Below are 57404 nucleotides of genomic sequence, written 5' to 3'. Positions count from 1 at the left end.
TAACGTTTAGGCCCCCGGCTGCGCCAACCGTCATGATAATGTTTTTGGGAGTAAAAGCAGTACCAAACTTATTATTAATGGAATTTGCAATTGCAGCTCTCACATTTTCATACCCAGAGTTATTCATGTATCCATGAATCCCTGTGGAATTACTATCATTTACAACCTCTAGGATTGCATTTTTTACTTCTTCAGGTGGTTCTACATTCGGGTTCCCTAGGCTAAAATCAAACACATTTTCTGCGCCATAAATATCTGCTAACCTTTTACCTTCTTCAAACATTGCCCGAATTACGGAACTGTTTTTTACTTGCTCTTGCATTTTTTTTGAAATCATTGCCCAATCATACCTTTCATCTAAGCTATATTAATAAAAGGAGCTCTGTCGATGTAAATAATAGAAAATAATACCTACCAATCATAATTTCGCTAGAAAATCTGATAATCCTGCATACCAGAAAGGATTATTGTTATTCCAAAAGATTATACAATCTCATCCTTAAGCTTTTTACTTGATGAGCTTCGAATATATAAATATATTGATGTTAGTAGGGCTGCCGTTGTTTTTACGATCAGATCCGTTAGAGTATCGTCAAGTCCTCCCTTAACCATACTCGTCTTAAAAAAGTAATCTCCAAGAAACTCAAATATTTCCCAGATAGTTCCTAATGTAATTGTAACACTGAAAGCAGTTATCAGCTCGATTACTATAAATCGTAGGTCAGATACTTCTTGTCTTTTTCTAAAAGTCCCTTGGAGTATAGCTAGTGATACTATAACCACATAACTCCCAAAAACTGAGTGCAGAAGCAAATCCCACCACCAATACATATAATAGAAATTCTTAAATTCGCCAAAATATTGCGCAAGTATTATAAACACTAGCGTTACCGAGGGAAAACTGGACGGTAATCTTATGTTTAGATGACTAGCCAGACAGACAGTGGCAAATGGAAGAAAAACACAAACCATTGTAAGGGTTGTGAGACCTAACCGACTCCATTGCCGAGATAGGATTTCCGAGATAGCAGTAACTATTAGAACAGTTAGAAACAACAACGCAATTCCAAGGGCTAGCTTGCTAAATTGGTTCCTCATCTGATAACTCCTTTAGAAACAGAATCTCTCCGGTTAATTCTCCAAGCCAAAGGATTCACGCATTAGCTGCCAGGTAGCTTTTTGATAAGCTTTGGGTATGACACCTAAAGAGGTCAAAATGCAGTCTTTGTCTAAGAGGATAGCTATTCCTTTTCTATCCTCAAATAACCTATCCCTTAATTTTTCAATGGTTTCTTGAAAAATCTCCAGAGCATTGGGAAACTGAGTAAGTCCCACCCCAGTTCCTACAATCCAGCGAATTTTATTGAAATTTACATTTTTCTTGTTTAGACTTTTAGCATGTCTTTTCAGAGCAAACCCAATCGCTGCAGCTGTCAACTCAGCACAAAAGATCATCTCTTTTGGGGTTTTCGGATTTATAGTATTTAGTTTTCCCCACTCACTTCCATAATGCTCCATAAGCTTCTTTTCTCCAATGAGCTTCACTAAGGGCAGAGGATTGTTAATAACATTTAAGTCTTCTGCCATCGTTTCCTGAGAAATATCTTCAATAATCGAATAGACGTTTGTCCATACTGGACTAACATCAATGACTAATACTTCTCCCACCTCCTCATAAATCACTTGGGCTGCCCGCAGGATTGCTTCCGAGGTTGGCCTTAGTTTGTTTTTTAGGTAAGATGGCACCTTAAGCTTCTCCAGTCGATGGGGTGGCACTAGACTCGAGGCGTATATAGTTATCTCATCTAAAGAACCTACAGTCCCAATCTCTTTTTCTAAATCTTGAACAGCAGAATTTAATCCTGCTTCAATATCACTATGAGGTACAGTAGTATAAGAGATTCCTTGTCCAAGCAGCTTAGGATTTGCAGTATCTAAATCAACAAAGGCCTTAATAACTATACTCTCATTCCCAATTTCAGCGACAAAAACCTTTTGCATAGCTTTCCTCCTCACCTTAGCAATTTTGGTATATATTATCCTACCCTAAAAAAGAAAATGTACCCCAAGTATATAAACTGTATTCTAATATCTAATAGGCTAAATATGGGTATACAGCCAACAACTTGTACTATACTTTCAAGTGGTCAGCATGTATACTTCACTCTACGAGGCCTTGAGGGTAGCAATACAGGAAAGGGGTAGTTATAAGTGAAAAAAGGGATTATCTTAATGATATTAGTTATTATGACTATTATCGCTTCTGCTTCAGCAGTTGAAGCTGCAACATTTCAGGTAGGCTCCACAGGTTCAGAGATTCGAATGTTACAATCAGATCTCCAAGCCTTAAATTATGATGTTGGTACAGTTGATGGCATTTTCGGAAATAAGACTAACACTGCTGTTCAAGCATTTCAACGAGATCAAAATTTATTGGTAGATGGAATTGTCGGGCCCCAAACATTAGAGGCCTTGAAAAATGCCAAGGCTTTACCGCAGGCGAAAGTTTCGCCACAGGAAAAGACAAATCAACTCATAAGTAAAGCCAAAAGCTTTTTAGGCGTTCCCTATAAATGGGGAGGCACAACTCCATCAGGCTTTGATTGTTCCGGATTTACTCGTTATGTTTTTGCCAGCCAAAACATTACTCTGCCTCGGGTTAGCCTTGATCAATACGGTATTGGAACCTCTGTAAGCTTTAACAACTTAATTGCTGGTGATTTAGTTTTCTTTAACCTTGTTCCGGGAAAACAAATAAGTCATGTAGGAATCTACATTGGGGATAATCAATTTATTAGTGCTACAAGCAGTAAAGGAATTGCTATCTATGGGTTTACTCCCTATTGGTCCAAGGCCTATGTAGGAGCGAAACGGGTGTATTAATACACTGAATCAGCCTGAAACTTAATTTTGAGCTTACCACTTACAATAAGTGGGGGGCATACAAATCTTAAGGCCACGCATTGCGTGGCCTTTACTTACGTCTTTTAATAAAACTCAACTTTTTCTCTGCCCATTTTTTCTTCCCATTCCATCTGCAACAGTGCTAAATCATCAGTATAATCAGTTTTTGTTTCATCTTTATCATATTCAAGCTTCTCCAATACCTCAATCGTAAAGCTTCCTTCTCCATATTCTTTCCATTCCTTTTGTAACTCTGAGTTACGATGAGAACCTAGGTCTAATTGGAATTTAAGTCTATTTAGGGTAGCTTGTAACCTTTGGCTAACTTGGATAAAACACTTATTATTATGCTTTGATCGAATTATCAGTATTCCCATTTCCGGCTTCATCTGTAAATATTGTTCTTTCAACTCTTTCTTTCTATCCATGTGCTAATATCCCATCTCCTTAAGAATCCTAGATAAAGTACGTAAACGTTCTCCGACGAGTTCATCATCAGTGCTTAGTGCTTGGTTGAACAATTTGATATCCTCATTGATTTTTTCGTTTCCAGTACATACAGCCACCGTCATGGCATCACCCTGTATGCCAATTCTATCAATTACAGGATTATTGGCATCATATAAATTCTCATAGCGGTAGGCTTCTCGAAAATGAAGTTTAGTTCGACAAATTAGTATTGCCAGGTCGAGGACACGATGCATAGGTAATTCCTCTGACTGTCTCGACCATTTTTCTCCCGTATATCTCCATACTTTTGCAGATACGTCTACCTTACCACGATCATTCCACTGGGCTAAACCTAATGAAAGACCTTTAGCATCTGAATTATAGGCATATCTCCCATCAACATTCTCATAGTTTTCAGATACAATTACTGGCTTATGCTTCAGGGTTGTCGGTATTTTCATGGTAATCTCCCTCGTCTCTTATTAATAATCTACTTATTTACTAAACTAGTAGTTTACTAGTTTAGTATAAGCCCACTAAAAGTTTTAGTCAAACACCACTGTTCTTTAATATCAAGGGGCAATTGGACAGTAGTAAGCTATGATCCATGTGAGCTCGTTCTACCTCTGATATTTTCACCCATAAAATTAGGGTTCTCAGAAGTCTTTCTGAGAACCCTAAAAATTTCAAGAATAACCCCATAATTCTTCCAAAGAATTATGGGGTTATTCTAACCACACTCTCTCTATAGTTAAAAATCACTAATTTAATTTCATCGGACTTCCTGATTCAATTACCATTGCCGCCCCGGATCATCTGCCATATTGTTCACGGTACCCCTCGGATAAAGAACAAGATAATGATCCATCATTGGATTCGAATCAGTGGCTGTTGGTATTGGGAACACAAACTCAATTTTATATTCCGAACCCACTGTATAGCCAATGATTTCCTCTCCATTTACTTTTTTATCATAAAAGGGCCCATTCTCAACTTTGGTTTTAGCATTATAAGCCGGATCCCCGAATAGTTCCTTTGTCTTAGCCAAGGATAGCTGCTGTAATTGTGGATCAAAGGATCGGACTTCGAAGATTTGAGAACCTTTGTTGAAGCCAAAAACCATTGCCTGTTTGGAGTAGGTAGCGTAGTTCCCCTTCGCGGCGGCCACCCAATCAACCTTTTCTGGCTCTCCCCATTGACTCTTAACATCTTCAATCACGGTTGTCTTCACAGGAAAATTACAGTTAATCACTTTCCCTTGCTCCGCGGCTCCCTTAATATTTAGCAATAACTCCTTGGCCTCATCCCTGGTTTGGGGTGCAGAGGACGAGGGAGGAGTTTGAGAAGCCGAATCCGTCGTCTTTGAAGGGGTATCCTTGGGAGCGTTTAAGGGTGAACACCCGACTATCAGCGCGAAAGCAAGTGAAACAATGACGTACTTTAAGAGTCGTTTTTGGGCTAAATCGATCATGATCTTACTCCTTTTTATTGATTAAGTGAATTAAGTATCCTCTTGTTAAGAGACGTCAGGAGATCTTAATATCTGACGCCTAATTGCTTGCTTGGACTTTTCAACTCATCAATACCATTTGCCGATCTCTTTCGCACATTTAACCATTGATATTGTCTCCTCAACCAGGATCCTAGTCTCTCAAGGTTTATATGAAAAACAAGGTCAAATATTAAACCACCTAATACCATCGAAAATAAGAGATCTAAGATAACATGCTGTTTAATAAACTGGGTAGCTAAAATAATTAAAATAGCAATTGTATAAACTGTGCACACATTGTAATAATTCTTACCAGGATACTTGTTTATTGCTTTAATCATCAAAAAACTTAATAAAACATGAATGCTTGGAAATGCATTGTAAGGTTGGTCATTATTATATACGAAAGCGATTAGCATGGTCAAAAAGTCGTTACCTACTAAATCTGGTCTTGGAACATTTGTTTGAAAGAAAAAATAAATAGCATAAGATATCAATAAACCAAGATTAATAGCTATAAGAGTCCTGTAATAGATTCTTTTATTTTTAAAGCAAAAGTAAGATAAAGTTCCAAAAATAAAAAAATACCATAATAGATAGGGCAAAATAAATATCTTTAAAAATGGGACACTTTGATCTAAATCAGTGACTAGGCTATGAGTCCCGCGATTTGCATTATTGAGGAGACAATAAATAATATTTGAAATTGGGATTGATAACATTAAACAAAGAGGCATCAGATTTTTAATAATGTTGGGCATCGTTAACCTTCCCTTCAGTGTAAGAACTTCTTTCTGAAATCAGCCGGTTCTTTGCTCGTTACTCAATTCAGTTATTAATTTAAACATAGAATCAACGGTCTGTTCTGCTGAATGACTAACTAAAGCTAATGACGCCTTCTCACGCATTTTCTCGATTTCTTCGGGATAACTCAAGAAACGGCTAAGAGTTATTTCTAACTCTTCTACTGTACCTGCAACCTGCCCTGCACCGATGAGTTGTACAAAACTTGCATTTTCCTCTTCCTGACCGGGTATGGGCTTATATATCATAAGGGGTAAATGCTTGGTAAGAGCCTCTGTCACCGTTAAACCTCCGGCCTTAGTTATAATCAGATCCGCTATTGACATGAGCTCCTCCATGTTATTTGCATAACCTAACCTAACCAGAGTGTTTCTGGCATTTGTAACCACCTCATGTAAAGAGTCATACAACTTCCCATTATTTCCACAAACAATTATTACCTGTAAAGGGATTACTGAATTTGCCAATTTCTCGCAGATTCTTGTTGTTTCTTCGAAACTTCCATATCCCCCCATCACAAGAAAGGTTGGCAGATCTGATTTTAATCCTAACTTGTAGTAAATCAACTCTCGATTAATCCTCTTCTCAAATTTTGGACTAATCGGAATACCTGTAACATGTATCCTATCCTCGATGATTCCCCCTGTCACTAACATATCCTTAACTTTCTCACAAGCTACCATATAGGAATCCACACCAGGATGTACCCAATGGCTGTGTACCGTATAATCTGTAATCACAGTGATCACAGGTACTTGCAGAATATGTTCTAGTCTAAGCTGAGCTAGAATTGAAGAAACAGTTGGATAGGTACAAACAATAAGGTCCGGGGCAAATTCCTTAATATAGTTCAGAAAATCACTACGCCCTAATTGATTAAGAAAACGCTGAATTCTAGAATTATGCGTTAACTTAGAAGTTTGATAATAAAATCTTCCCCATAGCCCCGGAGAATGCTTTATCAATTCGAGGTATAGCTTTTTAATCAGATTATTGAATCGCTTACTTAAAAAGTCCCCGAAATCCAAATGAGTTACAATAGCGGAAGGCTCCTTTACACGGAGTTCTTCGATAACTGCTTCTGCTGCCCGAATGTGTCCATTTCCAAAGCCTGCAGAAAACACAAGAATTTTTAACTGTTTCATAGAATATCTCCTCTCTCACTTAATGACAACGCAATTTTTAATCATAAAATTAAAGCATATCTCTTTCAAAATGCGAGTTCATATTTGAACGCTTAAACTTATAATAGAATTATAGAGTGGAGATCTTAAAAAAAACCTAGTTAAATCTTAGGAATTTCTTAAAATCTAATTAAAACTTATACTTCTGGACAATCATACTCCATCGGAGAAGAGGTCACTCATTATAAAACCCCCATTCCACAAGTTAATCACCCTGCTTAACACGCAAAAAAGGACTTGAATCAAAGTTTTGATCTCAAGTCCTTGTAATAGAAATACTTTTAGTATTTATTAAAGTTTGGGGATTTGTTTTCCTGCTTCTATTAATACTTTGTTACCTAACAAGAAAAATCCTTGAATAAACATTAGCAAGCCTGTTCCAATAAGCAGCCATTCAATCATAATGATGTCCGATAATGGTCCGAACAAGAGCATTCCTAAAGGCATCATGGAACTTGAAATCATCCCTAAAACTCCAAACACTCTTCCCAGAAAATCTGCCTCTACCTTTTCCTGTAATAGGACTGTTGAAGGCGTGTTGAAAACCGGCATTGCAATTCCGACCAACCCCATAAAAATGAGATAAATCCAAAAAACCGGAATCATTCCTAGGGCAAAGGTGCAGACTCCGATTCCAAGACTTGCTAGTGTCATGGTGTGAACCTTGTTCTTAAAACCACCCCAAGAAGCCATAATAATGCCGCCAAGCATCATCCCAAGTGAAAAAGTAATTTCTATTGCCGTTAAACGCCAAACATCGTTACCGAAACTACGAGTCACTTGCAGAGGAGTTAAAAAGGCAACAGGTGCTGCTAAGAAAAAGAAGCCGGCACAAAACAAAAAAAACCTCTTCACATATCCATGACTTCTGATGTAATTGAATCCGTCACACAGATCTCTAAAATAACTCAGAGTTTGTTTTTCAAGTGCTTTCGCGTGGACAGGGACATGTAAAAATAAAAGCAGAACTAAAACAGCAATGACTGCTGTGATCACATCTATAAAAAATATTAATTCAATAGTAGCCATTGTCAGGAGGGCACCACTTAACATAGGGGACAGTAACATAACTAGCGCTTGGATTGTTCCGTTCGTGGCGTTCACCTGAGTTAGTTTATCCTCCGGTACTAGTTGGGGGAGGAATGCTCCTATTGCAGGCACTTGAATAGCTGATCCAAGTGCGCGTATGGCGGACATTACTAAAAGTAGCCAAAGGGAATAATGGCCTAGAAGAAACAAAATTGCCAGAACCAGCGTCGATAAGGCAATCAATGAATCGGATACCATAATGAGTGTTTTACGATTATAACGATCAGCCCATACCCCAGCAAATGGTGAAAGAAATAAGGTAGGCAAAAAACCGCAGACAATGGCTAAGGTCATCATTACTCCGGACTGGGATTTTAAGGTAATATGCCACATAATTGCATATTGAACCAGGGATGATCCAAAGAGGGAAATGGTCTGACTAACTAAAAAAAGTATAATATTTTTTTTCCAACCTATATTCATATCCTATTATTGTCTCCATATCTAATTTGCTTGCTGTTTCAGTTATTAATTTACAATTCTCACTAAGCATTCAATTACACCTTTTTCACTACTAATCTTTTATTAATATTAGATTATTACCCAATTCTTAGCCAAGTATAAAAAAACTCGCATTTCAGAAGCGAAGTCTTTCCTGAAAAGGATTAATGAGATCTTTCACAAAATCTTGAAGATTTAGCCTCTCCGGTCTTGTCTGGTTATACCATTTTCGTACATTTTCTAAAAGCCAAAAAGGCAGGGCTTTTCCGTCAAATAAGTGATAATGCTCCGTATATCCTTCTTTCAAGTATTCCCACCTTTTATCGTTTCCTGGCTCCAGATACTCAGAGACATCAACAAGCTTTACCTGACCCTCATGAAACAGTATATTTTTGAGATGAATGTCTCTTGGGTTCAGTCCTCTGCTGAGTACATAGTCTATCGCATTGTCAACCTCAATAATGACCTGTTTGGGTATATGAATTCCTTGTAAAAGACAATCATACAGAGTAATTCCTGCTTCGTAACTAATCACCAGATAGTTTAATCCTTTGCCATAATACACAGGAAAATACTTCGAGTAACCTAATTTTAAATAAACTTTGCTCTCTTGTTCTAACTTTTCTAGCTTGTCATTACTAAACACTTTATAAGCGTACTGGGGTGCGGAGATGAAGCGAAACACCGCAGCATCTGTCCCTCTACCAATACACTTAAGCTTATTAGATTTAGCTTGCACGAGAACAAGTTCATTTTTGCCATTTGACGAGACTTTCACTTTACTTAATTCTCTCTTCGCAATATCCCACTCCATAAGCTCACACCCTTTGTCTCATGTCTCAATGATGCTCCACTTTCACAATCCTCTACCTATGTATGAACACATATATGAACACATAAAAAACTATTAATCAATTTATAAATTATACTCGTCTTAGAGTAATCCTAGTCTACCATAAAAGGCCGCCAAATGGCGGCCTTTTCCATCGAGAGACCGTAAGCGATAGAATTCTCGATGCTAGACTATTAAACGATCTGTCCATCTCCATAAACCATGTATTTAATCGTCGTCAATTCTCTCAACCCCATAGGGCCTCGGGCATGCAACTTCTGAGTGCTGATTCCTATCTCTGCTCCAAAGCCGAAGCGTCCTCCATCCGTAAATCGTGTTGAAGCATTTACATAAACGGCAGCAGCATCGATTTCTTTCAAGAACCTTTGAGCCTTTGAGTAGTTCTCGGTGATGATCGTTTCAGAATGCTTTGTAGAGTATCGATAGATATGATCAAGCGCCCCATTAAGACCTGGCACGACTTTAACACTTAATATAAGATCGAGATGTTCTTCCACCCAGTCTTCTTCACTGGCAGGTGAAGCGTAAGACAAGATTTCACACGTTCTTGAGCACCCTTTAATCTCAACTTGCTTTTTTTGCAGTTCTTCACCAATCAATGGAAGAAAGTCTTCCGCAATCCCTTCATCCACAAGCATGGTTTCCAATGCATTACAGACCCCTGGATTTTGGGTCTTGGCATTGATAATAACAGGCACAGCCTTCTCAAAGTCTGCGTCTTGATCAACAAATGCATGACACATTCCGGTTCCGGTTTCAATGACTGGAACAGTGGCATTAGTTACCACCGTTTGAATCAGGCCAGCACCACCCCTGGGTATAACCACATCAACATAATTATTTAAACGGATTAACTGTTGAACCCATTCTCGATTTGTCTCTGTAATCAATTGAATAGAACCTGATGGCAATCCGCTTGCCTCAGCAGCTTCAGCTATAACTCTCGCCAAGACTTTATTGCTTTCCAAGGCCTCCGACCCGCCCCTCAGGATCACAACATTTCCTGACTTTAGACACAGTGCAGCTGCATCAACTGTTACATTAGGCCTTGCCTCATAAATCATGGCCACGACTCCTAATGGAACCCGAGTTTGTTGAATGCGCAAACCATTCGGCCGTGTCCACACTTCCCCTTCTCCTACCGGATCACGTAACGCTACTACTTCATGGAGAGATTGACTAATTTGAGCGATGCTCGCTGATGATAACTTCAATCGATTTACTAAGCTTTTCTTTAGACCCGTATCTTCAGCAGCTTTAACATCCAGGCTATTTGCTCTAAGGATTTCTTCCTCATTTTTTAGGAGTGCTTCTGCCATAAAGATTAGGGCTTTATTTTTGGCCTCCGTGCTGGTGAAAGCCAATTGTCGAGCTGCTTGTTTAGCTTTATTCCCAATCTCAATTAATTCCGGAAAAAACATATGATCTACCTCCCTTTGGAAAATATTCTATTATAATCTACATCTAAACTTATGCTCTAGGCATCAACCATAAGTGTCATATTGTCCCGGTGAACTACTTCTTCGCCATCGAAATTCTCAATAAATTGATGCAACTTCTCAGAGTGCAAACCCTTTACCAGCTTTACCTCAGCATCGCTTAGCTCAACAACGCCTCGAGCAATTTCTTCTCCCTGGAAATTAATGATTCGAACGATTTCTTTTCGTTCCCAGGTTCCTTCAACATTGGTAATTCCTTTAGCCAATAAACTTTTTCCTTCTTCCACAAGAGCTTTGGCCGCGCCTTCATCAACTTGAATACTGCCTTCAGACAATCCTGCATAGGCAATCCAACGTTTTCGACCTGCCAGTCGATGTTTGAGCGGTTGAAAAAATGTTCCCAAAGGTTCTTGGCTTTTAGTTGACGGGCTAAGTTCCGGCAATCTTGTAAAGTTTAAAAGCAGCATTCCAATTCCGAAACGGGTAGCTATCTTGGCGGCCCGAAGTTTGGTAACCATCCCTCCCGTTCCTAATAAGCTTCCTGCCCCACTTGCCATACATTCAACAGCTGAAACATCGGTAACCTCTTTAATTAGTTGAGCGGATTGATCTTTCTTGGGATTTGCAGAGTATAAGCCATCGACATCCGTTAAAATGACCAATAAATCTGCCCCAACTAATCCGGCAACTAAGGCGGATAAAGTGTCATTATCTCCAAAGCAAAGTTCATCCACCGCAACTGTGTCATTTTCATTAATGATGGGCACAACTTGTAAACGCAGTAATTTCTCTAAAGTGTTTTGGGCGTTTCTATAGTGAGAGGCTTGGGCCAAATCAATACGGGATAGTAAAACTTGAGCCCCTATTATTCCTTGGCGTTCAAGATAACGAGTATACATCTCAATGAGAACTCCTTGACCTACGGCTGCTACAGCTTGTTTGCCCGCCAAATCACGCGGACGAGCTGTAAGCTTCAGTTGTCCCATCCCGGCAGCTACTGCTCCAGATGAAACGATTATGCACTCCACTCCACTCTGCTTTAAGGCGGCAATGACCGAAGCAATCTCATTAATTGCACGCTCATCAATCCCACCTTGTGGATGGTTTAAGCTGCTGCTCCCTATTTTCAAGACAACCCTACGAACCTCACTGATTTTCACTCCGAATACTCCCCTTCCAAGTCTTCCGCACGTCTAGCACAAGCCCAAGCTGCGTTCTGAACTGTCTGAGCCAATTTTTCCTCCATAAACACATTGAGGGCAGCATAAGTCGTCCCATTGGGCGAAGTGACTTCCTCACGCAGTTTTCCCGGTGATTTATCACTTTCCGCAATCATTTTTCCCGATCCAATTAGGGTTTCAAGCACCAAGACCTCTGCTTCCGCTTCACTAAGGCCTAATTCCACGCCAGCCTTGATTAAGCTTTCAGCAAAAAGATAAAAATATGCCGGCCCACTGCCACTGATAGCTGTTAACGCATTGATATTCTTTTCGGGCACCCACATAATCTTACCCGTGGCTGAAAAGATCTTTTCCCCCACACTGGCCTGCTCATCATCAACATTATCACCCCGCACTAATCCGGTCATGGAATGAAGTACAGCAGTTGAAGTATTGGGCATTGCCCTAACCACTGCAACCCCCGGCAAATACTTATAAAACACCTTCAAAGGGACACCTGCCGCTACACTAATCACCAGTTTATCCTGCAACGAAAAACCTGCTAAATCTTTCAAGACCCCTTGGACATCCTTCGGCTTTACTGCAATAATCAAGACCTTAGAATCTTCTACAAGCTCAGTTAACGAGGTGGCGATAACCTTATATCTGTCAACCAACCCCTGTAGTCGTCCTCGATTGGAAAGATTAGTCACTCGAATCTCAAGAGCACTATTTGCCTTCTTTAAACCACTAATCATAGCCTCCGCAATATTTCCCCCACCAATGAAACCAATACTGTGTGACATATCACAACCATCCTTCCCATACCATTATTTATTAAAAAGCCAATCAGAAAAATGCTTTACATTGGCCTTGCCTTAATTTCAAGCTCATACCATACTCCTATTAGCATTTCCCTAACTGCAAGAACATTCTCTCTCAATCCCCAAACGTCTTGAACAAGAAGTTCAAGGAATCCATTTATCAATAACATCCAAGCGAGAACGGGCTATTATTCCTTACTTTCACGAATTCCCGTTCCCAGCCCCAGTCGACCAGAAAGCTAAGGAGCCAATAGCTTAGTGAACACTTCAGTGGAGTTCACGATAAGGCGAGTACCGATGCTGAAGGCCAATTGCGCCCAGGTTCACTTCCTGCGCCGCCCAGAGGTTGGCGCAATTCCTTCTGCATCCAACGAGCCAGTGAACGCAACGTGTGTGAGCGGGCTATGGCTCCTTACTTTCACAAGACCCTATGGCTCCTTACTTTCACATCCCCGTTCCCAGCCCTAGTCGACCAGAAAGCTAAGGAGCCAATAGCTTAGTGAACACTTCAGTGGAGTTCACGATAAGGCGAGTGCCGATGCTGAAGGCCAATTGCGCCCAGGTTCACTTCCTGCGCCGCCCAGAGGTTGGCGCAATTCCTTCTGCATCCAACGAGCCAGTGAACGCAACGTGTGTGAGCGAGCTATGGCTCCTTACTTTCACAAGACCCAAAGACCTAAAAAAGGCCCCTCTCATCCTTATATCAAGGACGAAAGAAGCCTTCCGCGGTACCACCTTTATTGCCAATGCCAACTCATCACTGCCAGATTGATCTAACAAAATTCCGCATAACGGTGGATACCGTCCGATTCATCATCAGAGCATCACGACTGGGGTTCTGATACCGAAGGTGGAAAAACTCTCAGCAATTGTCTTTCTCTCTGAACACTATCGTCTATCATACTAGGTCGATCACATGCTATATTCTCTATCCAGTTAGGTATACTTTATCTTAATTAATTAAAATTTTCAAGTGTGTTTCTAACATAACCTGGAAAAAACATTAAAACAAAGACAATACTACACCACACTTTTAATCACTACTATCGTAAACTATTTAAGCGCTTTAACAACCGCATCGCCCATTTCACGAGTGCCCAGAACCTTGTCACCTGGTTTTGCTAAATCAGCGGTTCTATACCCTTCTTCCAAGACTTGCTCAACCGCTCTCTCAATCTTCTGTGCCTCCTCCTCTAAGCCAAAGGAGTAACGTAACATCAGAGCACCTGAGAGAATCGTGGCCAAAGGATTGGCAATATTCTTTCCTGCAATATCCGGGGCCGATCCATGAGCAGGTTCATAGAGTCCTTTACTGCCATTTAAGCTTGCCGAGGAGATCATTCCAATTGATCCCATGAGCATAGAAGCTAAATCTGTCAGAATATCTCCAAACATGTTCTCTGTTACGATTACATCAAACTGCTCCGGCCAACGTACCAATTGCATGGCGGCATTGTCGACATACATATGGGTTAATTCAACTTCCGGATAATTCTTGGCAACTTCAAGAGTAATCTCTCTCCAAAAACGAGAAGACTCCAGGACATTTGCTTTGTCAACGGAACAAAGCTTTTTACGCCGCTTCATTGCCGTTTGGAAACCAAGTTCAACAATACGCTGAATTTCTTCCTCAGTATAGATCAAGTTATCAAAGGCACTTCTTGGGTTAGTTCCTCTCCCTTTCTCACCAAAGTAAAGTCCACCTGTCAATTCTCGCAAAACAACAAGGTCAACGTTTTTAACCACTTCAGGTTTAAGAGTAGAAGCATCTACTAACATTGGGAGCATCTTCACAGGACGAATATTTGCAAAAAGACCCAAAGCTTTTCTAATCGCCAGCAATCCTCCCAGTTCTGGGCGTTGGGGAGCTGGGAGGGTATCCCACTTAGGCCCACCCACTGAACCTAGTAAAATCGCGTCAGCTGCCTGTGCAGCTTCAAGTGTTGCATCCGGCAAAGCTTTGCCCACTTCATCAATTGCAGCTCCCCCTATTAAGCCATATTGAAACTTAAGGCTTTGAGGATGATCCTTTAATACAGCTTCTAACACCTTGACGGCTTCCGGGGTTATTTCTAACCCAATACCATCACCGGGAAGTACTAAAACATTAGGCATTATTCTTCCTCCTTCAACTTAGGGATAAGTCCACCGACACGAATCGGTTCTTACTGTTTAATCTCAATCCAGCCTCGTGTGTAAGCTCGATTTACTGCTTGGAGATAACCTCTTACACTTGCTTCGATAATATCCGTACTAACTCCACGTCCAGCAACTAGATTCTCTCCAAATTTTACGCTTACCGTAACTTCCCCTTGCGCATCTTCGCCACCATCAAGTGCTTGTAAGGAATAATGACTTAATTTCCCTTGAGTTCCCAACACTTTATCAATGGCTTTGAAAGCGGCGTCAACTGGTCCATCACCGCAGGCAGCATCAGCGAGTCTTTGCCCTTGATACATTAACCCAACCGTTGCTGTGGGAACTAAATGAGTTCCACTAGAAATCTGCAGGTAATCTAAATTTATCTGATCAGTTTTCTCTTTCTGTTCATCAACTAAGGAGAATAAATCGGCTGTGGTCACTTCTCGCTTTCGATCAGCCAAAAGTTTAAACCGAGAAAACAACTCTTCAAAATGACTATCCTCTAACTCCAGTCCCAGATCTGCCAGCCTCTGCTGAACAGCGTGACGTCCTGAATGTTTCCCTAGGACAATAGATTCAACATCAACTCCAATGATACTTGGCGACATAATTTCGTAGGTGGAACGCTCTTTCAGCATACCATCTTGGTGGATACCGGATTCATGGGCAAAAGCATTCTTACCTACGATGGCCTTGTTATGCTGAATCATCATTCCGGTTAGGCGACTTACCAATTGACTGGTTCTGGCTATCTCCGAGGTTACAATACTGGTTTCCACATTAAACTGATCCCGGCGGGTGTGTAAAGCCATGACAAGTTCTTCTAAGGCTGCATTCCCGGCTCTTTCACCAATTCCATTTACGGTGCACTCCAGCTGATGTACACCTATTCCAACTGCAGCAAGGGAATTAGCAACTGCCAAGCCTAAATCGTTATGGCAGTGGACACTGACTTTCACCTTTTCAATCCCAGTTGTTCGTTCCATAATTGCTTTTAAAAATGCGGCATACTCTTCAGGCGTGGCATACCCCACCGTATCAGGAACGTTAAGCACAGTTGCGCCAGCTTGAATAACCCCTGTGAAAACTCTAGCCAAAAAATCTACATCGCTGCGAGAAGCATCTTCGGCACTAAACTCAATATCGCTAACCTTGGATTTTGCCAATCGAACTGCCTGGACAGCTTGTTCAAAGACTTCGTCGGGGGATTTTTGTAATTTATACTGCATATGTATGGGGGAAGTAGCTATAAAGGTATGAATGCGGGGAGACTCTCCGCCTGATATTGCCTCCCAGGCACGTTCTATATCTTTGGCATTCGCCCGAGCAAGGGCGGCAACACCTACATTTCTTACCTCTTGAGCAATCCTGCGCACTCCTTCAAAATCTCCTGGGGAGGCTATCGGAAATCCTGCTTCAAGAACATTAACTCCCAGCTTTCCTAATTGGTGGGCAATTTGCAGTTTTTCCTCAGCATTAAGTGCTACTCCGGGAGATTGTTCGCCATCTCTCAGAGTGGTATCAAAGATTTCAATCCGCCGCATTACTCTAACATCCTTCCGATTACTATTGAAAAGCATTGTGAAAAGAGTGGACAGGTGAATCTGGGTGGTAAAATTAGATCATTGCCACGAATGGCAATGATCTGCAATCATTCAAAAAACCAAGTAGTCTCAGACAGATAAACCTGCTAAAAGATATCAACTATTCGTGTTTTTTCAACCAGCTCATCATTCCTCTTAATTGCTCCCCAACTTTTTCAATGGGATGATTTGCTTCGATACGGGTCATAGCATTAAAGGTTGGACGATTAGCTTGGTTCTCAAGTAACCATGCTTTTGCAAAACGACCATCTTGAATTTCTTCAAGAACGCGTTTCATCTCTTTTCGAGTTTCTTGATTAATAATGCGTTTTCCAATGGTCATATCTCCGTATTGAGCAGTATCAGATACTGAATATCTCATCCAGCTCATACCGCCTTCATACATTAAATCAACGATGAGTTTTAACTCATGCAAACACTCAAAATAAGCGATTTCCGGCTGATAACCTGCCTCGACTAAGGTATCAAATCCAGCTTTAACCAGCTCAGAGGCTCCTCCGCAAAGGACTGCTTGTTCTCCGAAGAGGTCAGTTTCAGTTTCCTCACCAAAAGATGTCTCCAAAACGCCGGCTTTAGTTGAGCCAATTCCTTTAGCGTAAGCTAAGGCCAATTCTTTAGCCTTACCGGAAGCATCCTGATGAACAGCAATCAGGGCTGGAACTCCTGCCCCTTCAGTGTAAGTACGACGCACTAAATGGCCTGGGCTTTTCGGAGCCACCATAAAAACATCCACATCACTTGGAGGGACAATTTGACCGAAATGAATATTAAATCCATGAGAAAATACTAAAGCTTTTCCGGAAGTTAGATGTTGCTTAATCTCTTCATTATATACTTTACTTTGGGTTTCATCGGGAAGCAAAATTTGAATAACATCTGCCCGCTTAGCAGCCTCTTCTACTGTCATAACTTCAAAGCCGGCAGCTTGAGCACGTTCAGTACGCGCACTCCCAGGACGAAGCCCTATAACAACATTCAGTCCGGAATCTTTGAGGTTTTGAGCTTGAGCATGTCCTTGACTACCATAACCCATTACTGCGATAACCTTGCCTTTTAATAACTCCAAGTTTGCGTCTACATCATAATACATTTTTGCCATCTTTCTAAAACTCCCTTTCAACTATAAGCCTTGCCTTTAAATAACCAAAGCCATTTTTATTATACTACACAAGGAAAATCTTTCACTATGCTTCTGAACGCAAAATTGCAACTTTTCCAGTGCGTACTAACTCCATTAATCCATAAGGTTGAATTGCGTGGACAAACGCATCAATTTTGGGTATATCACCGGTTAATTCTACGGTTAAATTCGTTCTACCCATATCCACAACTCGCCCGCGGAAAATATCCACTGTTTGGAGAACCGCAGACCGTGTTTCACTACTGACTTGAACCCGAATTAAGGCAAGTTCACGATCAACAACACATTCACCAGTATAATCCGAAACCGAGTGAACAACCACTAGTTTGCTTAATTGATTTCGTACCTGTTCTATGATTTGATCATCCCCATTAACGACGATTGTCATTCGCGATAGCTCCGGATCTTCTGTTTGACAGACTGTCAGACTATCGATATTATAACCTCTCCGGGTAAACAATCCTGCAACACGAATCAAAACCCCAGGATTGTTCTCCACAAGAACTGCCAGTGTATGCAACATATTATTACCTCACAATCATTTCAGTAATAAGTTTACCTGGGGGAACCATAGGTAAGACATTTTCATTTTCTGAGATAGCAATCTCCACCAGCGCTGGTCCGGGATGATTAAACGCTTCCTCAAGAGCGCCGCGAACCTGTTCGAGGGAATTGACATAGATTCCATGGATTCCATAGGCTTCTGCCACCTTGACGAAGTCAGGGCTGCCTTGAAGACTAATTTGACTATAACGCTCAGCATAAAACATTTTTTGCATTTGTCGAACCATACCAAGAACTCCATTATTAAGAAGGACAATCTTAATAGGAAGTTTATTCTGAGCAATCGTACCCAACTCTTGAATCGACATTTGAAAAGACCCATCACCCGTTATCACTACGACTTTTTCATCGGGACGGGCAATTTGTGCTCCTATGGCCGAAGGTAAGCCATAACCCATAACGCCAAGACCGCAGCTGGTTGCATAATTGCGCGGGTTTACTGTGGGATAATACTGAGCAGCCCACATTTGATGCTGTCCTACATCTGTGGTGACAATGGTTTCTCCCCCGGCTACTTCCCCGAGACACTGAATGACCATCTGAGGGGTGAGCCTATCCTTATCATACTCCAAGGTATGATTCGCCTTCCAGTCATGCAGTTGATTCCACCACTCTGTAACTTGAGGTACCGGAAAAGCCGGCAGAACCTCGAGCATCTCTGTTATTACTTGGCGCGCATCGCCAACAATTTGGATATCTGTTTTTACCACTTTCCTAATCTCAACCGGATCGATATCAATATGAATAACCTTAGCTTTAGTCGCAAACCGATGCCCTATACCGCTTGTTACACGGTCATCAAAACGCACACCCACCGCAATTAACAAATCACAATCGTCCACGGCATAGTTGGCTGTCACTGTTCCATGCATTCCAACCATACCTAATGAGTTTGGATGTTCAAAAGGAAGGCTTCCGGTTCCCATCAAGGTTGTAACCAATGGAATGGATGTTTTATCAATAAATTGCCTCAAAACATCTTCCGCCCCGGCGGTAACTACCCCGCCCCCCGCATATAACACGGGCTTTCGAGACTCTGAAAGTACTTTGACCACTTCTTCAATCTTTCCATTGTTGGCTTGTCCAAACACTTTATATCCTTTTAACTTCATTTCGTTCGAAAAAGGAATAACATTTTCAGCCGCCAGAACATCTTTGGGCAGATCAATAAGAACGGGACCCGGACGACCGGTACGAGCAATATAAAAAGCCTCTCTGACAATCCTAGGCAAATCCCGGGCGTCTTTAACCAAATATGAATGTTTTGTAATCGGCATTGTAATTCCAATAATATCTACCTCTTGAAAAGAGTCGGAGCCTATTGAACTTGTGGGAACCTGCCCGGTCAAAACAACCATAGGGATGGAGTCTAAGAAAGCATTAGCGATACCGGTTACCAGATTCGTGGCTCCCGGACCGGATGTCCCTAGGCAAACTCCAACTTTCCCACTTACTCTGGAATAACCATCCGCCGCAAAAACAACTCCCTGTTCATGCCGACCCAACACATGACGAATCGGACTATCTAAGAGAGCGTCATACAGTGGAAGCAATACCCCTCCGGGATACCCAAAGATGACCTCAACACCTTCTTGCTGTAAGGCATTTAATAAGATATGGGCGCCAAGTAATCCTGTTTTTTCTTCTTCACTCACAGTTTTCCCTCCCTAAACATTTGCTCTTACATGCTGAATATTTCAGGGCCGTTCACCTGGGTAAGAGTCCTAAACTCCTTCAGTAGCTGTTTAAATATCGCACCCGGTTTCCCAAGCCCAATTTCACGTCCATCGACATTTCTAACAGGAATTAATTCAGCAGCTGTACCGGTTAGAAAGCACTCATCAGCAGTATACATATCATGACGAGTAAATAACATTTCCTTTACTTCTATATCTAAAGTTTGAGCAAGTTGTATTACAGTATTTCGGGTAATACCTTCTAGTATTCCTGCCGAAAGAGGCGGAGTGAGCAAAACATTATTACGGTAGATAAAAATATTATCCGCTGTCCCCTCGGCAACATAACCGTCTTGAGTGAGCATAATCGCTTCTATAACTCCCGCTTGAGTACATTCTATTTTAGCTAAAACATTGTTAAGATAATTAAGGGATTTGATTCTGGGATTTAAAGAATCCGGATTATTCCTTCTTATTGCAACGGTTTTCACATTTAGCCCTTGCTCGTACATGGTTTGCTCAAAAAGCTTAATTTGTGCTGCTATACAGATAATCGTGGCTTTCGAACAATTATTGGGGTCAAGTCCCAGATCTCCTTTTCCTCGTGAAACGACTAGGCGGATATAGGCATCTTTCAAATCATTTTTGCGGAGTGTTTCCAGGACAACCTCAGCCATATCTTCCTTAGCAATCCCGATCGTTAGATTAATAGATTTAGCTGATTCATAAAGGCGTTTTAAATGTTCTTCTAATTTAAACACTCTACCGTGATACGCCCGAATCCCCTCAAAAATGCCGTCTCCATATAAAAAGCCATGATCAAACACTGAAACTTTGGCATCTTCTTCAGCAACAAATGAACCATTTAAATAAATGAGCATCCCTATATCCTCCACTCCTGTTGTTAGTAAAAGAAATTAAAAATCCCAAGCGTAGTCCCCTTAGCAACGTGGAACTTTCCGCTTGGGTTTTTTCTACCCACGGTGTAAACCCATTATGGATTCTGTACCGCTCGGACCAGTCAGGTTCTCCCTTAATAGAGAGCTAACCTCGGAACCCTAGATACACTTCCTGTTATATTACATTCGCATCGAGAACTTTGTGTATATGATACAGAATACATTCCTCAGTGTCAACCCTAATTTCTTCGAATTGTAGGAAATTCCTATAGAATTTCCTTGTCAAAGCTAGATAGTCCAAGGTATAATGTCCACTATGCAGATACATTTGTATTTTCGAAAGGAGTGACTTATCATGTCCATTAAAATAGGTATATTAGGTCTAGGCACTGTAGGATGCGGTGTCGTACAAGTATTGCAACAAAATGCTAAAGATATACAAACCCGTACTCATTGCGATCTTCAGATAAAGGCAATCCTTGACCGTGACCTTCATCGTGAGCGAGATGTCAACGGCGATTTTCTGCTGACAGATCAACCCGACGAAGTTCTTCATGATCCTGAAATAGACATTATTGTTGAGGTAATGGGCGGTATCGAGCCTGCTCGAACCTTTATACTAGATGCTCTGAAACACGGAAAAAACGTGGTTACTGCTAATAAAGATCTTATAGCAGTTCACGGTCACGAATTGCTTGACGCAGCTAATGAAGCCGGAAAAGACTTGTATTTTGAAGCAAGTGTCGGAGGTGGGATTCCGATTATTGCGGCACTTAAAGAATCTCTTTCAGCGAATAAAATTACTCATTTGCTTGGCATCATTAATGGAACCACCAACTATATTCTTACGGCAATGGCTGAACAGGGGCGTGAGTATGCGGAAGTTCTTGCCGAAGCCCAGCAATTAGGGTATGCCGAAGCCAATCCTTCATCGGATGTGGATGGCTTAGATGCTGCACGTAAACTGGCTATTCTGGCTTCTATAGCCTTTAATTCACGAGTTGCTCTTAATGACGTCTTTGTAGAGGGCATCTCAAAAATCACCCGTGAGGATTTAACCTACGCTGCAGAGCTGGGGTGTACAATTAAGCTTTTAGCTGTAGCTAAACATCAGGATGAAGGAATTGAAGTTCGCGTTCACCCGGCTATATTGCCTCTCACCCATCCCCTGGCTTCTGTAAATGGTGTTTTTAATGCAATTTATGTGGTTGGAGATGCCGTTGGGGAAACTATGTTTTATGGACGTGGTGCAGGTTCATTGCCTACGGGGAGTGCAATCGTCTCGGATATTATGCGCATTGCCCGCAATCTCAAATCGAATTCCATGTCTTCAATTAATTGTACTTGTTACCTTGACTTACCTCTCAAATCCTCCTCAGACTTTTATACCGCCTTTTATATACGTCTGCTTGTCAAAGACGAACCTCGTGTCTTGGCAACTCTGGCTTTACTTTTTGCTGAAGCGAACATTAGCTTTGCTTCCATTATCCAAAAACAACGGGGTAAGGATCAGGCGGAAATAGTCCTGGTAACTCACCCTTGCCGTGAAGGTGCACTCCAGGAGGCCCTGGATTCTGTTAAGGCCTACAGCAAAGTCCTTAGCATTGATAACGTTATACGTTTTGAAAAAGATTATCCTGAATCATAATATCCCAATTCTTTTAAGGGAGGAATATGATGTTCCAAGTTAAGATACCCGCCACTTCTGCCAATCTCGGACCTGGATTTGATTGTTTGGGCATGGCCCTTCAGTTATACAATAGGATTACAGTAGAAACTAACCGACCTTTTCGAATTACTTTGTCAGGCTCTTACAAAGAGGGCATCCCAACAGATGATACTAACCTGGTCTGGAAAACTATGTGCCATTTCTGGGATCTTATTAATTACCCTATCCCTAATCTCGACTTAACCTTTGAAAATTTCATTCCTCCTGCCAGAGGCTTAGGAAGTAGTTCAGCTGCCATTGTCGGAGGACTGGTAGCCGCTAACGCTATAGCCGGATCCCCATTCACAAAGTTAGAGCTTCTTCAGGTAGCCAACGCCCTTGAAGGGCACCCCGACAATGTTACTCCGGCTTTATATGGTGGTGTTACTTTATCAGTTTCTACTGAAAACGGAGTACTTCCAAGAATTTTAACTCAGTCTCCTAACTTTAAAGCAGTTGTGACTATCCCCAATATGCACCTAAACACCAAAAAAGCGCGTGGAATCTTACCCGATCAGGTACATCGTAAAGATGCCGTCTTTAACATTTCCCACGTCTCCTTGCTTACTGAAGCTTTTATTAGAGGAGACTACTCGCTCTTAAAAGAAGGTATGCGTGATACACTTCACCAAAATCAACGCGCTGCTCTGATTCCCGGATTACTGGAAACACTTGAAGCAGCTCTCGAAACAGGTGCCTATGGCTCTGCCTTAAGTGGATCCGGCCCAACGCTGTTGGCCTTAATCCCGGATAACCTCGAAAAAGATGTTCCTTTAAGCATGACGAAGGCGTTAGAGCGGCATGGAATAAACGCCACGGCTTTGGTTCTGGATATCGATACCAGCGGGGCATTCACTTCCCTAATCTAGGTAACACATGTACTATTCCCTCATAACTTATAGTAAGACCAGCCTATCGGCAGTCAATAAAAAATGGGGGGACATGAAATGTCAGATTTAGTTATCTCGGATGAACGGACCTGTGTTAAACCCTGCCCTAAACCCTGCCCTAAACCCTGCTCTAATGATGGAATAAGTATGTTAATAGGTGCTTTTATTGCCGGAATCGGTCTCTTTCTCATTGGTTCTCCAACATCCGGCGCAGTTACTACCATCGTAGGATTTATTCTTTTCCTCATCGGAGTTATTCTTTTCACCCTTTAAGTACCAGTCCATTGGCATACTGAGGCCGATGTCAACGATAGAGTTCGCTGACATCGGCCTCTTTGCGTGGAAAAACAGTTACAAACCATATTTGCTGATTGTATAAACAATCGAAGGTAATTTTACATATCCTAATTAGTAAATAATGGATTTTATTATTGTTGGAAAGGAGCAAATTCCTATGAATAGAGACTATCATTCGATTAAGCTATTCAAGAAAAATAGGGAGATAGATAGCACAGATTACGAGCCGTTGGTAAAAGAAAACTCTTCTAACACAGAGCACAAAATACCGGAACTCATCAGTCAACCCTTGGAGTCAAAAGAAAAGGAAAACAGTTCAACAAATTCCGAACTGCCTCCTCTTCTGCCAAGCATCTCAACAATAACCCAGACCCTTCTAGAGGTATTCAGAGAAAACCGTAATAACTCTCCTCTCAACTTATTAAAAAACAAAGATATTCTAAGCTGGCCCATATGGTCAATATTCAAAAGTCCTAAATAGTTATTGGAACGACTAAAGCCGCTGTTTGCTATCATCTGCATCCAACGGCTTTAATCGATTAGTGAATTGGTACAACCTCATTAGAGGTTTGATCAATAGGATTCGTAGATTTTAAGCTATCTAAATATTTAACTGCCTGCAAAGCAGCCGTTCCTCCTTCTCCGGCTGCCTTAATCAATTGATACGGCTGCCCTGTACAGTCTCCTGCTGCAAATAAACCCGGCATACTTGTCTCCAATTTATGATTAACCTTAATCGCCGAGTCCTCCATTTCAAGACCAGAGATTAGTTGTTCTGCAGGTAAGGTATCACGTAAGATAAAGACGCCCTCAACCTCCAATTGTTCATTCCCAAGGTCAAGCTTTTCCACCTTTTGATTCCCAATGATTTCTTTAACCTTACCCTTTTTAATCTCAACTCGAGAATCAACTTTAACAATATCAGTGTAATAGGGGATATAGTAAACTTTCGAACAAATATTCACCATATAATTTGCTTCATCTTCCCCTTCTTGATTATAAGAAATAATAGCAACTTGTTTATCTTTGTAAAGAGGTCCATCACATGTAGCACAATATCCTACCCCACGGCCTAATAATTCAGCTTCTCCCGGAAATAGCTTTTCAGCGGATACCCCTGTGGCAATAATCACGGAATCAGCCTCAAAGGATTGATCTTTGCCCATAAGCGTATAGGGCGGCCCGGGATAAATGTTTGTCACTTTAAAATACTTAATGGGGATGTCTTTTTCCATCACGTGATCCAGGAAGCGCTGACGAAGTTCCTCTCCCCCTATTTCTGGGGTTCCAAGCCAGTTGTCAACTTGTGGAGCTTTGGAGAGTTTGGGACTACATACTTCCGAACCTAGTAAAACAAAATCTCGATTACGAATCTTGGCATTAAGAGCTGCAGATAAGCCAGCTGGTCCACAACCGATAATTGCTAATTCATAGTGATCTTTTAAACCATTCAGTTCTTCAGACATCAAAATATCCTCCTTTTTGCGTTAAATGACATGCCATAGTGTTCCCCGAATTATGCCAATACATATAAACTTAAAGAGATATTTTGAACTCGATAAGGTTTTGCCAAGGATTGCATTTTTCCGAATGCAGCGTTGACGGTAATTGGTCAGAATAATATAATACACGCAGGAATCAATGTCAGTGTGAAACTTGCTGAGGAGTAATTATAAGATTGATGATAAGAATAAAGATGATTATGGAATGAAATGTGATCTTTTAATAACTAATGGAACAATAATTGATGGTACAGGAAGGTCTGCATATAATAGTGATCTCGCTGTCAATAAAGGGAAAATCATTGCAATCTCCCCCCTTATAAATTGCCAAGCCGATAGAATTATTAATGCTACCGGCTTAACCGTCTGTCCAGGATTCATTGATCCTCACGTCCATGAAGAGCTTACAGTTTTACAAAGTAGTATATTCGAAGAGTATTTGCGTCAAGGGGTTACTACCATAATTAACGGTAACTGTGGGCATTCTATAACTCCCTATTCTGCAGATAATATTTATAGCTACATGGTAAAAAAAGGGCTCATTTCGCATCAGACAAAAGAACGAAATAAGCTCAACCTTCCTTCATGGACAAACTTTTCCGGCTATATAGATGTTGTCAAGAACAAGGGGTCAAATTTGAACATGGGGTTTCTTCTAGGACATGGCACTATTAGATGGAGTATTATGGGGGATACAAAAAATAGAAAAATGACCGGCAAAGAAGAAACTAAGATTGCTAGTCTACTTGAAGAGGGTATGGAGCAAGGGGCTTTAGGACTATCGACAGGTCTAACCTATAGCCCGAGCAAATATGCGGATACTGATGAAATCGTCAAATGTGCTAAAGTAGTGCAAAAATACGATGGCATATATACCTCTCATATCCGAAGCTATTTAGGTACCCTCGAAGCAGTAAAAGAAGCAATCCAAATTGGTATCGCTGCAGGCATACGGGTACAGGTATCCCATCTAACCCCCAACTGTCCGGAAGGATTCGATGAGATATTAAACGCCAGAAAAGAAGGCTTAGAGATAGCTGTCGATACTATCCCAAAAAGCAGCGGGCATTTTCGACGTAAGGATAGATTGTTTCAGTATTTAACGACAAAAGATTTCCTAACTTTTGAAGAAAAACTAAAGTTAGTAAAAAGATTATACTCTAAGGAAAATCTAACCATTGTTAACACCGGCGTCCCTGACCTGGAAAATCGAACGTTAAAAGAAATCTCTTTAGAACGTATGATAAGTGTCGATGAGCTCATCCTTGAACTTTTAGATAATGACCGTAAAGAAATTACCTTCTGTCAGGGCGGACTCATTCGAAAGGATTTTCCCGGAACACCTTATGCCGATAAGATAGCCCACAACCCGTATTTGATGGTGGGCTCAGATAAGGTAAATGGAGAAATAGACGATCCCTTTGCCTGGTACGAACTCTATCGAAAGGGTGCCTTTCCAATTTTTATTAATTTGTGCCGAGAAAGGAGCATCAAGCTTGAGGAGATTATTCGCAGGATTACCTCTTTGCCGGCAGAACATTTTCGTTTAAGTAATAGAGGGACACTCAGCCAAGGAAAAGCCGCTGATATCACAATTATTGATATGAATAATTACAATTATCCTACAGATAATGAAATCAACTATAAAACCCCCTTGACAGTATGCAAAGGGGTTAAGTATACAATTGTTAACGGCAGAGTAGCCTTAAATGATGGAATTATAGAGAATACCTATTCCGGCCAATTATTATCGAGAAATGGGCAGGTCTTATGACAAAGCGCGATTATATCAAAGCACGATTAAGTTCCTAATCGTGCTTTAAATACATCGGTATAGACTCTCTTCCCGCTAATAGCCTTACTCTCAAATAAAACAATTTCAGAAACCCAAAACTCACCAATTTTTCTTGACAGAGCGTCTTGCATTGCAACGTTGTCACAATTAGGTCGTGATACCAAGGTAATATGGGGTTTAAATTGGCGTTCTTCTACTCTAAAACCCCTATCCTTCAGCTGGATATGCAGCTCATCCCTTAGTTTATGAAGTTCATCTAAATCTCCATTGACCGTTGTCCATAAGGTATGAGGCCTCTTTAAAGACGGGAATGCCCCTAAGCCAATGATATTTAAGTCAAAAGGGTTACAATCACTGGCAACCTGGGAGATTACTTCGGACAGTGTTATAACTTTGTCCGGGTCTATTTCCCCTAAAAATTCTAAGGTAATATGAAAGTTATCCTGGGATTTGAAGAACCCACTAACTCCAAAAGCTCTTAGCTCAGACTGAAATTCAACAAGGGCTTCTTTAAGTTGAACAGGCAAATCAACCCCAATAAATAATCTCATAAATCTTCTCCTTAAGAATAATTAGTTGTTTGATTTTCCCTTTTGTTTTAACAATGCCAATACTTCATTCTTTTTATCCAGATTTTCAAAAATTCTATTCGGGATAATATGTGCTGAATTGGCATTTACATATATATAAATATGTTCTTTGTCTTCAACAATATCATGTATTTCAGTATACTGAGTCTTTGCTTCACTGTTCTCACTTAGATCAACGATCCCCGTGTTCGATAGGGTTAAGTCGTGTCTTCCTATTACACTTTGGTTTTTACCTTGTTCCAGCATCCTTGAGATTTTCCTTGTGACAATCTTCCTTATCCGTTTAGGGAAAAATGCAACCCAATATAAATACAACAATATACAAACAGTTAGCCAATACTCAAATGGTATAGTACTAAAGTTTCTCAGGATAAAGGGTAAAATCAGAAAGGATAGTGAGAGAATATACCGTTGTAAAAAAAACGACCTCTTTGACAATTTAGAATAGGTAATATGGAAAATATTAAAATCAATTAGATCCTGCTTATTCAGCTCATACTTTAAATTCATAGTCGTCTCCCTTCAATCTCCCAGTAGTTGCCATTCTTTATGAATAACTTACATTAAAAATCATTCTGTCATCCAATAGTCTTCCATAATTTTGAAAAATTCAGACTCAATCAATTTTCTGATCGTCAGGATTCGTTAGTTTCTTTTTATAACCCATATGAGTTTTAGGATCATATCCTGCAGATTCATAAAATTTACAAGCATCAATCCTGTTACGATCAGTCACAAGAATTATCTGAGAACAGTTCTTTTCAATGCCCTTTTTTTCTAACTCTGCAATCAGTAGTTTGCCAACTCCATTATTTCTACAACACTCATCAACAATCATATTTTCCAACACCATAAAGGGCCGGCAATCTCCATATATCTCTCCACAGATCACTCCCATTACAGAACCCATTAACTGATTGCCTTCAACTGCACTAAGCATAATGTGGGAACCACTTTTTTGTAATTTCTTAAGCCCTTCATACATCTTTTCAATGCGTGATTCTTCATTCCAAAACTGTTTATATAACTGTGCTAACTGTGGAATATCTTCGGTAATCATTTCACGAACAATCATACAACAACCTCCCGTCTTAGAAATTATGAATAAAAAGTGGTCACAGCAATAAACTCTTACTCAACGCTGGAATTATGCCTTGTTGAAAGAATTCAATGTCTTTATTCCCAAGTCATCAGTGCTATTAGGCCAAAAACAATAATGATTAACCCTGATACCCGATTGACCCATAATAATCTGGAGGCACTAAATCGTTTCCGAAATACGTTTATCGTAAAACTTAAGAGCATCCACCACGAGCCCGACCCGAGAAACACTCCCAAGACTAAGCTAAATGAAGAAAGATAACTAGATTTATTCGTCCCAAGACCTAATCCGGCAAAAACCCCCACAAATGCAATAATGGTCATAGGATTGGTAAGCGTAAGTAAGAATGTTGAAAGATAATTGCCTAATAAACCGTAATTATTGACTAAAGTTGGATTTTCAGTCGGTCTTTTAATAAACGTTTGAATTCCGAGATAGCATAAAAAAATCCCGCCAACTATCCTCAGCCATGCTTGGTGCCCTATTAGAAAGCTTGTGACCACAGTTAATCCCAACCCTGCTATCATACCATAAGCAGCATCTGCTGTCGCAGCACCAAGCCCAGACAAAAATCCTGACATCCTCCCATATTCCAAAGTACGTCTAATACACAAAATGCCTATTGGGCCAACCGGCGCGGCAATAGAAAATCCCAAAATGAATCCTTTTAGCAAAAAGTCTATTTCCACTATGCTCAAATCCTCTCGCACTGGATTGATTAAACTATCCCTACTGCTTAACTCCTTAAACCACTATAAATGAAGTGTTTTTAAGCTGAAACTTTCTTTAATTATGTTCTTGAAACACTCCGGAATTTCCTTTAATATTATTAACTCTGGCCAACTGTATTTTATATTAAGTATTGAGCTATCCTGCCTTTCTTAAGTTTAGGTCTTAAGTCTTAGGTTTTATAGTATTATCGTTTTATTGTTTTATCGTTTTATCGTTTTATTGTTTTATTGTTTTATTGTTTTTTCAGTTATAGACATTGGACATCATACAATCTATAATATAGTCATACAGCAAGAATGAAAGGGTGTTTAAATAATGAATAGTGCTGCAGTAACCAGAACTTCGCCACACCGTGCATTATTAAATGCGTTGGGTTTAACCAACGAAGAAATGGAACGTCCCTTAATCGGTATAGTTAGTTCTAAAAACGACATTGTTCCCGGTCATATGAATCTGGATAAAATTGTTGACGCAGTTAAGTTAGGGGTCGCCATGGCAGGCGGGACGCCCCTTGTTTTCCCTGCGATTGCTGTCTGTGACGGACTTGCTATGGGACATCAAGGAATGAAGTATTCCCTTGTTACTAGAGAATTAATTGCCGACTCTACTGAAGCCATGACATTGGCTCATGCCTTTGACGCTTTAGTAATGGTTCCAAACTGTGATAAGAATGTTCCCGGATTGTTAATGGCTGCAGCAAGACTAAATATCCCCACTATATTTGTCAGTGGTGGCCCTATGCTTGCCGGTAAAGTTGATGGTCATAAAATTAGCTTTTCTAATGTCTCGGAAGCTGTCGCCGAATTTCAAGCAGGAAAAATCACCAGAGAAAAACTTCTGGAATATGAAAATAAGGGTTGCCCTACCTGTGGCTCCTGCTCCGGAATGTATACAGCTAACAGCATGAATTGCCTCACCGAAGTCTTAGGGATGGGGTTAAAGGGTAATGGAACCATCCCGGCAGTTTATTCTGCACGGATTCAACTGGCTAAGCACGCCGGCATGCAAATCATGGAACTGCTGAAAAAGAATATTCGTCCAAAAGATATTATGACTAAAGAAGCCTTCGAAAACGCCTTAACCTTAGATATGGCCTTGGGCTGCAGCACTAACAGTATGCTGCATCTTCCGGCAATTGCTCACGAATGCGGAATTGAATTAAATCTCGATATCGCTAACGACATCTCTGACAAGACACCCAACCTTTGCCATCTGGCACCGGCAGGGCATAACTTTATTGAAGAACTCGATGAAGCCGGTGGAATCTACGCTGTCATGAATGAATTGAACAAACTCGGTTTGGTTAATACAGATTTGCTTACCTGTTCAGGTAAAACTGTGGGAGAAAACATTTCGGGCTGTATTAATACAAATCGTGAGATTATCAGGCCCGTGGAAAACCCTTACAGTAAGACCGGTGGGATTGCTGTACTAAAGGGGAATTTAGCCCCTGATTCCTGTGTTGTCAAGCGTTCAGCCGTGGCCCCGGAAATGTTGAAGCACCAAGGCCCGGCAAGAGTATTCGACTGTGAAGAAGATGCTATGGAAGCTATCAACTCGGGGAAAATTGTCCCTGGAGATGTTGTCGTAATCCGCTATGAAGGTCCGAAAGGCGGCCCGGGCATGAGGGAAATGTTAAATCCTACTTCAGCAATCATGGGGCGTGGCCTAGGGGAAAGTGTCGCTCTAATTACTGATGGACGATTTAGCGGTGCAACCAGGGGGGCGGCTATTGGTCATGTTTCTCCTGAAGCAGCCGTTGGGGGTAATATTGCCTTGATCGAAGAGGGCGATATCATTCAAATTGACATTATGGCTAACACTATTAATTTCGCCATCAGTGACACAGAACTTGAAAAACGCAGATCAGCTTGGAAGCCGAGAAAACCTAGAATCACCAGCGGATACTTGGCAAGATATGCAGCTTTAGTAACCTCAGGAAACAGAGGCGCAATTTTAGAATACAATTAATAATAGTTTTAATTAAAGCTACCACCTTAGGTGGTAGCTTTTGTCATTCTTTAGATCCAGTTCTAATACCTTATTTATTACCATCTCGCCTGTTTCCTCTTGAACTTCTTGACTTACAGTTTTAATCCATTATTAATATATAATTTCTGAGCATTGGGGTTTTTACTATACGCTCCTACATACAGTTGTTTTTTTATTTTTTTGCCTGTTCAAGTAAACTTTTACCAATTCCTTTAATTATATTACCCCCAGATTTGACAACAGTTTTTCGAACTTTTTATCTGAAAGGATTTCATTGGTAACAAAGTTACCATTGTAAAATAAGCTATAGGTTGTAAATGGTGACGGTGCATTCTGGGCTTGTTCAGTGTTTTCATGCTTAATTACTCGAAATCCAATCCCTTTTCTTTCCGCTATCTCCGCAATCAACCAAACATATTTTTCTGTAAAAGGACATTGATTACTATAAAACAGCACAAATCCTTGTTCTTCAATTTTGGCGCTCTTTACACATGATTTAAAGCATGGCTTTTCATAATTCTCTTCAAAAGGAAGATACATAAGCTCGTAATACGGTTGAGCTGTGTCAGCTAACAAAAACCCTTTATACTTTAAATATTTCGGGTCGGATATAAAAGGCATTTTCTTTTTCGATGAAAGAGCAACCAGTCCCTTCTTCCCCTTGCTTTTACTATCGTTTATACATTCAGTTATAAGCTTATTAGATACACCTCGACCTTTGAATTGACCTGAAACCCAAAGGCAGTTAATGAACATATACCCCGGTGCTTCTATAGGGCACCAGGCCTTTTCGGCAGGGATATATTCGATAAAGACTTTTCCCCTAACGTCACCTTTTTTAAATACAAGACCGTCTGCGAAACGCTCTGCCATCCATGCTTTCTTTGAAGAAACCTGAGAATCTGTATTAGTCGAAATGGCACAGCAGATATGTTCTTTGTCCAGATTTTCGTGGCTGATTGTTATAATGTTCATCAAGGCCCCTCCAATTACAAGCTAAAAAATAACCGTAAAACAAAGATGATCTTGGAAATGTCCTACATTCATGAAAACTTAAATAGTACCTTCTCAAAATCTTTTACAAAGCAGCGCTTGCCTTTCTTGATTACTTCATGCCCTTCCAACTCTAATAACATTTTCTGCTGGTCAATCCCCCCGGGGTACTTGTCATTTAATTCCCCACCTTTTTTCAAGGTGCGCCAGAAAGGAGTTATATCCTTGCTTCCCAAAGCTTCGCGTTCTTGTGAGGCATTTGCTGCAATGTTGATAAAAATTCCTGCAGTAAGATGACAAGTAAAGTCAGCCTCATGCTTCAGAGCTAAGTAATTTCTAATTCCATCGGAAGTAATAACCTTCCCCTCCGGGATCCTTTTCATTACCTCGTCATATTCCTTCGGAGCTGCGATAAGCATGTTTCCGCATCCAAAACCCTTAGCCATCTTATTATCAATACCTATAAATTCAATCTTAGGCAAGTCCCCAGAACTATTAAGTTTTTCGTTGTAAGACTTTCTGGCCATATCCACCCCTCCACAGCTATCTATTTACATACTCGGTAACTAAATCCGTAAAAAGGACTCCTTCTAAATGATCTATTTCATGACAAAAGCATTTTGCTAAATCTCCTGTACCAGTTAAGGTTATTTCCTCGCCATTTTCATTCAACGCCTGAACCGTTACTTTTGCGGGCCTTATTAACTTTCCATAAATATTAGGAATGCTTAAGCACCCCTCAATCACCTTTTGTTCGCCTTCTTGCTTAATTATTCTTGGATTGACCAACTTAATGAGACCTTGTCCCATATCTATTACAACCAATTTTTTTAATAGTCCTACTTGCGGAGCAGCTAGGCCTGCTCCATTCCCGGCATTATACATTGTTTCCGCCATATCATCTAATATTTGTCTAATTTTCTCATCTACTATCTGAACTTCTTTACTTTTCTTTCTTAAAATTTCATTATCATAAAGTACAATTTGTCTTAAAGCCATTAAACTTCACCTCTATGGTTAATTTGTTTATATTAAGTACTTATTGGTTAATTTAACTTCTTCTGAATTGTTTCCAATATAACCATTCTCGTCCGAGCCCAATATAATAAAGAAGTAGTACAATTTAAAAGGGGTGTGTGTGATGCCAGATTTTATAGAATCAATTTTCCTTCCTAAAAGGCCGCTTGAAATGGTGAGCATCCCAAATACACTATCAAAATCTCTCCAGGGTAAATATTTTATCGGACAAACAGAATCCTTAACCTTTAGCAATACAACAAATGCTTGGGGCGCTTTAGTAAACCCAAACAACTCTGGAGTAAATTTGTTTGCTAATGTCTATACCATTTCCAATTTTTCGGACAAACCATTCTTAGTACAACTATGGTTTAATACAGATCCACCCGGAATAGGAGCCCCATCAACTAAGGTCAGTCCTGCTAACACCGCGTTAATCCCACATCCGGTACCAAAAGTGGATGTGCAGTTTAACCAAAATGTCACTGGAGTTCCGGTTGGCGGTATTAATGTCTTTGATCGAATAGTTTCTCCTGGCGCAACCCTGGTCAGTGAAGAGGACGGAAAGTTAATCTTCCCCTCCGGAGGTAATTTAGTGCTTTTTCTAACCTCCCCGGGATCGGTGCCAATGACATTTTCGGCCATAGTGGCCTTTGGCTGGTGGGAAGAGAAAGGGAAGCATTGTAAGTAATAGTTTAAGGAACTAAGAACTAAATTGGACGAAGAACTAATTGTTAAGTCATTAATTAGGGCTTGCTAATTTATCGCAAAGCTAAACTTTACAAGGGTTTTCGGGTAGTATCTTAATAAAGATGTGCATGGAAAGGCATCCTTTGACGCCAAAACCGTGCACTTAGAGTAAATCAAATGGTGCATCGATGCACCATTTGCCCTCTCGGTTTGGACAAAGATGCTTCCCTACAGTAATAGTGCAAGCAAATCTTAAGATGAAATATCACTACAATTCACTTTTTCCTCTAACTAGTTCCCATCCATTTAAGCCTATATAAAAGCTTAATGCAAATATCAACCAATCAATTTCAGTATAGTCGCCATTAACGACATACCACAATGCAATCAAACCGATAAGAATTGGTAAGAGTATATTCGCCCAAAACAGAATTCCTGAGATTGCCTGATCGTTTGGGAAGCTCTTCGTTTTCTGGTCAGGAAAAATCAGACAAATTATGACTGCAATAGCCAATCCAAGTACAGGTGCTTTAAAAAAGACTTTTACTACCCATGACATAGGATAATTTAATATTCCATGACAAAAGAAAGCTAAATAAATTACGGTACCAAAGATGATTGATAAAATCCGCCCTTTCCCTACAGACATTTATTCTCCCTCACTTTCAACAAACTATGATGTGCTCTATATTAATTCACATTGATCTTAAAGGCATTAGTCAACTGAATGGGATTCGTCCCAATAACTTGATAGTGTTTATTTAAATTTGAATTTCTGTTTTAAAGACAATAACCGCTTTCCCGCCAATTTTGACTTGTTCCGGCTCCCCCCTCTGTAAACGAACCGTCACGTTTACCAGACCGCTTCGTCCTATTGCGTACCCTTGCTCACTCGTGAAAGAAAAGCTTGAGTTATTATGGTTAACCAAGCCATGTTTAACTAAATATGCTCCAAGAGGACCGTTTGCGTTTCCTGTCACCGGATCTTCGTTAACCCCAATAGCTGGGGCAAACATTCTTCCATGAGTCAAAATATCTTTGCTTTCTGTATCTAAAGTGAAAACAAAAAAGCCGTTGCAATTAATCATTTTACTAATTTGAGCTAATGCTAACAAATTTGGAGACAACTGGTTCAATCTTTGTCTGCTTTTAATTCCAATCATAACCTTGGAATGTCCTGTCGAGACGATTTGTATTGGACATCGTTGATCTAGTTCATCTTCTCTTAATCCTAGGGCATTAACAATATCCTCTTGATTCTTTACGGCAAGTTGTGGATAGAACTCAACTTTGCCTTGAGTCATCATTATGGAATAGTCATTACTCTCTTTAAAGATTTCAACTGGCAAAACCCCAATTCCAATCTTCTGGATCACGGTTGAAGAGCTTAGGTTATGTACTATTGCCCGAACATAGTGCGCTGCAACAGTGGCATGTCCGCACACCGGCACCTCAGTTTTCGGAGTGAAATATCTTAACCTTACCTCATGATCCATCCCATCGGGTTTTAAGATAAATGCCGTTTCTGAATTATTTAATTCTCGAGCAATATGCAACATTTCTTGATCTGTTAGCTCATCGGCATTCAAAACTACTCCTGCAGGATTGCCTTTAAATTTTTCTTTAGTAAAGGAATCCACTTGATAAATCTTTAGCGTTCTCATGTTATCTCCACTTTCCAGTTATTATTTAAACAATTTCCTCATAATGACCTGAGTAATTTCGGGTTATCATCACCTTTTACAGCTCTTAAACTCAATATCATTTTACTAATAATAAACGATGCAGCATACGGAAAGGATCCTGCCATGATAACAAAGTGGGCCAATTGGTAAGGAGGTCTGCTCCATATATCATAAGTATTTCTTTTTGAGATTAAGGAACTTAAGCAAGACTCAAGTATATCCTGTGGCAGCACTTCAACCAAAGCAAAGAGAAACATTGAAATTAGCACTACTATTCCAGTCACAAAGTTCACGGAAAAGTCTACTTTTTTGTAATCCCCATTTAACGCCGGAAAAACCCATACGCTTAAAAACGCTGCCGCTGTTAAGATGATCAGAGCTATGTAATGGTAAAAATCAAGATTGACAGTTTGTATCTGGTTAATCATTATCACCATACTTGCCAAGGGTAGTAGAGAAAGGATCAATATATGGGTTAAAAGTTTTAGAGGGGTTTTCGATAGGTACCCTGAGATAAATATAATCAGTCCATCTAGAACTATCATCTTTTACCTCCAATTAATATCTCTATTTCCATTTCTTTAAGAATGGAACCAACGCCGGTACGTCCCTTTGATACTCGATATACGCAGAACCAAATTCCCTTATTAGTTTCTTCTCACCAAATTTCAATAAGTATGTAGATAGTGAGGATCAAATGAACGAGTACATCCGCCCTTGTTGGGGCTATTTTCCACATTAATACTATTTAATTCTAATTCAACAAAACAATTACATTTCCTTTATGCCATTCCAGTTAATCCCTAAATCTTAGTATAAGAAAAGCCTCCATTGCTGAAGGCCAAATAGACTTAACTGATATAGGGCTATTCATGGATCTCGTTTGGCATGTTTTTAAGCTTACGTAGCAACTGCTCTCGTTCCTCTTCTAAATCCTCTCGCTCTGCTACCAGATTTGGCTGCACAGAATGATAAGGCCAGCGTGCTTTTAAATCTGCCAGTTTTTCCTCCACCTGGTCAAGTTTTGCTTGCAGCTCTTTCTTCGCATTCATTGTTCTTCAACTCCTCTGACGCTCTAAAAGTAATTGCACCATGCATACAAGATTCCATACAAGCTTCACATTCAATGCAAACCCTTGGATCTACAACCGCAAGGTGCGAAAACATTGTGATCGCTTCAACAGGACAGGCATTAACACAACGTTTGCATCCCAGGCAAAGCCTTTCCAAAATAAATGCAGCCATGGCCTCTGACCCCTCTCCTGTTTAGTCAAGGTTATCGACAACCCCCATATACCCCGGTGCGGTACATAGTTCTAATATATTCGCCTCATTCCCATTTGTCAACCCTAGGAAAAAGTTCTGACCGTTCAGTCGCAAATCCGACATAAATAATTATTAAATTGTAATATAATCAGATAACTAAGGCAAGGGGGGAGATTTGTTTCTATGAACATTTCAGAATTAAGTTACGAAGATTTGAACACAAAGTTACAACTATTTTTAGATGAGCTAGAAGAATTAGAGGAAGAACGAAGTTTTGTCCTAAAGCAAACCGGATTACATCTCCCGGGACGTACAGTGAAGAAATATGAAGCTGAAATTCAATCTCTTAAAAGTTCTATCGAAAAAGTTAAGTCTGAACTAGTTCTGCGAATATCGAATGTACCCTAAAAAAACACAAGTGGGTCCAGAAACTTTCCTAAAGCCCGCTTAATTTAAAATTATCATATTCCAACAAAAGGGATTGTAACAACTAGATAGTTGCTACAATCCCTTGTTCACTGTTCAATTAGGCTAGATTCTTATCACTTGATAATTTAATCTGTTCAGCTAAGCTGCGAGCAATCTGATCAAAGTCAGCAGACTGATAGTCTTCAATTTTACCATCATCAGATAATGTTGCAAGAGCTGGATCCAGTGGCAAGGAGCCCAAGAAAGGAATAGCAGTACGCTTTGCTTCTTCCTCACCTTGAGGTTTTCCAAAAACCTCTATCTTTTTGCTGCAATCCGGACATTGCACATAAGCCATATTTTCAACCAGCCCATAAATGGGTGGTTCATAATTTCTAACCATCTTGATAGCTTTTCGTACTACCATATTAGCTAAAGCTTGAGGACTTGTTACCATCACAACCCCATTAATCGGAAGAGATTGGAATAATGTGATTGCCACATCGCCTGTGCCAGGAGGCATATCGATCAAAAGATAGTCTAATTCTCCCCAAATAACATCCTTCCAAAACTGATTAACTACTTGAGTGATCAGTGGCCCTCTCAAAATTACCGGATCATCTTCGTTTTCAATCATAAGATTGAGAGACATGACTTTAATCCCGCCACGACTGGTTGGTGCAATAATCCCACCTTGGCTTGCACCCGCCCGTTCCTTAATTCCAAAAATCTTTGGAATACTTGGTCCAGTTATGTCCGAGTCAAGAATTCCGACTTTAAATCCTTGTCGCATTAGGCTTACTGCTAACATACTGGTTACAGAAGATTTTCCAACTCCACCCTTACCGCTCATAACCGCAATTACTTTCTTAACGTTGCTGGCTTTCTGAGCCTTAGTTAATTGGGGCGCACTGGAACAAGTTTCTGTGTTGCATGAACCAGCTGCAGCACAGCTATTACATGATTCGCTCACTTTACTACCTCCAATATTAGTAAATTATTGCTCTTAGATAAATGTAACCAAAAATTATCTTACTCCCCAAAATCTTCATTTGTCAAGGTTATCCTTTTATCGAGCCCTTTATCCTAGTCTCTCCATAAAATTGCTTAGTGATGATGATGGTGGTGGTGATCATCTCCATGATCGTGTGCACAAACAGAACCTGAACTAACGATCTTTCCTAATGCGTATTGATTTGCAACATCTGCCACTTTCCCGGATGCTCCAGAAACAACTTCAAGGCCTATAGCCGTCAGACCATTAATCATACCTCCGCCAATACCACCGCATACAAGGACTTCTACCCCTTTGCTTTTAAACATATTGGCGAGACCTTCATGCTGATGTTGAAGACCCGTAGAGCTTAGTAATTCAACAAAACGAGCTTCATTTCCCTCAATCTCAAAGACAGTAAATCCTGCAGCTCGTCCAAAATGTGGGTCTAGTTCATCACCATTTGTTGGAATTGCGATTTTTTTAGACATATAATTCCCTCCATATCATCATAATGTATCTTTTTAGTTAGTCTGAGGAAAAACAGAACTAAATACATATGTTGCTGTTACCTGTTTTGTTAACCTTCAGACGAATTCCCACAACAGTCACCTTTGCTGTGCCCACGTTTTACTTTTTTCATACTCCCGCATTTAGGGCAAGCAATTTCATAGCCATGTTTCCCGCCAGTTGCACAAGGTTCTGCTTCCCATACATTTCCGCATCCAATACACTCAAACACACGATTTTTCATCAAATAGTGACCACCTCGAATAATTATAGGTCGCCCTTCAACTAATGCAGAAGCGATTTTCGACCTAGCCGCTCCTAAAATTCGCTGAAACGTAGCTCTGGAAACCCCCATAGACGCTGCACACTCGATTTGATCCAAACCCACCTTGTCTTTAAGACGAATGGCTTCTAATTCCTCTAAGTTAATATTTATTTCTTCTAAACAAGATTGTCCCAGAGGAATGAAAGTCTGGCAGACTAGTGCATCGTCGATTAGGCCACAACAACGTCGCCTTGGCATCAAATCAGCTCCTTTTGGGCATATGCTCAATTAAAGTATATCAAATTTCCTGAATAAAGCAATTAAATTTCGGCTTTATAATAAAATATTTATTTAGAATTCACTTTCATCTCTTCCCCCACAGAAACAGAACAAGGAACACCTACTTACAAGGAGTAAGGTCGTAAATAATAAAACTAAAAAGCCGCCCCCCTGAAGAAAGAGTGACGGCTAAAGTCCGAAGGTTTCACTGGTTAAGTTTCATAAGGGTTTCGATAGCATTATTCAGAACCTCTTGCCGATCCTCTCCGGAGTCAATGGCATCTAATAGACAGGAACTGGCATAACGTTGAGCTATAATCACAGATGTCTTATGAACCGCTGAGCGAATGGCAACAAGTTGCAAAAGGATATCTTCGCAACTTTTCTCTTCCTCAATCATGCGCTCTACACCTGAGATATGTCCCCGTACAGTCTTTAGACGAGTTAGAATTTTTTGAACTTCTTCTTGATCAACCTCTTTCAAAAAGATACATTCCTTTCACCTGTAAATGGATACCTATCTTAATAGCTTACCGGAGTTACAATCAAGTTATGTACGATAAAGTTTAATGTATTTTTGATAACTTTTCAAGACACGCTGCACGTAATCACGGGTTTCTTTAAAGGGAATATCCTGCTGCCGGATATTATCCGGGTCAATTTGACCGGATTCAATCCATTCTTGAACATGCCCTCTTCCACCATTATAAGCAGCAATGACTAAAGTTTGATTGTTAGAAAACAGCTTTTGCAGACTAGCCAGATACCAAGTTCCGTATTGAATATTCTTTTCCGGATCAAGTAGATACTCATTACTATAACCCTTATCTCCAACACTTTGGGCTATGGATTGAGCTGTACTGGGCATTAACTGCATTAGTCCTAGTGCACCCTTATGAGATTCTGATTGGGGAAGAAACTTACTTTCCTCTCGGATCACAGCAAGAACCAATAAGGGATCAACTCCGTATTGGGAAGCATATTTTTCAATGATTGTCCGGTGAGGGTATGGATAGATAATCTTCTGTAAATCTACTAATTGAAAAATGCTATAAACTGCTAAAATACATAGCACAATAACTAGGCTAATTTGCCGGCCATTGATCTTACGCTTCAAATTCTTTTTAGCCATCCCATCTCCTTCTCACAATTAAGAAAGGTATTTATCCTTAGTCTATTTTCTCAAAGTAGTCTATTATGTATTAATTGAGCTCTAGCCTATCTAGTAATTCTTCCCATTTATTAGAGAGTTGACACACTGTTTGAGCCTCGTCCCCAGAATTATCAATAACAACATCAGCTAGCTTGCACTTTTCATCTAGTGATCCTTGGGAAGCAATTCGGGCTTCCACCTCACCCAGACTCAGCTTGTCCCTTGCCAGAACGCGAGAAATTTGCAGGCTGCGTGGTACCCAGACAACCCAAACTTCATCTACATACTTTTTAAAACCTGATTCAAAGAGCAGAGGCACATCCCAAACACATATCTTATCCCCGCGCTGCTCAAGCGAATCTCGGTCTTCATTCATACATTGCCTTACACGAGGGTGCACGATGCGCTCTAAGCGCTTTCGTGCATCATCATCCCTGAAAACCAGTTTTCCTAAAGTGGTTCGATCTATTTGTTGATTTCTATTCAAAATTTCCGGGCCAAATTCAGTAACTAATTTTGAAATCGTCAATGAGTCAGTTTGCAACAAACGGTGAACCGTTTGATCAGCGTCGAGAACCGGTATTCCTTTATTTTTAAACCATTGGGCAACTGTAGATTTACCACTGCCAATTCCACCCGTCAGGCCAATGTTAAACATACTTCTCACCTCAGATCAATTTTCCCAATCCGATTAAGATTAAAACAACACCTGGCAAATATTCCGCCTTACTAGTCCAATATACGGGAATTTTCCCGGCCATTTGCTGACCTAGCCGGAGCATCATTATTTGGGTCAAGGCTACGACTCCAATTACTGACAAAGTCATTCCAGCCATAGCAGCTCCTATTCCACTTGCAAAGGCATCTATAGCTAGGGCACTTCCTAACAGTAAGCTTTCTTTTAAACTGATTACCCCAGAACCATCGACATCTGCAATATCGGGTGTCTTAAGAACTTGAATTACCAAACCGAATAATTGTAATTGAAATCTAAAAACCGGTTCTAAAACAGCTTTGGGTTGAGCATAAGCCATAGCCGGCACAGCTTCCGGAAAGACTTCTTCGCTCCCATTCCTAATAGCTTTCCCTAATTGAAAAACTCCTAGAGCTAGTAAAATTACAGCTCCTAATAACTGTGCAGGTATTACCTCTAGCCATAAGCTTACCCAGCTACCGAAAAGCATTGAAATTCCCATTGCCAAAACCGTACACATTGCAATAGCTATAAGCGAATTTACCGGTATTCGAATGCGGCGCAGCCCATACGCCAACCCGACACCAAAACCATCCAGACTTAAAGCCACTGCCATAAGCATAGCTACTCCCATAATATGTATCCCTCCATCTTGCGACTTCAGGATAATATATGGATTCAAAGTCTATTTGGTGAAATCAATCATTTCCAGCAATCCATTCTTCTAAAGCACTATCTCTGCGTTGCTTTGCCGCCTCATAATCTTCATGCAGCTTCATAGCCAACTCATAATTAGTATTGGCCATTCCAAGCTCTTCTTCTAATGTTTGAAGTTTTGTTTCTAACTCTTCGATTTCTAATTCAAGTTGCTTCATTCGCTTTTTTTCACGTGCTTGAAGGCGGCTCTCTTGTTGATCTTGCCCACTTGTCTTATTATTTCGATCCAGAGAAGCATCACAAAGTTCTTCTTGCTGTTGTTTATATTCTTTGAACCCGGTGTAATCTCCATCATAAAGCAGCAGTCCACGAGGGGTTAGTTCGGCAATTTTGTTAGCAACCTTATCTAAGAAGTAGCGATCATGGGAAACCATTAGTACTGTTCCGTCGTACTCTTGAAGAGCTTCTTCTAAAACCCCACGAGTTTCAACATCCAGGTGATTTGTCGGCTCATCCAGCAGGAGTAAGTTCCCTTGCTCTAAGAAAAGTTTGCATAAGGCTAAACGGCTCTTTTCTCCTCCACTTAAGACAGATATAAGCTTAAATACATCATCTTTTCGAAACCCATATCTGGCGAGAAGACTTCTAATCTCCGGATCCTTTAAATCGGAGACCTTTCGGATCTCATCCATTACCGTACCGGAAGTACCCAGATTTTCATGCTCCTGTGAGTAATAGGCAATTTTCACATTTGCTCCCAAACGAATGGTTCCCTTAAACGGAACCTGATCAAGAATAGCTTTGAGAATAGTCGTTTTTCCGATCCCATTTTTACCCAACAACGCTACTCTATCTTCACGTCTTAGATCCAGTTGTACATTGGAAAAAAGAGTCCTGGTTGCGAAAGAAATCGATAGATCTTCTATTAAAAGTACCCGATTTCCGCTTCTTCCACCACTTCCCATGGAGATTGAAAGTCCATGATCTACCTTGCTAACCTGAATAGGCTTAAGTTTTTGCAGCTGACTTTCCCGGCCCCGAGCCTGCTTGGAGTTGACTCCAGCCTTATTTCTACGAACATATTCTTCAAGCTTAGCAATCTTTTTCGCTAAACGTTCTGCTTCTCGATCTATTGTCTTGGCCTCTATAGCTTTGAGTAATTCATACTCAGAGTAATTTCCGGGATAACTTTTCAATCCGCCGTTTTCCAGACACAAAACTCTCGATACCGTTCTATCTAAAAAGTATCTGTCATGTGAAACAATCAGCAAAGCTCCGGAATAATCTCTCAAGTACCCTTCAAGCCATTCCATTGCAGCAATATCTAAATGATTAGTTGGCTCATCTAATATTAAAAGTTCAGGGGCTCGAAGCAAAAGCTTACATAGGGCTAACCGAGTTTTTTGTCCCCCGCTTAGCGTAGCAACCTGAGAATTCATTTCCTCTTCTAGCCCTAATCCTGCTAATATTTTCCGAACTAAAGCTTCTAAAGCATAGCCTCCTTGGCGTTCGAAGGATTCAGTCAAAACAGCATACTGCTCCATTACTTTTTCACTTGGAGTGGTACCCATTTTTTCTTCTAACTCCCTCAGTTGTTCCTGCAGATATAGTAAATCTGCACGTTCCTGGATTACACAGTCAAAAACCTTACCTTCATCTTCCACAATAGGAGTCTGAGGCAGATAACCGTAGGAACCAAGGATTTGAACCTCTCCACATTCTAAGCGCATATCACCTATACAAGCCCGAATGAGAGTTGTTTTACCTGCTCCGTTCGGACCAACTAGAGCAGCCTTTTCTCCATTTTCCAGGGCAAAACTAATCCGCCGAAAAAGTGGCTCACCGGATATATCAACACCGCAATCGCGGCAAAATAAAACACTCATTTTTCTGCACCTGCTCTATTGATATTCGTTACAACATTAATTTAACTTAAGACTGGGTTGCTATTCACGTTGTGGGTTCCAAGTCAAGAAAATAAAGCACCTCGATATTTTGACAAACAAGCTCGTTATCGAAATTTACTATATCATAGACCTTGTTTTCTAACAAACTCAAAAACATCCTTCGAGAAAGGAAAATAAGAATAAACGAATATTATCTGTATGGAAATTTTTAGATAGGTAGTATATTTTTTCCGCAAGATGCGACACCGTTTTCGAGTATCAAGGATTATGATACAAGTAAGATAGTAGAAAAGAGTGATTTTAATGAAAATCGATAATTTTGATTCCGAAAAATGCAAATTGGATGAACTATTATCGTCTCATTTTTTCAACTGTATTCCTGAAGCCTGCGTAATGCTTGATCCATGGTTCTATATTGTGAAAATGAATTCTCAAGCCGAGGAATTTTTTCTTTTACCCAAAGAGTATTTAATGAGCAAACCCTTTTGGGAAATAGCACCTCAATATATTAATACAAATATATTTCATGCAATGTATAAGATAAAAAACGATCGCCAAAATACTAGTCTCGAATTTTGCGGCTCGATTACAAACCGGTGGTTCGAAGTTAATCTATGTATGATCGATAAGTATATCGTTTTGTTCTTTAAGAATATCACACATCACAAACATACTCAAAATGAGCTGTTAAGAGCACAAGAAAGGTTTTCAGCGGTTTTTCGCAACAGTCATGCCCTGATGGCAATTGTTAATCAAGATAACAACCAGCTTGTCAGTGTTAATGATAGCTTCGCAGATTTCTTTGGTTATTCGGCAAACGAAATAATTGGTAAAACTAAAGAAGATATCTGCGAAACACAGAACAATCAATTTTCGCCTCACAAAATACCTGAAGATTATGACAACAATTCTTTTAGTAAACTAATATCAGTTAAGACTAAATCAGCTGATTCTTTTAAACACATTATCATTACTTCAGAATCAATAAACGTTAATGAAAAATCATGTCGCTTAGAAATAGGAATTGACATTACTGACAACCTAAGATGTCAAAAAGAACTCCGCAGGCTCGAGCATCTAAACCTTCTTGGACAGATGTCAGCAAGCATTGCTCATGAAATTCGCAATCCTTTACAGACAGTTAAAGGATTCTTGCAATTGCTTCAATCTAAGGAAGGAATCTCTCCTTATCAGACCCATTTTATCTTAATGATTGATGAGCTTAACAGAGCCAATCAAATAATTACTGAATTACTGTGTTTGTCTAGGACTAAGCCAACCAATCTTAAATTGCATAATATTAATGATATCATTAATAGTGTATTACCCCTCATTGAAGCCCAAGCTCTAGAAGAAGACAAAATTATCATTGTCGAACAAAAGGCTGTTAGCATTACACTGCTTGATGAAGATGAAATCAAACAAGTCTTGTTAAATATCGTTAAGAACGCCTTAGAAGCTTCAAAATCTAAAGGGTGTGTCAAGATTATCACAGAGAGCAATCAAACCTCTGTTAAACTAATCATCTGTGACAATGGTCAAGGAATACCTCCAGAGCTGCAGGATAATATCGGAATGCCTTTCTTTACAACCAAACAAAATGGAACCGGACTGGGGCTTTCTATGTCACTCAGTATTCTCGAACGCCATAACGCCAAGCTGGATTTTGTAAGCGATAAAAACGGGACATCTTTCTTCATCATTTTCCCCATAGTAGAGTAGTTAACTTGCTTAATTAAGCCTACGCTCAATCAATAATCCAAAACCAATTCCTAGAGTATAGGAAATCAGATCACTCCATAAAAATCCGTAACCTAAGACTAAACCGCCAATACTAGTGTGCCTTAATGAATCAATCCAATAGGAATGGTATAGTTGACTAATCTCAACAGCATAGGAAAAGATGAGCGCACCGGCTGCAACCACTCTTGTTGATTTAGCTCTGAATAGAAGACCGAACAAGAAAAAAATCATCAATCCCCATAAGATATCCCCTAAATACAAATTAATCCAAAGCGGTAAAAACGAAGAGAAACTTCGTGCGCTTAAGCCACATATCATAACTATTGTCACTAGCATTAGATATCTAATTACTTTCCTCTTACCGTGCATAGTACTCACCATATCCTCATAGGATTATTTGGTTTAAGTCACTAATAATTATTACTTCTTAGCTAAATAATAATAAATCATATCCAGTGAAGGTGGCTGCTTATTTACTTGCCTCAGCATTGTTACTACCTGCCCTCTGTGAAACGAGGAATGATTTGTCACATGCAGCATCTGTTTCCATAATTCCAAAGTATATGCTACACCCTCTAAGTTCTTATAACTTATTTCTTCCAATAATTCAGTTTCTGTTAAAGACATCAGAAAACTATCGATCTGACTGCTAAAATCACCCCACCTTTCAGCCATAGCTAAGTAATTAGGATAATCAACAGGATTTAAAAGTGTACGACCTTGTTCGCCTATCCATCGTGACAACCATAATTCTTCAGCGCCCAGAATATGAACCATTGTATCTCGGATTGATTTAAAACTACTTGACAGGTTTCTGATGAATTCTTCAGTTTCAAGATTCTTTACCACACTCATTAACGTTTTATTTGCCCAAGCGTTATATCCGTAAAGTTCTATTATTTGATTCCTATTCATATCATTTTCTCCTCCGTTAATACCCATGGATGATGGGTTGACGAGTACTTACTTCTTGTGCAAGCAGATTAGTTGGGTGCTATTCCACCCTATAGATTTATAAAAATCCAGCGCTGAGATGTTATTCTTATCGGCCAATAACTGCAATCTTTTTGCTCCCTTTTCCATCGCCCAGCCTTCAATGGATGAAAGCAATTCTTTGCCAATGCCTATTCCCCTATGTTCTTTATCCACTACTAGATCTTCAATAAGAGCTACATACCCTCCCTCGGCAGTAGAGACTAAAATCTGAGCAGTGCACATTCCAATTACTTGCGAATTGTTCTCGGCAACCATAATACAACCCTTGGAATCATCCTGCAGCATTATTTCAAGACCCTTGCGTTGTTTGCTTTCATCAATTTTGAAATCACTCTCTATGGAAAAAAGGATTCCAAGCAACCTAACGAGAGCGGAAATGTCAGTACTTTCGGCTCTTCTAATTATAGAATTGGACATAAATAGTAAACCCTCCCTCTTAAGACGAAAATTCGCAGGCCCTATACCTATCTTCTGTTTCTAGGCGTCCCATTGCAACGGCCGGGTAAAGGATGATCGTATTTTCGTGAAATTATCTCCCTTCGTGGTGTTAATTTGTGCCTGGGTAAGAAAGAGGCTTTTTGTTAAATCCGCTCCTCTGAAGTCAGCATCTCGTAAGTCAGCCCCGATAAAATCAGTTCCCGTCAAGTCAGTTCCTCTGAGGTCTGCAGCGATAAGGTAAGCTCCTCTTAGATTTGCACCTCTAAGATTAAATTTTCTAAGGTCTGCTCCAATAAGATTAGCTCCTCTACCGAAGGACTTCTTTCGCCCTGAACTGGTCTCCTGCCCAAGACGAGCTTCAGCTCGAACAAGTTCACTAGTTTTAAGCAGTAAAGCGTTAACCTCTGCACGTTGTGCAGCTACATCTATTTTCAAAAGAGCCTCAGGACTAAGGCCGGTTACAAGTTCAGTCTGATCAAGCATAGCTTGGAGTTCCTTATGGATAGTTCGGGTTGGTTCTAATGTCAAAGCTTCCGACAGATACCAGAGCAATTCATGGAGTTGTCTCATAATAAGGAATACATCAAACATTTGCTTAGCAGATTCAGGTTTTTTCCGCCAGTCCAATCCCAAAAAGCTTACTTGAGCTACTTTTTGCCCCGCACCAAAACAATCAAAAGCCATGCAACCTTTCATTCCTTTTTCCCTCAGGCTTTGATGAATGGAACAGTGAAAATCCCGCTGTAGATTAATGCAAGGTTGACCCGCGTCTTTGTCATTGGGGAAGCCTTCTGAAGCTGCAAAGTACAGTGCAACACAACATAAACCGAAACATTTTTCACAATCGGCAATCAGATTACTCCTAGACAATTCTGTTCTTCCTCCATATTTCAGCAATCCTTAATTTAAAGCCCACAGCGATTAATACTACCAGTTAACATAGGCTCGTACATCATTATGGCATGATTTTCAGTGATAAACTCGTCTCCTAGCTGATTATTATGGAGATCAAATATCTGGCGGCTTATAACATTGTGACGCATGTACCCACCCCACCATTCTTGGGAAATCAAATGGTCACTTTCATAAACCTTATATTTATGAGATAGAGGTTGTTCACATCGCCATTGGCCTTCAAGATCTGATTCTCCGACATTTATTTGAAGTTGATAGTAATTTGGGGTCTCATTTTTGATTTGAAGATCTATATAATTATAAACAACTGTAGCTCCGCTTCCAAAGGGTTGAGTCCTGTTAGCATCCGGAAATACGTCATGCGTGTGGCGCCAGCGTTCCTTTACTTGTAAGGGGGTATGTAAGGTCATCCAATAGATAAGATTGGAAAGTTGGCATAGGCCCCCTCCTACTCCCGGTACAAAAGACCCGTTTTTTAGCACCATCCCTTCCGAGAACCCTTTTGCTTTCGTTGGTTTTCCTACCAAACGCCAAAGGGAAAATGTCTCTCCTGGTTTAAGAACTAACCCATTTATCTTCGACACAGCCAACTTCAAGTTCGTTACCTTGTTTTCCTGCAACCACATATCAACATTTTTAAGCTGCCGATACAATGGCGTTTTATGATCTGCCACTTTAAAAGGGAGGGCAAGATTCTGGAATGTAGATGCATACTGGGTTGACCTAGAAAAATACCATTGGAAGTAACGACGCCATGTAAAGAATAGCTTACCAAAAAGCAACCGGTATTTAGAACGTGTCACCGGCCTTTCAGACTGATATCTATACTTGGTAGCCAGGGCTTTTCACTCCCTCCATGCGGATTATCGTTCAATTGAAACCTGGAGCAAATTAGTCTTTAGGCAAATGGGAGTTAGCACCTGCTTTATAGTGTTTAAGAAAAAGGTTAAAGTATTGCTCTATTATTCTTTGCTGTTCTGTCTCCCCAGTACTTTTCAGAATTTCCATTGCAGCTTCAATCGTGCAAAGTGTTTTTTGAAGCCTACCCCTTCGCAATGTGAATTCAGACTCATAATCCGGCTTTATAGAGATTTGGGGAATGCTTTTTAAGTAATCGCACTTTCTAAAGATCTTTCTTGCTTCCTTCCAAGTACCATCAATTAGAATGAATGCGTTCATTTCTTCTTGAAGGTTGCTTAGAGTTTCACTCTCAGAATCCTCATTCTCAGACGGAAATAATAAATACGTTTTCCCTTTAAAGTTAGTCATCTTCTCGATCAATTTTTGCGAAGGTTTGGTTCGTTCCCATAAGAATATTTCTGTTGAAAGGGGGTTTATCAATTTAAGTAATCTTCCAGTACTTGAAGGTCTGGAAAATTCCCTTTCACTCGTTAAAACCCAAAACTTGGCTCTTGAATTTATCGGAGTAACCATATTACATATGCAAGTCAAAGTCGGCAAACCACATTGATTACAACTATCATATAGTTTGGTAATTTGCTTCACTTTAAAAGCATTATCCATTGCTCTCATGACTCCTTAAACTGTCGTACTTAAGATTAATTAATATTCCAAAGTAATGTTCATTTTCTATAAGTTTAAATACATAGCCTTACTTAATTCTCTAAAACCATTCCTAGCATAAAATTGTTCAGCATTAGAATTAAAGGAATATACTTTTAACTCAATTCTATCTACATCCTTATTCTTAGCCCATTCGAAAACTCTTCTTAAAAGTAGTGTTCCAATACCATGTTTTTGGTAACCTTCCCTGACCGCTATACCATCTATTTGTATCCATTCCCTCTTCTTAATAATTGGGAAATTAGATGACTTTTGTAAGTAACATTCTGCAAAACCAACAACTTTTGAATCTGCCTCAGCAACAAAAAGCCCTTTATTAACATCATTAATGCTTTCCAGTAGGTACTCTTTTGCCTTTGCGTAGTCTTCAGGTAAAACAAAAAGTTCAGGATGATTTAGCCGGTGTTGTTCGTCAAGTTCAATGTATACCTCGCATAAACTTTCATAGTCCTTGATGACTGCTTCTCTAATCTTTATTTCCAAATCTACTCCTCCGATTTGTGCCACTTGAAAAGTTACGAAATCCGCTTTATCGCTGACTATGAATTATCTGATTTGCTCTATGGACATCCTCTTTCCTAACAAAAATTTCATAGTTTGTACTATTGGGCATAATGGAGTTTCCTATACCGCCAGAAGAGTTATTGGTTATTTTCGTTTTTGCTTTTACCCCATTATCCAGCAGCCTTCCTCGTATGCCGGCATATTTATCAATATTGTTTGTGAGATAAACCGTTTCCCAACCAAAAAAATAATTAAATATCCTCTTGAACATTTAAACCCACCTCCCCTTTTAAGCCCTCACCGCAATTTCAACCCTTTTGATGATTGTCTTTCAAGGATTATGAACTTGTTAAGTTCACAACCTCAATTTCAGCGATGTTTCGCTTAAACGGTCAACTTCAGCCAGAGAGCTATGTCATAAAACTAATTCTTCCTATCAAGTGAACTTAAACGGCTCATATAAACGTACTTGTCAAAGTACTCAACAGGATGATTGTAACTAAAATAGCTACTACACATATTCTCGAATTCCAGGTAACTTGTTCATGTAATTATACTATATTTTGGCATTTCTTTATAGCTTCAGCATATTATCAAATGGTGCACCGATGCACCATTTGCCCTCTCTTTCCCGAGGGGGGAGTCATCATAAAAATGCACTGAACATTAACTGCTCAGTGCTTATACTTTAGATTTTCTTGATAACAATCATTGTTTACTCAATTTTTGAACAGCCTGTTCTTCATTGGGCAAGAAAAACATATCCTTTCCTTTATTACTCTCATAAATGAAATCTTTAAGGCTCTTGCTGGTATACACTGAAAAATCACCGACAATTGCTATCTTCACATGATAATTAACAAACTTTTGCGATATTTCACCTGCAAGTTTAGTTTTCAAATCGAAAAACTCTTCACAGATTGCTGATTTATAAATAATTATACGATCACAATCTGTTTCGTACCTAATTGTTGCCATTAAATCTAATGCTGATTGGACATCTGTTATCAATATCTCGCTACAATCTACCACAGCAATTTCTATATTATTATCTTTTACAGTATTAATTTTCATACCTAACCTCCATTTGAACGACTATACGTTCATTGTGCCTGTTTGCTCCAGCGACCATGCTAGGGGCTAGGTTTAAGAATTTTAGAAATAGATTATTCTAATGCTAAGTTTACCGCCCCTATGGCATGAAGCGAAGTTGTATCAAATAAGGGTACAGACGAGTCCACTGGTTTAACTAACAAACCAATTTCTGTACACCCTAGTATAATTCCCATCGCGCCTCGTTCTATTAAATCCTCAATGATTCTTTTATATTGGACTCTAGATTCTTCAATAATCTGTCCCAGACATAGCTCGTTATATATTACTTCATTTACTATTACCCTATCCGTTTCCATTGGAATCAATACTTTTATTCCCTTAGTCTCTAAGCGCGATTTATAGAAATCCTGTTCCATAGTATATCTTGTTCCCAATAAGCCAACTGTCTTAATCTCGTTAGATAAAACCTGTTGTGCTGTAATGTCGGCAATATGAAGTATTGGAATATTTATGCCTGCCTGGATCTCTTTAGCAACCTTGTGCATCGTATTCGTGCAAATGATGAGAAAATCTGCCCCCGCTGACTCCAGACTCTGAGCAGCATCTATCAGAATCTGGGTAGCCTTTTCCCATTCTCCATTTCTTTGACAGATCTCTATTTCCTCGAAGTCTACGCTGTAGAGAATGCATTTGGCCGAATGCAGACCTCCAAGCCTTTGCTTAACTTCTTCATTGATAATGCGATAATATTCGGATGACGATTCCCAGCTCATTCCTCCGATTAAACCGATTGTCTTCACTTTGAATTCCCCCAATAATTATTGATTAGGTCTATTTAAGAATAGTAATACTTTCTTGCGCAGTTAACCCTGTTGAAGATTTAACTGTTATCTTCGTGACTCCCTCAGCAAGTGGAAGCAGTCCACCCCCGAATCCAGCGATTTTTAACAGATCTGGTTTTTCTACACTATAGTTAGCTAAGACTTCGGTCATTATGAATCCTGAATCATAGGTTACAACTGAATTGATATGCTTAATAGCCTTATCACTAAGGTATATTTTATTATCCACATATAGCTTCATGGACTCAGGCTTACCGATATTCCCGAATAAAAACAGTAATACTGATTCTATCCGTTGTGCCCAGAAGCGTTCAGAGTGTTCTCCATCAGGAGCTTCATAGGCCACTAGTTCATCAGAGTATTTGTAGCCATTATTCATTAATAGCAGAACCCCATTAGCTGCCATGTTAACAAAGCTATCCTCTTTAGACCCTACATCGATCCATATCTTTAGTGGTTTCTTGTCTTTATATACTCCCGTGCTTAACATGTCATATAATTTATTGTCTCCCCAACCCAGGTAAGGGGAAAGCATGGCAAGCTTACTAAAAACCTCCGAATGCCTGAACCCAATATTGAAAGTAGCAAGACCTCCAATCGATGCACCCATAAGGGCTGTGTTGTCCCTATCTGCCAAGGTTCGGAAATTTTTATCTATAAAAGGTTTTACATCATTTATTACGAAGTCCTCGTATAAATCGCCCTTGCCTAAAACAGGCTCACCCATATCTACCCCATCCCAGTGAGAATACTCACTAGTTCTAAGTTCTCCAATATTATCAATGCCAACAATAATGATTTCTTTGATTTTACCTTCTGAAATCAATTTATCTGCTTGGGTATGCATATTAAGTGATTCCTTCGACCAATCAGAAACCTCAAAGACACTTTTGCCATCATGAACATATAAAACCGGAAACTTTTTCTCTTTATCATCATAGTAGCTTGGAGGCAAATATACATGCAGGCTCCTATTATTGTTTAACATAATTGCCTGAAAGTCTTCTATAACAATTAACCTTGTTTTTTTAGCTTGAAACTCTTTATTCATATCTACAGGAATAAAATTCCGGGCCGAAATATTGACTGGCGTTGTACTCGCCCTAGATTCAAATGGAATAATAGATATCGGTGATTTAATAAGTCCTATTGAAAGTACAGCAAATACACACATTAGTGCTACTAGCCAAGGATATTTTCTTTTAATCTCCATTTTTCGCCTCCTCCTTTGAGGTGAGAAATTCTTTCAGAAGTGCAGCAAACGTCCCTTTTCATTGATTAATGAATTTTTTTAGGAACTTGTCATGGAGATTGCTCATAGATGCTAATGCCATTATTGCTCCTAATAGTGCCATAAACATGTCCCATTGTGTATCCCAAACATCCCCTTGAGTACCTAAAAATGCATCGGCTGCGCTACCGGTGGCCTCTGCCACTCCCCATTCAATTAATTCATAGGATGCACTAATGGCAAGACAGATGCTAATTATAAGGAATGATAATAATTTACCTCTTTTTAATGCTGATTTCCGCACTAATATTTCTCTGACGATAATAGCGGGTATAAAACCCTGGGCAAAATGCCCCAGCCTATCATAATAATTCCTAGCAAGATGAAAAGCATCTCTTATCCAATTAAAAATCGGCATTTCTGCATATGTGTAGTGTCCACCAACTATTAGTATGATCGCGTGTACTAATATCAAAAAGTAAACTAAATTGGTCAATCTAAATCGGTTATAAGTTAAAGTTACTACAGTTAGCCCAATCAGTGCCGGAAAAACTTCTAAAAACCAGGTAAATAAATCCTTTGGATTTATAACTGACCAAATGAGCACGGCAAAAAAAATCACTAATAAGACCCTATGGAATGGTTCTAATCTATCGTTCATTTTAATCCTCCCCGAGATCATTATTGTTCTTTTTTACATGCTTTCATCTGCTTTTTAGAGTATGTAAAAACCTACCAACCAAGTCCAGTGCGGTGTTTTGAGATTGCTCATTATAATTTTTACTAAAAGGATCACTAAATCCATGTCTTCCATCCAATATATGTGTACTAACAAAAGGCTTCGTTTTAAGAGCATTACTTAATTCTAAAACATCAAAGAACTTTTCTTCTTTTGCCCAAATTAATAATACTGGGCATTTCGGATTTATAAATTGATAGTCCCGTATTCTAGATCCGTAGTAACAAATCGCCCCATCAACTGTACTCTCTAAACCGCTACATAGCCATGCTGCCGTAGCCCCAACACTAAAGCCTAGTAAATATACCCGTTTATAATTACTATGTGCCTTCTTCAATATTTTCTCAAATTCCTCTATCATCGAATTGAATCCAATGTGATCAATAAAATACTGATAAGCTTCTCCTTCTCTACAATAATCAAAGAATTCTTTACCCTTAAAGAAATCGGGACATAAAACATCATATCCTGACTCCAAATAGTGTTCGCATACCCATTTAATGTGGGGGTTAATACCATAGATCTCATGCAAAACAATTACTGCGTATTCTTTACGTTCCATAATATTTAATATCTCTCCAAGCTATCATTTATCTAAAGTGACATTTCAAAGAACGTTCCGAAGGTTTTCGACGCCGGATTTATTAAATTCATATCCTCTCCGTTATCTCAAACTCTATTAAGGTTGAAGCCTATTCTTCGAATAGTTTTCGTAAATAACGATCTCTATTTTCCAAGAAGCCTTTGGTAATTTGATAATGTGAGGTATCTTCATAGGTTGTTTGAGAAACCGGTGAAGTATCAAAATCGAGAATCTGGGCATCTGGGTAAGCCAAAATAATTGGAGAATGTGTTGCAATAATGAATTGGGACCGACCGCCTTCTACTAAATCCTTAATAATTCTCAACAAGGTGAGCTGACGAGCTGGGGAAAGAGCAGCCTCCGGTTCATCCAATAAATAGATTCCCTTTTTCCCAAACCTATTAGCGAATATCGACAAAAATGATTCTCCATGGGATTGTTTGTGGAGGGAGTTGCCACCATAGGGCTCATAAGCAGCTGGGCCGAGACTATCAATATGAGAGGCAAAGTTGTAGAGGCTTTCCGCTCTGAGAAAAAAACCATTCGTGATTTTGGGTGCCCAGGAAAGCCTAATATAATCACCTAATGCTGATTCTGAGGAATGGACTTCATAATAGTTATTTCTACCTCCACCGGCTGTGTTGAAATCACATTTATAGGCAATGGCTTCAAGGAGTGTAGATTTCCCCGACCCATTCTCGCCTACGAAAAATGTCACACTATTGTTAAACTCGATCGTTTCTAAACTTTTAAACGCAGCTATGGAAAACGGATAGACCTCGTGACTTGGGATCCTTTCTTTAAGTAAGCTTAATCTTCGCAAGAACATTCTTAGTCTCTCCTATCTCTGCTGGCCAGGGTCTTAAACTAACGTTCTCAGAGTTTGCGACGTCGGGTTACTGAATTAAATGTTATCTCAATGTTGCTAATCCTCTGTAATGTGATATCGTATTCCCCCCGAATCACAGCGAACGATCCCTCTATCCCTATGATAACATAGACATATGAATATAATGAAAAGCCGATTTCCCTAAATAAGGATGATCGGCTTTTGTGTCATTATGCCATATTTATTTTATCAAAAACTCAGGGGCGCACTTTAGCTATAGTATAATTCAACAGAAAGAAAAAGTCTATATTTTTCTTAGCATCTCTGGTATTATTCTTCATGCAGCTGCAAAATATATACTTGGAGGTAGGATCATGAAAATAAAAATTGAGAATAGACCTTTTGGCCCTTTTCCAACAGTGCTTGTAGGTGCTGATGTAAATGGCAAGCCAAATTACGCCACTCTCGGGGCATATGGGGTTGTAAGTATGAAACCTGTTCTTTATATCTCATTGAAAAGCACTCACCATACAACAGCGGGTGTTAAGGAAAATGGATACTTCAGTGTCAATATCCCTTCTGCAGATTTAGTTCAGAAGACAGATTATTGCGGTATCGTATCCGGAAAAACAACAAATAAATCGAATGTTTTTGCTTCATTTTACGATGATATTGGAAAAGCACCAATGATTAGCGAATGCCCTATCAATTATCTGTGTAAAGTTATTCAAACTATACCAATCTTTGATTTTGAGATGTTTTTAGGAGAAATAGTTGCGGTATACGCCAATGAACAATGCCTTAGCGACGGTAGGCCTGACCCGATTAAGATCGATCCAATAATCATGATGGATCTTAATTATTGTAATCTTAACCAAGTGTTAGGCACTCCGTTTAAAATAGGCCGAAGTGAAGTAATAAGATGCAAATAATCTATTTTCATTTTACAATCAAACCTAGTAATCTAGAAAGACCAACCGCTTGCATAGCATTCACTATGACACCATTAATATCTGTGATATTTACTCCTATCCCTTCAATATCACAACTTGTAAAATCTATTCCTCTTAGATTTGTGAAGTTCATTTGAGCCTCAACAAGATTAGAATCTTGAAATTCTACGTTAATTAACAATGAGTTTTTAAAATCCGCAGAAATCAATTGACATTGTTGGAATACAACTTGCTTACAATTTGAATAACGAAAATATGCATATTTACTATTACAGTTTATGAATGTTACATCTCTCAATGTAGCTTCACATAAATTAATACCCACCATCTTACAATTTATAAATTCAACTCTATGCAAGTTAGCTTTACTAAAATCAATATTTGATAAATCACAATTTTGAAAGCTTACATCTATCAGTTCTAAACGTTTCAAAGTAACTTTGTTAAAAATGACTTTATTTAATTTTACTTTTTTAAAAGTCATGCACTCTGCTTCATGATTTTCTAAATAGCAGTTTGAAATTATTCCACTGGAGACTATCATTTCATCCACAATATTTTCTCCGGATAGCTCGATGATATCTAAATCAAATTCTAATTTGGGTTTAGAAACTTTTGTCTTTATTTTTTTGTCTTCCATACGTTCTTGCCTCTTTTGAAAAAATACTTCAATCGCTAGATGTTCTACTATTTTTGTTCGATTTCGGTAACACATTCGCTTTTAATCTTTTCAACCAGGAATTGCAGGGCATCAATTACATGTGGTCTGATATCGCCGCCTATCAGAACATACATTATGTCATCGCCTAATTCGAGCTTGCCTTGATTAAGCCAAACCCTAACATGGAAGATACCGTCCATTTTATAGGTTTCGGCAATGGCAGCATCAACCATTGCAGCATCATAATCAAATTCCATTCCCCTCACCATAGAACCGTCATCAATTCCTTGGCGCACCTTAGCTTTGGGCGTTTGGCGCACAACGCCATTATGAACTAAAAACATCCCTTCCTGTAAAGCCGCAGGATTATTTTTTGCTTCTTTGAGCCATTCATCGATTGATGGTGATAGTTTTTTCATTTTTCCATTAATCATAAACTAATACACTCCTTGTAAGATAAATATAGGGTTCAGGTTACAAAACGAACCCGAACGTTCCTTGATAATTGACTCCAAATTGTTCAGATGAATTAGTTGAC

67 protein-coding genes (1 of these 67 running past the window's edge) are annotated in these 57404 nt (G+C 39.7%); 11 read left to right on the top strand and 56 right to left on the bottom strand.

All coding sequences use genetic code 11. The annotated features are described in order from the left end of the window. The 3 genes from BLS16_RS18510 to BLS16_RS18500 form a co-directional block, all read right to left on the bottom strand. On the bottom strand, window positions 1–337 hold the beginning of the coding sequence (locus BLS16_RS18510) for a pyridoxal phosphate-dependent aminotransferase (RefSeq protein WP_092335142.1). It extends 848 nt beyond the left edge of the window; 337 of the gene's 1185 nt are visible here — the first part of the coding sequence; the start codon lies at window positions 335–337; its stop codon lies beyond the left edge, outside the window. 146 nt (window positions 338–483) lie between these two features. Next, window positions 484–1098: a DUF2238 domain-containing protein gene (locus BLS16_RS18505; RefSeq protein ID WP_092335141.1), complete on the bottom strand. Its 615-nt coding sequence runs from the start codon at window positions 1096–1098 to the stop codon at window positions 484–486. 33 nt (window positions 1099–1131) lie between these two features. Further along, window positions 1132–2001, bottom strand: coding sequence for a glutamate mutase L (locus BLS16_RS18500; protein WP_092335140.1), 870 nt, complete (start codon window positions 1999–2001; stop codon window positions 1132–1134). A 210-nt stretch (window positions 2002–2211) separates the two neighbouring features. Here BLS16_RS18500 and BLS16_RS18495 point away from each other — a divergent pair, with 210 nt between their 5' ends. Further along, complete coding sequence (locus tag BLS16_RS18495) at window positions 2212–2883, top strand: C40 family peptidase (protein ID WP_092335139.1); 672 nt, start codon at window positions 2212–2214, stop codon at window positions 2881–2883. A gap of 104 nt (window positions 2884–2987) precedes the next feature. On the opposite strand, the gene BLS16_RS18490 is transcribed toward BLS16_RS18495, so the two are convergent. The 16 genes from BLS16_RS18490 to ilvE form a co-directional block, all read right to left on the bottom strand. Continuing rightward, window positions 2988–3332 (bottom strand): GIY-YIG nuclease family protein, encoded by a 345-nt coding sequence (locus BLS16_RS18490; protein ID WP_092335138.1) that lies wholly within the window; start codon window positions 3330–3332, stop codon window positions 2988–2990. 3 nt (window positions 3333–3335) lie between these two features. Further along, window positions 3336–3815: a DUF6530 family protein gene (locus BLS16_RS18485; protein WP_092335137.1), complete on the bottom strand. Its 480-nt coding sequence runs from the start codon at window positions 3813–3815 to the stop codon at window positions 3336–3338. A gap of 332 nt (window positions 3816–4147) precedes the next feature. Further along, window positions 4148–4825 carry a YjgB family protein gene (locus BLS16_RS18480; RefSeq protein WP_092335136.1) on the bottom strand — a complete coding sequence of 226 codons (678 nt, stop codon included), beginning with the start codon at window positions 4823–4825 and terminating at the stop codon, window positions 4148–4150. A 65-nt stretch (window positions 4826–4890) separates the two neighbouring features. Next, complete coding sequence (locus tag BLS16_RS18475; protein ID WP_092335135.1) at window positions 4891–5607, bottom strand: phosphatase PAP2 family protein; 717 nt, start codon at window positions 5605–5607, stop codon at window positions 4891–4893. A 39-nt stretch (window positions 5608–5646) separates the two neighbouring features. Continuing rightward, entirely contained in the window at window positions 5647–6795 is a 1149-nt protein-coding gene (locus BLS16_RS18470; protein WP_092335134.1) for an MGDG synthase family glycosyltransferase, read from the bottom strand. A gap of 330 nt (window positions 6796–7125) precedes the next feature. Further along, the gene (locus tag BLS16_RS18465) at window positions 7126–8346 is read right to left on the bottom strand and encodes an MFS transporter (protein WP_092335133.1); all 1221 of its coding nucleotides are present in this window, start codon (window positions 8344–8346) and stop codon (window positions 7126–7128) included. A gap of 154 nt (window positions 8347–8500) precedes the next feature. Further along, complete coding sequence (locus BLS16_RS18460; protein WP_092335132.1) at window positions 8501–9178, bottom strand: protein kinase family protein; 678 nt, start codon at window positions 9176–9178, stop codon at window positions 8501–8503. A gap of 212 nt (window positions 9179–9390) precedes the next feature. Continuing rightward, a complete protein-coding gene (locus BLS16_RS18455) occupies window positions 9391–10638 on the bottom strand; it encodes a glutamate-5-semialdehyde dehydrogenase (RefSeq protein WP_092335131.1) in 1248 nt (415 codons plus the stop codon). A 56-nt stretch (window positions 10639–10694) separates the two neighbouring features. Beyond that, a complete protein-coding gene (proB, locus tag BLS16_RS18450) occupies window positions 10695–11810 on the bottom strand; it encodes a glutamate 5-kinase (protein WP_092335157.1) in 1116 nt (371 codons plus the stop codon). Window positions 11811–11812: 2 nt separating this feature from the next. Continuing rightward, window positions 11813–12622, bottom strand: a complete 810-nt coding sequence (gene proC / locus BLS16_RS18445) for a pyrroline-5-carboxylate reductase (RefSeq protein ID WP_092335130.1) — start codon at window positions 12620–12622, stop codon at window positions 11813–11815. A gap of 1071 nt (window positions 12623–13693) precedes the next feature. After that, the gene (gene leuB / locus BLS16_RS18435; protein WP_092335128.1) at window positions 13694–14755 is read right to left on the bottom strand and encodes a 3-isopropylmalate dehydrogenase; all 1062 of its coding nucleotides are present in this window, start codon (window positions 14753–14755) and stop codon (window positions 13694–13696) included. Window positions 14756–14805: 50 nt separating this feature from the next. Further along, window positions 14806–16362 carry a 2-isopropylmalate synthase gene (locus BLS16_RS18430; RefSeq protein ID WP_143015551.1) on the bottom strand — a complete coding sequence of 519 codons (1557 nt, stop codon included), beginning with the start codon at window positions 16360–16362 and terminating at the stop codon, window positions 14806–14808. Window positions 16363–16486: 124 nt separating this feature from the next. Further along, window positions 16487–17485, bottom strand: coding sequence for a ketol-acid reductoisomerase (ilvC, locus tag BLS16_RS18425; protein WP_092335126.1), 999 nt, complete (start codon window positions 17483–17485; stop codon window positions 16487–16489). An 85-nt stretch (window positions 17486–17570) separates the two neighbouring features. Further along, window positions 17571–18050 carry an acetolactate synthase small subunit gene (ilvN, locus tag BLS16_RS18420; RefSeq protein ID WP_014903616.1) on the bottom strand — a complete coding sequence of 160 codons (480 nt, stop codon included), beginning with the start codon at window positions 18048–18050 and terminating at the stop codon, window positions 17571–17573. 4 nt (window positions 18051–18054) lie between these two features. Beyond that, window positions 18055–19746 (bottom strand): biosynthetic-type acetolactate synthase large subunit, encoded by a 1692-nt coding sequence (gene ilvB / locus BLS16_RS18415; protein ID WP_092335125.1) that lies wholly within the window; start codon window positions 19744–19746, stop codon window positions 18055–18057. 26 nt (window positions 19747–19772) lie between these two features. Further along, a complete protein-coding gene (gene ilvE, locus BLS16_RS18410; protein WP_427846386.1) occupies window positions 19773–20648 on the bottom strand; it encodes a branched-chain-amino-acid transaminase in 876 nt (291 codons plus the stop codon). A gap of 373 nt (window positions 20649–21021) precedes the next feature. On the opposite strand from ilvE, the gene BLS16_RS18405 reads away from it, so the two are divergent. From BLS16_RS18405 to BLS16_RS18390, 4 genes are all read left to right on the top strand, one after another. Next, window positions 21022–22314, top strand: a complete 1293-nt coding sequence (locus BLS16_RS18405; RefSeq protein WP_176786229.1) for a homoserine dehydrogenase — start codon at window positions 21022–21024, stop codon at window positions 22312–22314. 29 nt (window positions 22315–22343) lie between these two features. Next, window positions 22344–23243 (top strand): homoserine kinase, encoded by a 900-nt coding sequence (gene thrB / locus BLS16_RS18400; RefSeq protein WP_092335123.1) that lies wholly within the window; start codon window positions 22344–22346, stop codon window positions 23241–23243. A 78-nt stretch (window positions 23244–23321) separates the two neighbouring features. Continuing rightward, window positions 23322–23537, top strand: a complete 216-nt coding sequence (locus tag BLS16_RS18395) for a hypothetical protein (RefSeq protein WP_092335122.1) — start codon at window positions 23322–23324, stop codon at window positions 23535–23537. Between the two features lie 145 nt (window positions 23538–23682). Next, window positions 23683–24042 carry a hypothetical protein gene (locus BLS16_RS18390; RefSeq protein ID WP_176786228.1) on the top strand — a complete coding sequence of 120 codons (360 nt, stop codon included), beginning with the start codon at window positions 23683–23685 and terminating at the stop codon, window positions 24040–24042. 58 nt (window positions 24043–24100) lie between these two features. Here the strand turns inward: BLS16_RS18390 and BLS16_RS18385 are convergent, their stop codons facing one another. After that, entirely contained in the window at window positions 24101–25027 is a 927-nt protein-coding gene (locus BLS16_RS18385) for an NAD(P)/FAD-dependent oxidoreductase (RefSeq protein ID WP_092335120.1), read from the bottom strand. Window positions 25028–25217: 190 nt separating this feature from the next. Here BLS16_RS18385 and BLS16_RS18380 point away from each other — a divergent pair, with 190 nt between their 5' ends. Then, window positions 25218–26837: an N-acyl-D-amino-acid deacylase family protein gene (locus BLS16_RS18380; RefSeq protein WP_242876364.1), complete on the top strand. Its 1620-nt coding sequence runs from the start codon at window positions 25218–25220 to the stop codon at window positions 26835–26837. 26 nt (window positions 26838–26863) lie between these two features. Here BLS16_RS18380 and thpR read toward each other — a convergent pair whose 3' ends face one another. The 4 genes from thpR to BLS16_RS18360 all read right to left on the bottom strand — a co-directional run bounded on the left by thpR (window position 26864) and on the right by BLS16_RS18360 (window position 29239). Continuing rightward, entirely contained in the window at window positions 26864–27409 is a 546-nt protein-coding gene (gene thpR, locus BLS16_RS18375; protein ID WP_092335118.1) for an RNA 2',3'-cyclic phosphodiesterase, read from the bottom strand. A 21-nt stretch (window positions 27410–27430) separates the two neighbouring features. Beyond that, window positions 27431–27694: a YcxB family protein gene (locus BLS16_RS24420; protein WP_242876363.1), complete on the bottom strand. Its 264-nt coding sequence runs from the start codon at window positions 27692–27694 to the stop codon at window positions 27431–27433. 370 nt (window positions 27695–28064) lie between these two features. After that, on the bottom strand, window positions 28065–28523 hold the full coding sequence (locus BLS16_RS18365) for a GNAT family N-acetyltransferase (protein WP_092335116.1): 459 nt from the start codon (window positions 28521–28523) through the stop codon (window positions 28065–28067). Between the two features lie 101 nt (window positions 28524–28624). After that, on the bottom strand, window positions 28625–29239 hold the full coding sequence (locus tag BLS16_RS18360; protein ID WP_092335115.1) for a LysE family translocator: 615 nt from the start codon (window positions 29237–29239) through the stop codon (window positions 28625–28627). Window positions 29240–29597: 358 nt separating this feature from the next. On the opposite strand from BLS16_RS18360, the gene ilvD reads away from it, so the two are divergent. Further along, window positions 29598–31253, top strand: a complete 1656-nt coding sequence (gene ilvD, locus BLS16_RS18355) for a dihydroxy-acid dehydratase (protein WP_092335114.1) — start codon at window positions 29598–29600, stop codon at window positions 31251–31253. A gap of 237 nt (window positions 31254–31490) precedes the next feature. Here ilvD and BLS16_RS18350 read toward each other — a convergent pair whose 3' ends face one another. From BLS16_RS18350 to def, 3 genes are all read right to left on the bottom strand, one after another. Beyond that, window positions 31491–32249 (bottom strand): N-acetyltransferase, encoded by a 759-nt coding sequence (locus BLS16_RS18350; RefSeq protein WP_092335113.1) that lies wholly within the window; start codon window positions 32247–32249, stop codon window positions 31491–31493. A 68-nt stretch (window positions 32250–32317) separates the two neighbouring features. Beyond that, window positions 32318–32794, bottom strand: coding sequence for an MGMT family protein (locus tag BLS16_RS18345; RefSeq protein ID WP_092335112.1), 477 nt, complete (start codon window positions 32792–32794; stop codon window positions 32318–32320). Window positions 32795–32810: 16 nt separating this feature from the next. After that, on the bottom strand, window positions 32811–33266 hold the full coding sequence (gene def, locus BLS16_RS18340; protein ID WP_092335111.1) for a peptide deformylase: 456 nt from the start codon (window positions 33264–33266) through the stop codon (window positions 32811–32813). Window positions 33267–33408: 142 nt separating this feature from the next. On the opposite strand from def, the gene BLS16_RS18335 reads away from it, so the two are divergent. Continuing rightward, a complete protein-coding gene (locus BLS16_RS18335) occupies window positions 33409–33975 on the top strand; it encodes a DUF6143 family protein (protein WP_092335110.1) in 567 nt (188 codons plus the stop codon). Window positions 33976–34242: 267 nt separating this feature from the next. Here the strand turns inward: BLS16_RS18335 and BLS16_RS18330 are convergent, their stop codons facing one another. The 5 genes from BLS16_RS18330 to BLS16_RS18310 form a co-directional block, all read right to left on the bottom strand. Next, the gene (locus BLS16_RS18330; RefSeq protein WP_092335109.1) at window positions 34243–34623 is read right to left on the bottom strand and encodes a hypothetical protein; all 381 of its coding nucleotides are present in this window, start codon (window positions 34621–34623) and stop codon (window positions 34243–34245) included. Between the two features lie 112 nt (window positions 34624–34735). Next, window positions 34736–35638, bottom strand: coding sequence for a PhzF family isomerase (locus tag BLS16_RS18325; protein ID WP_092335108.1), 903 nt, complete (start codon window positions 35636–35638; stop codon window positions 34736–34738). 38 nt (window positions 35639–35676) lie between these two features. Then, window positions 35677–36204: a hypothetical protein gene (locus tag BLS16_RS18320; protein ID WP_092335107.1), complete on the bottom strand. Its 528-nt coding sequence runs from the start codon at window positions 36202–36204 to the stop codon at window positions 35677–35679. Window positions 36205–36525: 321 nt separating this feature from the next. Continuing rightward, complete coding sequence (locus BLS16_RS18315; RefSeq protein WP_092335106.1) at window positions 36526–36711, bottom strand: hypothetical protein; 186 nt, start codon at window positions 36709–36711, stop codon at window positions 36526–36528. Continuing rightward, window positions 36677–36904 carry a DUF362 domain-containing protein gene (locus BLS16_RS18310; RefSeq protein ID WP_092335105.1) on the bottom strand — a complete coding sequence of 76 codons (228 nt, stop codon included), beginning with the start codon at window positions 36902–36904 and terminating at the stop codon, window positions 36677–36679. The genes BLS16_RS18315 and BLS16_RS18310 overlap by 35 nt, the downstream gene beginning before the upstream one ends. 204 nt (window positions 36905–37108) lie before the next feature. On the opposite strand from BLS16_RS18310, the gene BLS16_RS18305 reads away from it, so the two are divergent. Next, on the top strand, window positions 37109–37333 hold the full coding sequence (locus BLS16_RS18305; protein WP_092335104.1) for a hypothetical protein: 225 nt from the start codon (window positions 37109–37111) through the stop codon (window positions 37331–37333). Between the two features lie 118 nt (window positions 37334–37451). Here BLS16_RS18305 and BLS16_RS18300 read toward each other — a convergent pair whose 3' ends face one another. The 8 genes from BLS16_RS18300 to BLS16_RS18265 all read right to left on the bottom strand — a co-directional run bounded on the left by BLS16_RS18300 (window position 37452) and on the right by BLS16_RS18265 (window position 43771). Beyond that, on the bottom strand, window positions 37452–38306 hold the full coding sequence (locus tag BLS16_RS18300) for an Mrp/NBP35 family ATP-binding protein (protein WP_034600191.1): 855 nt from the start codon (window positions 38304–38306) through the stop codon (window positions 37452–37454). 134 nt (window positions 38307–38440) lie between these two features. Further along, window positions 38441–38818: a NifB/NifX family molybdenum-iron cluster-binding protein gene (locus BLS16_RS18295; RefSeq protein WP_092335103.1), complete on the bottom strand. Its 378-nt coding sequence runs from the start codon at window positions 38816–38818 to the stop codon at window positions 38441–38443. Between the two features lie 89 nt (window positions 38819–38907). Next, window positions 38908–39360, bottom strand: a complete 453-nt coding sequence (locus tag BLS16_RS18290) for a DUF134 domain-containing protein (RefSeq protein ID WP_092335102.1) — start codon at window positions 39358–39360, stop codon at window positions 38908–38910. Window positions 39361–39586: 226 nt separating this feature from the next. Further along, complete coding sequence (locus BLS16_RS18285) at window positions 39587–39865, bottom strand: metal-sensitive transcriptional regulator (RefSeq protein WP_014903641.1); 279 nt, start codon at window positions 39863–39865, stop codon at window positions 39587–39589. Between the two features lie 66 nt (window positions 39866–39931). Next, window positions 39932–40513: a lytic transglycosylase domain-containing protein gene (locus BLS16_RS18280; protein WP_092335101.1), complete on the bottom strand. Its 582-nt coding sequence runs from the start codon at window positions 40511–40513 to the stop codon at window positions 39932–39934. 70 nt (window positions 40514–40583) lie between these two features. Next, window positions 40584–41192, bottom strand: a complete 609-nt coding sequence (coaE, locus tag BLS16_RS18275; protein WP_092335100.1) for a dephospho-CoA kinase — start codon at window positions 41190–41192, stop codon at window positions 40584–40586. 10 nt (window positions 41193–41202) lie between these two features. Then, complete coding sequence (gene ytaF, locus BLS16_RS18270) at window positions 41203–41862, bottom strand: sporulation membrane protein YtaF (RefSeq protein ID WP_092335099.1); 660 nt, start codon at window positions 41860–41862, stop codon at window positions 41203–41205. 64 nt (window positions 41863–41926) lie between these two features. Beyond that, window positions 41927–43771 (bottom strand): ABC-F family ATP-binding cassette domain-containing protein, encoded by a 1845-nt coding sequence (locus BLS16_RS18265; RefSeq protein ID WP_092335098.1) that lies wholly within the window; start codon window positions 43769–43771, stop codon window positions 41927–41929. Between the two features lie 324 nt (window positions 43772–44095). On the opposite strand from BLS16_RS18265, the gene BLS16_RS18260 reads away from it, so the two are divergent. Next, complete coding sequence (locus tag BLS16_RS18260) at window positions 44096–45514, top strand: ATP-binding protein (RefSeq protein WP_092335097.1); 1419 nt, start codon at window positions 44096–44098, stop codon at window positions 45512–45514. 9 nt (window positions 45515–45523) lie between these two features. Here the strand turns inward: BLS16_RS18260 and BLS16_RS18255 are convergent, their stop codons facing one another. The 14 genes from BLS16_RS18255 to BLS16_RS18190 form a co-directional block, all read right to left on the bottom strand. Then, window positions 45524–45904 carry a DUF2809 domain-containing protein gene (locus tag BLS16_RS18255; RefSeq protein ID WP_092335096.1) on the bottom strand — a complete coding sequence of 127 codons (381 nt, stop codon included), beginning with the start codon at window positions 45902–45904 and terminating at the stop codon, window positions 45524–45526. A gap of 51 nt (window positions 45905–45955) precedes the next feature. Further along, window positions 45956–46450: a DinB family protein gene (locus BLS16_RS18250; protein ID WP_092335095.1), complete on the bottom strand. Its 495-nt coding sequence runs from the start codon at window positions 46448–46450 to the stop codon at window positions 45956–45958. A 48-nt stretch (window positions 46451–46498) separates the two neighbouring features. Continuing rightward, a complete protein-coding gene (locus tag BLS16_RS18245) occupies window positions 46499–46948 on the bottom strand; it encodes a GNAT family N-acetyltransferase (RefSeq protein ID WP_092335094.1) in 450 nt (149 codons plus the stop codon). A gap of 60 nt (window positions 46949–47008) precedes the next feature. Further along, complete coding sequence (locus BLS16_RS18240; RefSeq protein ID WP_242876361.1) at window positions 47009–47839, bottom strand: pentapeptide repeat-containing protein; 831 nt, start codon at window positions 47837–47839, stop codon at window positions 47009–47011. Window positions 47840–47874: 35 nt separating this feature from the next. Beyond that, window positions 47875–48723 (bottom strand): VanW family protein, encoded by an 849-nt coding sequence (locus BLS16_RS18235; protein ID WP_092335092.1) that lies wholly within the window; start codon window positions 48721–48723, stop codon window positions 47875–47877. 52 nt (window positions 48724–48775) lie between these two features. Next, a complete protein-coding gene (locus BLS16_RS18230; RefSeq protein ID WP_092335091.1) occupies window positions 48776–49408 on the bottom strand; it encodes a tRNA-uridine aminocarboxypropyltransferase in 633 nt (210 codons plus the stop codon). 66 nt (window positions 49409–49474) lie between these two features. Continuing rightward, entirely contained in the window at window positions 49475–49975 is a 501-nt protein-coding gene (locus BLS16_RS18225) for a GNAT family N-acetyltransferase (RefSeq protein WP_242876360.1), read from the bottom strand. 22 nt (window positions 49976–49997) lie between these two features. Beyond that, the gene (locus BLS16_RS18220; protein WP_092335089.1) at window positions 49998–50243 is read right to left on the bottom strand and encodes a hypothetical protein; all 246 of its coding nucleotides are present in this window, start codon (window positions 50241–50243) and stop codon (window positions 49998–50000) included. Window positions 50244–50680: 437 nt separating this feature from the next. After that, window positions 50681–51046 (bottom strand): DUF4180 domain-containing protein, encoded by a 366-nt coding sequence (locus BLS16_RS18215; RefSeq protein WP_092335088.1) that lies wholly within the window; start codon window positions 51044–51046, stop codon window positions 50681–50683. Between the two features lie 92 nt (window positions 51047–51138). Further along, a complete protein-coding gene (locus BLS16_RS18210) occupies window positions 51139–51828 on the bottom strand; it encodes an aspartate/glutamate racemase family protein (RefSeq protein WP_092335087.1) in 690 nt (229 codons plus the stop codon). A gap of 31 nt (window positions 51829–51859) precedes the next feature. Continuing rightward, entirely contained in the window at window positions 51860–53083 is a 1224-nt protein-coding gene (locus BLS16_RS18205; RefSeq protein ID WP_092335086.1) for an alpha/beta hydrolase, read from the bottom strand. A gap of 58 nt (window positions 53084–53141) precedes the next feature. Continuing rightward, window positions 53142–53762 carry a DUF2238 domain-containing protein gene (locus BLS16_RS18200; protein ID WP_092335085.1) on the bottom strand — a complete coding sequence of 207 codons (621 nt, stop codon included), beginning with the start codon at window positions 53760–53762 and terminating at the stop codon, window positions 53142–53144. 43 nt (window positions 53763–53805) lie between these two features. Then, window positions 53806–54402, bottom strand: a complete 597-nt coding sequence (locus tag BLS16_RS18195; RefSeq protein ID WP_092335084.1) for a dienelactone hydrolase family protein — start codon at window positions 54400–54402, stop codon at window positions 53806–53808. Between the two features lie 130 nt (window positions 54403–54532). Then, window positions 54533–55252 (bottom strand): AAA family ATPase, encoded by a 720-nt coding sequence (locus tag BLS16_RS18190; RefSeq protein ID WP_092335083.1) that lies wholly within the window; start codon window positions 55250–55252, stop codon window positions 54533–54535. Window positions 55253–55623: 371 nt separating this feature from the next. Between BLS16_RS18190 and BLS16_RS18185 the strand changes: the two genes are divergently transcribed. After that, the gene (locus BLS16_RS18185) at window positions 55624–56184 is read left to right on the top strand and encodes a flavin reductase family protein (RefSeq protein WP_092335155.1); all 561 of its coding nucleotides are present in this window, start codon (window positions 55624–55626) and stop codon (window positions 56182–56184) included. A gap of 7 nt (window positions 56185–56191) precedes the next feature. Here the strand turns inward: BLS16_RS18185 and BLS16_RS18180 are convergent, their stop codons facing one another. Together BLS16_RS18180 and BLS16_RS18175 are read right to left on the bottom strand one after the other, a co-directional pair. Further along, window positions 56192–56845 carry a pentapeptide repeat-containing protein gene (locus BLS16_RS18180; RefSeq protein WP_092335082.1) on the bottom strand — a complete coding sequence of 218 codons (654 nt, stop codon included), beginning with the start codon at window positions 56843–56845 and terminating at the stop codon, window positions 56192–56194. 47 nt (window positions 56846–56892) lie between these two features. Further along, window positions 56893–57300, bottom strand: a complete 408-nt coding sequence (locus BLS16_RS18175; RefSeq protein WP_092335081.1) for a molybdenum cofactor biosynthesis protein MoaE — start codon at window positions 57298–57300, stop codon at window positions 56893–56895. Window positions 57301–57404: the final 104 nt, after the last annotated feature.

This window comes from Desulfosporosinus hippei DSM 8344, assembly GCF_900100785.1.
Classification (GTDB): Bacteria; Bacillota; Desulfitobacteriia; order Desulfitobacteriales; family Desulfitobacteriaceae; genus Desulfosporosinus; species Desulfosporosinus hippei.
This window is presented reverse-complemented; position numbering and strand designations above follow the sequence as displayed.

Coding starts and splice junctions, on each gene's coding strand:
- BLS16_RS18505 (WP_092335141.1), bottom strand. CDS start 1,098: ATGAGGAACCAATTTAGCAAGCTAGCCCTTGGAATTGCGTTGTTGTTT.
- BLS16_RS18500 (WP_092335140.1), bottom strand. CDS start 2,001: ATGCAAAAGGTTTTTGTCGCTGAAATTGGGAATGAGAGTATAGTTATT.
- BLS16_RS18490 (WP_092335138.1), bottom strand. CDS start 3,332: ATGGATAGAAAGAAAGAGTTGAAAGAACAATATTTACAGATGAAGCCG.
- BLS16_RS18485 (WP_092335137.1), bottom strand. CDS start 3,815: ATGAAAATACCGACAACCCTGAAGCATAAGCCAGTAATTGTATCTGAA.
- BLS16_RS18480 (WP_092335136.1), bottom strand. CDS start 4,825: ATGATCGATTTAGCCCAAAAACGACTCTTAAAGTACGTCATTGTTTCA.
- BLS16_RS18475 (WP_092335135.1), bottom strand. CDS start 5,607: ATGCCCAACATTATTAAAAATCTGATGCCTCTTTGTTTAATGTTATCA.
- BLS16_RS18470 (WP_092335134.1), bottom strand. CDS start 6,795: ATGAAACAGTTAAAAATTCTTGTGTTTTCTGCAGGCTTTGGAAATGGA.
- BLS16_RS18465 (WP_092335133.1), bottom strand. CDS start 8,346: ATGAATATAGGTTGGAAAAAAAATATTATACTTTTTTTAGTTAGTCAG.
- BLS16_RS18460 (WP_092335132.1), bottom strand. CDS start 9,178: ATGGAGTGGGATATTGCGAAGAGAGAATTAAGTAAAGTGAAAGTCTCG.
- BLS16_RS18455 (WP_092335131.1), bottom strand. CDS start 10,638: ATGTTTTTTCCGGAATTAATTGAGATTGGGAATAAAGCTAAACAAGCA.
- proC (WP_092335130.1), bottom strand. CDS start 12,622: ATGTCACACAGTATTGGTTTCATTGGTGGGGGAAATATTGCGGAGGCT.
- leuB (WP_092335128.1), bottom strand. CDS start 14,755: ATGCCTAATGTTTTAGTACTTCCCGGTGATGGTATTGGGTTAGAAATA.
- BLS16_RS18430 (WP_143015551.1), bottom strand. CDS start 16,362: ATGCTTTTCAATAGTAATCGGAAGGATGTTAGAGTAATGCGGCGGATT.
- ilvC (WP_092335126.1), bottom strand. CDS start 17,485: ATGGCAAAAATGTATTATGATGTAGACGCAAACTTGGAGTTATTAAAA.
- ilvN (WP_014903616.1), bottom strand. CDS start 18,050: ATGTTGCATACACTGGCAGTTCTTGTGGAGAACAATCCTGGGGTTTTG.
- ilvE (WP_427846386.1), bottom strand. CDS start 20,648: ATGCTCATTTATTTAAATGGTTCATTTGTTGCTGAAGAAGATGCCAAA.
- BLS16_RS18405 (WP_176786229.1), top strand. CDS start 21,022: ATGTCCATTAAAATAGGTATATTAGGTCTAGGCACTGTAGGATGCGGT.
- thrB (WP_092335123.1), top strand. CDS start 22,344: ATGTTCCAAGTTAAGATACCCGCCACTTCTGCCAATCTCGGACCTGGA.
- BLS16_RS18395 (WP_092335122.1), top strand. CDS start 23,322: ATGTCAGATTTAGTTATCTCGGATGAACGGACCTGTGTTAAACCCTGC.
- BLS16_RS18390 (WP_176786228.1), top strand. CDS start 23,683: ATGGATTTTATTATTGTTGGAAAGGAGCAAATTCCTATGAATAGAGAC.
- BLS16_RS18385 (WP_092335120.1), bottom strand. CDS start 25,027: ATGTCTGAAGAACTGAATGGTTTAAAAGATCACTATGAATTAGCAATT.
- thpR (WP_092335118.1), bottom strand. CDS start 27,409: ATGAGATTATTTATTGGGGTTGATTTGCCTGTTCAACTTAAAGAAGCC.
- BLS16_RS24420 (WP_242876363.1), bottom strand. CDS start 27,694: ATGCTGGAACAAGGTAAAAACCAAAGTGTAATAGGAAGACACGACTTA.
- BLS16_RS18365 (WP_092335116.1), bottom strand. CDS start 28,523: ATGATTGTTCGTGAAATGATTACCGAAGATATTCCACAGTTAGCACAG.
- ilvD (WP_092335114.1), top strand. CDS start 29,598: ATGAATAGTGCTGCAGTAACCAGAACTTCGCCACACCGTGCATTATTA.
- BLS16_RS18350 (WP_092335113.1), bottom strand. CDS start 32,249: ATGAACATTATAACAATCAGCCACGAAAATCTGGACAAAGAACATATC.
- BLS16_RS18345 (WP_092335112.1), bottom strand. CDS start 32,794: ATGGCCAGAAAGTCTTACAACGAAAAACTTAATAGTTCTGGGGACTTG.
- def (WP_092335111.1), bottom strand. CDS start 33,266: ATGGCTTTAAGACAAATTGTACTTTATGATAATGAAATTTTAAGAAAG.
- BLS16_RS18335 (WP_092335110.1), top strand. CDS start 33,409: ATGCCAGATTTTATAGAATCAATTTTCCTTCCTAAAAGGCCGCTTGAA.
- BLS16_RS18330 (WP_092335109.1), bottom strand. CDS start 34,623: ATGTCTGTAGGGAAAGGGCGGATTTTATCAATCATCTTTGGTACCGTA.
- BLS16_RS18325 (WP_092335108.1), bottom strand. CDS start 35,638: ATGAGAACGCTAAAGATTTATCAAGTGGATTCCTTTACTAAAGAAAAA.
- BLS16_RS18320 (WP_092335107.1), bottom strand. CDS start 36,204: ATGATAGTTCTAGATGGACTGATTATATTTATCTCAGGGTACCTATCG.
- BLS16_RS18315 (WP_092335106.1), bottom strand. CDS start 36,711: ATGAATGCGAAGAAAGAGCTGCAAGCAAAACTTGACCAGGTGGAGGAA.
- BLS16_RS18310 (WP_092335105.1), bottom strand. CDS start 36,904: ATGGCTGCATTTATTTTGGAAAGGCTTTGCCTGGGATGCAAACGTTGT.
- BLS16_RS18305 (WP_092335104.1), top strand. CDS start 37,109: ATGAACATTTCAGAATTAAGTTACGAAGATTTGAACACAAAGTTACAA.
- BLS16_RS18295 (WP_092335103.1), bottom strand. CDS start 38,818: ATGTCTAAAAAAATCGCAATTCCAACAAATGGTGATGAACTAGACCCA.
- BLS16_RS18290 (WP_092335102.1), bottom strand. CDS start 39,360: ATGCCAAGGCGACGTTGTTGTGGCCTAATCGACGATGCACTAGTCTGC.
- BLS16_RS18280 (WP_092335101.1), bottom strand. CDS start 40,513: ATGGCTAAAAAGAATTTGAAGCGTAAGATCAATGGCCGGCAAATTAGC.
- coaE (WP_092335100.1), bottom strand. CDS start 41,192: ATGTTTAACATTGGCCTGACGGGTGGAATTGGCAGTGGTAAATCTACA.
- ytaF (WP_092335099.1), bottom strand. CDS start 41,862: ATGGGAGTAGCTATGCTTATGGCAGTGGCTTTAAGTCTGGATGGTTTT.
- BLS16_RS18265 (WP_092335098.1), bottom strand. CDS start 43,771: ATGAGTGTTTTATTTTGCCGCGATTGCGGTGTTGATATATCCGGTGAG.
- BLS16_RS18260 (WP_092335097.1), top strand. CDS start 44,096: ATGAAAATCGATAATTTTGATTCCGAAAAATGCAAATTGGATGAACTA.
- BLS16_RS18255 (WP_092335096.1), bottom strand. CDS start 45,904: ATGCACGGTAAGAGGAAAGTAATTAGATATCTAATGCTAGTGACAATA.
- BLS16_RS18250 (WP_092335095.1), bottom strand. CDS start 46,450: ATGAATAGGAATCAAATAATAGAACTTTACGGATATAACGCTTGGGCA.
- BLS16_RS18245 (WP_092335094.1), bottom strand. CDS start 46,948: ATGTCCAATTCTATAATTAGAAGAGCCGAAAGTACTGACATTTCCGCT.
- BLS16_RS18230 (WP_092335091.1), bottom strand. CDS start 49,408: ATGGATAATGCTTTTAAAGTGAAGCAAATTACCAAACTATATGATAGT.
- BLS16_RS18220 (WP_092335089.1), bottom strand. CDS start 50,243: ATGTTCAAGAGGATATTTAATTATTTTTTTGGTTGGGAAACGGTTTAT.
- BLS16_RS18215 (WP_092335088.1), bottom strand. CDS start 51,046: ATGAAAATTAATACTGTAAAAGATAATAATATAGAAATTGCTGTGGTA.
- BLS16_RS18205 (WP_092335086.1), bottom strand. CDS start 53,083: ATGGAGATTAAAAGAAAATATCCTTGGCTAGTAGCACTAATGTGTGTA.
- BLS16_RS18200 (WP_092335085.1), bottom strand. CDS start 53,762: ATGAACGATAGATTAGAACCATTCCATAGGGTCTTATTAGTGATTTTT.
- BLS16_RS18195 (WP_092335084.1), bottom strand. CDS start 54,402: ATGGAACGTAAAGAATACGCAGTAATTGTTTTGCATGAGATCTATGGT.
- BLS16_RS18190 (WP_092335083.1), bottom strand. CDS start 55,252: ATGTTCTTGCGAAGATTAAGCTTACTTAAAGAAAGGATCCCAAGTCAC.
- BLS16_RS18180 (WP_092335082.1), bottom strand. CDS start 56,845: ATGGAAGACAAAAAAATAAAGACAAAAGTTTCTAAACCCAAATTAGAA.
- BLS16_RS18175 (WP_092335081.1), bottom strand. CDS start 57,300: ATGATTAATGGAAAAATGAAAAAACTATCACCATCAATCGATGAATGG.